Origin of the sequence: Phenylobacterium aquaticum (genome assembly GCF_947378715.1) — a bacterium.
In the GTDB taxonomy this organism is placed as follows: domain Bacteria; phylum Pseudomonadota; class Alphaproteobacteria; order Caulobacterales; family Caulobacteraceae; genus Phenylobacterium; species Phenylobacterium aquaticum_A.
In genome coordinates, this window is sequence record NZ_CANCLE010000012.1 from 1 (window position 1) to 41,397 (window position 41,397).

General features: G+C 68.9%; 42 protein-coding genes. 16 read left to right on the plus strand and 26 right to left on the minus strand.

Translation table 11 applies throughout. The annotated features are described in order from the left end of the window. The 7 genes from Q7P21_RS03155 to Q7P21_RS03185 form a co-directional block, all read right to left on the minus strand. Positions 1-878 (minus strand): thiolase domain-containing protein (locus tag Q7P21_RS03155; RefSeq protein ID WP_304175693.1); only part of this gene is annotated, 878 nt, incomplete at its 3' end. 92 nt (positions 879-970) lie between these two features. Beyond that, positions 971-1,993 (minus strand): glycerophosphodiester phosphodiesterase, encoded by a 1,023-nt coding sequence (locus tag Q7P21_RS03160; RefSeq protein ID WP_304170810.1) that lies wholly within the window; start codon positions 1,991-1,993, stop codon positions 971-973. A 98-nt stretch (positions 1,994-2,091) separates the two neighbouring features. Next, complete coding sequence (locus Q7P21_RS03165; RefSeq protein ID WP_304170807.1) at positions 2,092-2,886, minus strand: inositol monophosphatase family protein; 795 nt, start codon at positions 2,884-2,886, stop codon at positions 2,092-2,094. Between the two features lie 126 nt (positions 2,887-3,012). Further along, positions 3,013-3,663, minus strand: coding sequence for a thiamine phosphate synthase (gene thiE, locus Q7P21_RS03170; RefSeq protein WP_304175695.1), 651 nt, complete (start codon positions 3,661-3,663; stop codon positions 3,013-3,015). A 22-nt stretch (positions 3,664-3,685) separates the two neighbouring features. Further along, positions 3,686-3,838 carry a hypothetical protein gene (locus Q7P21_RS03175; protein ID WP_304175697.1) on the minus strand — a complete coding sequence of 51 codons (153 nt, stop codon included), beginning with the start codon at positions 3,836-3,838 and terminating at the stop codon, positions 3,686-3,688. Then, entirely contained in the window at positions 3,822-4,847 is a 1,026-nt protein-coding gene (gene cydB / locus Q7P21_RS03180) for a cytochrome d ubiquinol oxidase subunit II (RefSeq protein WP_304175699.1), read from the minus strand. Before cydB ends, Q7P21_RS03175 begins: the two co-directional genes overlap by 17 nt. Further along, positions 4,844-6,199 (minus strand): cytochrome ubiquinol oxidase subunit I, encoded by a 1,356-nt coding sequence (locus Q7P21_RS03185; RefSeq protein ID WP_304175701.1) that lies wholly within the window; start codon positions 6,197-6,199, stop codon positions 4,844-4,846. The genes cydB and Q7P21_RS03185 overlap by 4 nt, the downstream gene beginning before the upstream one ends. Before the next feature lie 196 nt (positions 6,200-6,395). Here Q7P21_RS03185 and Q7P21_RS03190 point away from each other — a divergent pair, with 196 nt between their 5' ends. Beyond that, a complete protein-coding gene (locus Q7P21_RS03190; RefSeq protein WP_304169208.1) occupies positions 6,396-6,581 on the plus strand; it encodes a bacterioferritin-associated ferredoxin in 186 nt (61 codons plus the stop codon). A 79-nt stretch (positions 6,582-6,660) separates the two neighbouring features. Beyond that, complete coding sequence (gene bfr / locus Q7P21_RS03195; RefSeq protein ID WP_304169211.1) at positions 6,661-7,146, plus strand: bacterioferritin; 486 nt, start codon at positions 6,661-6,663, stop codon at positions 7,144-7,146. Positions 7,147-7,150: 4 nt separating this feature from the next. Here the strand turns inward: bfr and Q7P21_RS03200 are convergent, their stop codons facing one another. Next, positions 7,151-7,954, minus strand: coding sequence for a GDSL-type esterase/lipase family protein (locus Q7P21_RS03200; protein WP_304175703.1), 804 nt, complete (start codon positions 7,952-7,954; stop codon positions 7,151-7,153). Positions 7,955-8,121: 167 nt separating this feature from the next. Between Q7P21_RS03200 and Q7P21_RS03205 the strand changes: the two genes are divergently transcribed. Further along, positions 8,122-8,769 (plus strand): TMEM175 family protein, encoded by a 648-nt coding sequence (locus Q7P21_RS03205; RefSeq protein ID WP_304169217.1) that lies wholly within the window; start codon positions 8,122-8,124, stop codon positions 8,767-8,769. On the opposite strand, the gene ybaK is transcribed toward Q7P21_RS03205, so the two are convergent. Next, positions 8,766-9,236, minus strand: coding sequence for a Cys-tRNA(Pro) deacylase (gene ybaK, locus Q7P21_RS03210; RefSeq protein WP_304175705.1), 471 nt, complete (start codon positions 9,234-9,236; stop codon positions 8,766-8,768). The two genes, Q7P21_RS03205 and ybaK, sit on opposite strands and share 4 nt — an antisense overlap. A gap of 29 nt (positions 9,237-9,265) precedes the next feature. Here ybaK and Q7P21_RS03215 point away from each other — a divergent pair, with 29 nt between their 5' ends. The 10 genes from Q7P21_RS03215 to hemN all read left to right on the plus strand — a co-directional run bounded on the left by Q7P21_RS03215 (position 9,266) and on the right by hemN (position 19,263). Beyond that, entirely contained in the window at positions 9,266-9,952 is a 687-nt protein-coding gene (locus tag Q7P21_RS03215) for a hypothetical protein (RefSeq protein ID WP_304169223.1), read from the plus strand. Between the two features lie 279 nt (positions 9,953-10,231). Further along, positions 10,232-11,710: a cytochrome-c oxidase, cbb3-type subunit I gene (gene ccoN / locus Q7P21_RS03220; protein ID WP_304169243.1), complete on the plus strand. Its 1,479-nt coding sequence runs from the start codon at positions 10,232-10,234 to the stop codon at positions 11,708-11,710. Positions 11,711-11,722: 12 nt separating this feature from the next. Continuing rightward, positions 11,723-12,460 (plus strand): cytochrome-c oxidase, cbb3-type subunit II, encoded by a 738-nt coding sequence (gene ccoO / locus Q7P21_RS03225; protein WP_304169225.1) that lies wholly within the window; start codon positions 11,723-11,725, stop codon positions 12,458-12,460. Continuing rightward, entirely contained in the window at positions 12,457-12,633 is a 177-nt protein-coding gene (locus tag Q7P21_RS03230; RefSeq protein ID WP_304169228.1) for a cbb3-type cytochrome c oxidase subunit 3, read from the plus strand. The genes ccoO and Q7P21_RS03230 overlap by 4 nt, the downstream gene beginning before the upstream one ends. After that, positions 12,620-13,486, plus strand: coding sequence for a cytochrome-c oxidase, cbb3-type subunit III (gene ccoP / locus Q7P21_RS03235; RefSeq protein ID WP_304175707.1), 867 nt, complete (start codon positions 12,620-12,622; stop codon positions 13,484-13,486). Before Q7P21_RS03230 ends, ccoP begins: the two co-directional genes overlap by 14 nt. Positions 13,487-13,492: 6 nt before the next feature. Further along, positions 13,493-15,004, plus strand: coding sequence for a cytochrome c oxidase accessory protein CcoG (ccoG, locus tag Q7P21_RS03240; RefSeq protein ID WP_304175711.1), 1,512 nt, complete (start codon positions 13,493-13,495; stop codon positions 15,002-15,004). After that, positions 14,988-15,479 (plus strand): FixH family protein, encoded by a 492-nt coding sequence (locus Q7P21_RS03245; RefSeq protein WP_304169237.1) that lies wholly within the window; start codon positions 14,988-14,990, stop codon positions 15,477-15,479. The genes ccoG and Q7P21_RS03245 overlap by 17 nt, the downstream gene beginning before the upstream one ends. Continuing rightward, positions 15,470-17,656: a heavy metal translocating P-type ATPase gene (locus Q7P21_RS03250; RefSeq protein WP_304175712.1), complete on the plus strand. Its 2,187-nt coding sequence runs from the start codon at positions 15,470-15,472 to the stop codon at positions 17,654-17,656. Before Q7P21_RS03245 ends, Q7P21_RS03250 begins: the two co-directional genes overlap by 10 nt. Continuing rightward, positions 17,653-17,808 (plus strand): cbb3-type cytochrome oxidase assembly protein CcoS, encoded by a 156-nt coding sequence (ccoS, locus tag Q7P21_RS03255; RefSeq protein WP_304169241.1) that lies wholly within the window; start codon positions 17,653-17,655, stop codon positions 17,806-17,808. The genes Q7P21_RS03250 and ccoS overlap by 4 nt, the downstream gene beginning before the upstream one ends. Positions 17,809-17,877: 69 nt before the next feature. Then, positions 17,878-19,263, plus strand: a complete 1,386-nt coding sequence (hemN, locus tag Q7P21_RS03260) for an oxygen-independent coproporphyrinogen III oxidase (protein ID WP_304175714.1) — start codon at positions 17,878-17,880, stop codon at positions 19,261-19,263. Between the two features lie 22 nt (positions 19,264-19,285). Here hemN and Q7P21_RS03265 read toward each other — a convergent pair whose 3' ends face one another. The 14 genes from Q7P21_RS03265 to Q7P21_RS03330 form a co-directional block, all read right to left on the minus strand. Next, complete coding sequence (locus Q7P21_RS03265; RefSeq protein WP_304166699.1) at positions 19,286-19,690, minus strand: response regulator; 405 nt, start codon at positions 19,688-19,690, stop codon at positions 19,286-19,288. Between the two features lie 72 nt (positions 19,691-19,762). Further along, positions 19,763-20,365, minus strand: a complete 603-nt coding sequence (gene fixJ, locus Q7P21_RS03270) for a response regulator FixJ (protein ID WP_304166702.1) — start codon at positions 20,363-20,365, stop codon at positions 19,763-19,765. Continuing rightward, positions 20,358-21,866, minus strand: a complete 1,509-nt coding sequence (locus tag Q7P21_RS03275; RefSeq protein WP_304175716.1) for a PAS domain S-box protein — start codon at positions 21,864-21,866, stop codon at positions 20,358-20,360. Before Q7P21_RS03275 ends, fixJ begins: the two co-directional genes overlap by 8 nt. A 54-nt stretch (positions 21,867-21,920) precedes the next feature. Continuing rightward, on the minus strand, positions 21,921-22,745 hold the full coding sequence (locus Q7P21_RS03280) for a universal stress protein (protein WP_304166704.1): 825 nt from the start codon (positions 22,743-22,745) through the stop codon (positions 21,921-21,923). Positions 22,746-22,772: 27 nt separating this feature from the next. Then, positions 22,773-23,453 (minus strand): helix-turn-helix domain-containing protein, encoded by a 681-nt coding sequence (locus Q7P21_RS03285; protein ID WP_304166706.1) that lies wholly within the window; start codon positions 23,451-23,453, stop codon positions 22,773-22,775. Between the two features lie 169 nt (positions 23,454-23,622). Further along, positions 23,623-25,665 carry a glucans biosynthesis glucosyltransferase MdoH gene (mdoH, locus tag Q7P21_RS03290; RefSeq protein WP_304166708.1) on the minus strand — a complete coding sequence of 681 codons (2,043 nt, stop codon included), beginning with the start codon at positions 25,663-25,665 and terminating at the stop codon, positions 23,623-23,625. Next, positions 25,662-27,080, minus strand: a complete 1,419-nt coding sequence (locus Q7P21_RS03295; protein ID WP_304175718.1) for a glucan biosynthesis protein — start codon at positions 27,078-27,080, stop codon at positions 25,662-25,664. The genes mdoH and Q7P21_RS03295 overlap by 4 nt, the downstream gene beginning before the upstream one ends. A gap of 376 nt (positions 27,081-27,456) precedes the next feature. Next, on the minus strand, positions 27,457-28,140 hold the full coding sequence (locus Q7P21_RS03300; protein WP_304175721.1) for a DUF998 domain-containing protein: 684 nt from the start codon (positions 28,138-28,140) through the stop codon (positions 27,457-27,459). Then, entirely contained in the window at positions 28,137-29,330 is a 1,194-nt protein-coding gene (locus Q7P21_RS03305) for an acyltransferase (RefSeq protein ID WP_304175724.1), read from the minus strand. Before Q7P21_RS03305 ends, Q7P21_RS03300 begins: the two co-directional genes overlap by 4 nt. Before the next feature lie 315 nt (positions 29,331-29,645). Then, positions 29,646-30,953, minus strand: coding sequence for a DUF2272 domain-containing protein (locus Q7P21_RS03310; RefSeq protein ID WP_304175727.1), 1,308 nt, complete (start codon positions 30,951-30,953; stop codon positions 29,646-29,648). Beyond that, positions 30,950-32,200: a hypothetical protein gene (locus Q7P21_RS03315; protein WP_304166721.1), complete on the minus strand. Its 1,251-nt coding sequence runs from the start codon at positions 32,198-32,200 to the stop codon at positions 30,950-30,952. The genes Q7P21_RS03310 and Q7P21_RS03315 overlap by 4 nt, the downstream gene beginning before the upstream one ends. Before the next feature lie 71 nt (positions 32,201-32,271). Further along, positions 32,272-32,865, minus strand: a complete 594-nt coding sequence (locus Q7P21_RS03320) for a DUF3501 family protein (RefSeq protein WP_304166725.1) — start codon at positions 32,863-32,865, stop codon at positions 32,272-32,274. Positions 32,866-32,880: 15 nt separating this feature from the next. After that, positions 32,881-34,242 (minus strand): heterodisulfide reductase-related iron-sulfur binding cluster, encoded by a 1,362-nt coding sequence (locus Q7P21_RS03325; protein ID WP_304175729.1) that lies wholly within the window; start codon positions 34,240-34,242, stop codon positions 32,881-32,883. A 78-nt stretch (positions 34,243-34,320) separates the two neighbouring features. Beyond that, positions 34,321-34,737, minus strand: a complete 417-nt coding sequence (locus Q7P21_RS03330) for a rubrerythrin family protein (protein ID WP_304166730.1) — start codon at positions 34,735-34,737, stop codon at positions 34,321-34,323. Between the two features lie 140 nt (positions 34,738-34,877). Between Q7P21_RS03330 and Q7P21_RS03335 the strand changes: the two genes are divergently transcribed. Next, positions 34,878-35,924, plus strand: a complete 1,047-nt coding sequence (locus Q7P21_RS03335) for an aromatic ring-hydroxylating dioxygenase subunit alpha (protein WP_304175731.1) — start codon at positions 34,878-34,880, stop codon at positions 35,922-35,924. 3 nt (positions 35,925-35,927) lie between these two features. Next, positions 35,928-37,232: an amino acid permease gene (locus tag Q7P21_RS03340; protein ID WP_304166735.1), complete on the plus strand. Its 1,305-nt coding sequence runs from the start codon at positions 35,928-35,930 to the stop codon at positions 37,230-37,232. Here Q7P21_RS03340 and Q7P21_RS03345 read toward each other — a convergent pair. From Q7P21_RS03345 to epmA, 3 genes are all read right to left on the minus strand, one after another. Then, a complete protein-coding gene (locus Q7P21_RS03345; protein ID WP_304175733.1) occupies positions 37,220-38,260 on the minus strand; it encodes a lysine-2,3-aminomutase-like protein in 1,041 nt (346 codons plus the stop codon). The genes Q7P21_RS03340 and Q7P21_RS03345 overlap by 13 nt on opposite strands. Beyond that, positions 38,257-39,444, minus strand: a complete 1,188-nt coding sequence (locus Q7P21_RS03350) for a hypothetical protein (protein ID WP_304175735.1) — start codon at positions 39,442-39,444, stop codon at positions 38,257-38,259. Before Q7P21_RS03350 ends, Q7P21_RS03345 begins: the two co-directional genes overlap by 4 nt. A 126-nt stretch (positions 39,445-39,570) precedes the next feature. After that, positions 39,571-40,632, minus strand: a complete 1,062-nt coding sequence (epmA, locus tag Q7P21_RS03355; protein ID WP_304175740.1) for an EF-P lysine aminoacylase EpmA — start codon at positions 40,630-40,632, stop codon at positions 39,571-39,573. Between the two features lie 143 nt (positions 40,633-40,775). Here epmA and efp point away from each other — a divergent pair, with 143 nt between their 5' ends. Beyond that, positions 40,776-41,342 (plus strand): elongation factor P, encoded by a 567-nt coding sequence (gene efp, locus Q7P21_RS03360; protein WP_304175737.1) that lies wholly within the window; start codon positions 40,776-40,778, stop codon positions 41,340-41,342. Positions 41,343-41,397: the final 55 nt, after the last annotated feature.

Here is a 41,397-nt window from a genome sequence, read left to right on the forward strand (position 1 = left end):
ACGGTGATGGTGAAGCTGTCATAGATCGAGGCGTACTTGATGTCGGCCGGGGTGACGCCGGCTTCCGCGAAGGCCGGCGGACCGGACCAGACGGCGGCGGAATGGGTCAGGTCGAGCTGGCGGCCGCCCATCGGGCCCTTGGGGCTTTCGCCGGCGCCGATCACCTTGACCTTCGGCCGGTTCAGGCTCTTGGCGATCTCGGGGCTGGTGACGATCAGGGCGCCGCCGCCATCGGTGACCACGCAACAGTCCAAGAGGTGCAACGGGTCGGCGATCAGCCGTGAATTGACCACCTGCTCGACGGTGACCACGTCCTTCAGGAAGGCGTGTTCGTTCCACTGGGCGTGATGGCTGGCCGCGACCTTGATCCAGGCCAGCTGCTCCGAGGTGGTGCCATATTCGTACATGTGGCGCATGGCGCACATGCCGTAGGTGTTGTGGGTCGAGCCGCCATAGATGTTCTCGAAGCCGGCCTCGGGTGGGCCGTCCGAAAGCTGGCCGGGCTTGGCGCCGCCGCCGAAGCCGAACTTGTTCTGGCGGGGACGGCCGGCCAGGGTGATCAGGGCCACCTTGCACTTGCCCGCCGCGATCGCCTGGGCCGCGTGGCCGACATGGACGATGTAGGACGAGCCGCCGGTCTCGGTGGAGTCGGTGTGGCGCACGTTCCGCAGGCCCATATAGTCGACCATGGACAGGGCGCCGAAGCCCGGTGCGTCGCCGGCGCAGAAATAGCCGTCGATGTCGTCCTTGGTCAGGCCGGCGTCCGCGAGCGCGCCCTTGGCGCATTCGGCGTGCAGCTGCGGCGTGGACGTGTCGGGCGCGTCGCGGAGCGGATGCTCGTAGGCGCCCATGATATAGGCCTTGCCCTTGATGCTCATGAATCCCCTTCCCAGAATGATCGTCTAAAGAATGGGTGAGGGCTTATCGCAGCGCAGCAGGAAGCGGAAGCGATGACGCAGCGGCGGCGGCGCTAGGTCCCTGCCATGAACCGCGCCCGCGCCTCGAACTCCAGGCCCGGGAAGTCACTGAACAGGCCGTCAACGCCAGCCGCGAACAGGGCGGCGTAGAGGGCGGCCACGTCGCCATGGGCGGCGGGATCGTCGCCGCGCCTGAGCGCGGTCGGCAGGAACTGGTTCTCGGCCCGCACCGTCCAGGGGTGCACCGCCACCCCGGCCGCATGGGCGTCGGCGACGAAGGATGAGGCCGGCGCGAGCGCCCCGTCGACCACGGGAACCACCATCTTCCAATCCGGCCCGACGCCGTCGGCATAGGTCGCCAGGGTCTTCATGCCCGTGGCGCTGGTCATGTCGCGATAGGTGGCCTTGGGGTCGTCGGCGGGACCACCCTCGGCCGACACCAGCTGGATGCGCGGCGCCTTGGAGAGGGTCGCGAAGGTCTTCAGCGGCCCGACTTCGAAACACTGGACGAAGACCGGGGCGTTGCGGGAATCGAGTCCCTTGGCCTTCAGCGAGGCGGCCAGGCGGGCCTCGAACGGCATGCCGATACCGGCGAAATAGCTCGGATGCTTCATCTCCGGATAGACGCCGATGGTGCGGCCCAGGCGCTGGCTCTCGGATTTGGCGATCGCCCAGACCTCGTCGAAGGTCGGGATCGGGTCGGTCCCGTCAAAGGCCGCGCTCACCGGCCGCAGCCTGCCCAGCCGCTCGCGGGCGCGAAGGGTCTTCAGTTCGGCCAGGGTGAAGTCCTCGGTGAACCAGCCCTCGATGGCCTCGCCGTCGACCATCTTGCGGGTCTTGCGGGCGGCGAACTCGGGATGGCTGGCCACATCGGTGGTGCCGCCGATCTCGTTCTCATGACGGACCACCATGTGGCCGTCCTTGGTCAGCACCAGGTCGGGCTCGATGAAGTCGGCGCCCTGGGCGATCGCCAGCAGATAGCCGGTGCGGGTGTGCTCGGGGCGCAGGCCGCTCGCGCCCCGGTGGGCGATGACGAGGGGGCGCTTGGGCGGGGTGGCCGCGGCATGGGTGGGCATGGCGAGGCTCGCGACAGAGGCGGCGGCGAAGGCGCGACGGGTCAGGTTCATGACCCCGATCTAGCCGCCGCGTGTGACGGTCTCGTCAAGCCCGCCGATCAGTTGGCGAGCTTCAGCTTCTCGAGGATCAGCGGGTGCAGTTCGAGATTCGAGGCCAGGACCGAGCCCGAGCCCAGCACGTCGTCCTCGCCGTCGGCATTGGTGACCTTGCCGCCGGCTTCGGCGATCAGCAGCAGGCCGGCCGCCATGTCCCAGGGCTTCAGGTCGCGTTCCCAGAAGCCATCGAAGCGCCCGGCGGCCACGAAGGCCATGTCCAGGGCCGCGGCGCCGAAGCGGCGAACGCCGGCGACCCGCTGGCTGATCTGGTGCAGCTCCTTCAGGAACTTGGCGTGCTGGCCGTGGCCCAGGAACGGGATGCCGGTGGCCAGCACCGATTCGTCCAGATGGCGACGGGCGGCGACGCGCAGGCGCTTGTCATTGACGAAGGCGCCCTTGCCCTTTTCGGCCCAGTACAGCTCGTTGGTGATCGGGTTGTAGGTCACCGCGGCGACCACGACGCCCTCGCGCTGCAGGGCGATATTGATCGCGAAGTGCGGAATGGCGTGCAGGAAATTGGTGGTGCCGTCGAGCGGGTCGACGATCCAGGTGTGGGTCTTGTCGGTGCCCTCGATCAGGCCCCGTTCCTCGCCCAGGAAGCTGTAGCCGGGCCGCGCCTTGGCCAGGGCCTCGAACAGGGTCTGCTCGGCCTTGAGGTCGGCGGCCGAGACATAGTCGGCCGCCCCCTTCTTGGAGACCTGCAGTTCGGCCAGTTCGCCGAAGTCGCGATTGAGGCCCCGGGCCGCCTTGCGGGCGGCGTCGGACATGACTTTGAGGAGGGCTGATTGGGTCGACATGAGGGCGCGGAACCTAGTGGCGCCAAGGCCTTAAGGCAAGGCGAGGCTTTGGGGAGAGGTCCTACAACCAAAGTGTTGTCATCCCGGAAAGGCGCGCGGGCGCTTTCCGGGATGCGGCGACGCGTCCTAGCCCCGGATTTCCAGCCCCTCGGCGATGGCGGCGTTGAGGGCTTTCACGCCGGCGGCGGGGCCGTCCGGATGGTTCCAGACCCCGGCCGAGACGGCGATGAAGTCGGCCCCCGCGGCGGCCAGGCCGGCGGCGTTCTGCGCCGTGATCCCGCCGATGGCCACGCAGGGGGTCTCCATGGTCTCTTGCCAGATGGTCAGGATCTCGGGCTCGGCCTGGGTCGAGGCGTCCTTGGTGGTGGTCGGGAAGAAGGCGCCGAAGGCCACATAGTCGGCCCCGCCCTCGCTGGCCTCCATGGCGAGATGGCGGCTGTCATGGCAGGTGACCCCGACCATCCGCTCGGGCCCGACCAGCTTGCGGGCCTGGGCGAGCGTGCCGTCGCTCTGGCCGATATGGACGCCGTCGCAGTCGAAGCGGGCGGCGAGATCGGGCCGGTCATTGAGGATCACCGCCACGCCGCGGGCCCGGGCGATCGGCGAGATCACGTCGATGGCGGCGGCGAGAACGTCGTCGGGCGCGTCCTTCAGCCGGATCTGCAGGGCGGCCACGTCGCCGGCGTCGAGCGCCTGGGCGAGCAGGTGGCCGAAGCCCGCCAGATCGTCGATCCGGGGCGGGGTGATGAGATAGAGGCGGCAGGGCGGTTCCGACATGGCCGCTTCCATAACCTGATGGTCAGGTCGCCGGAAGCAGGGCCTTCATCACCCAGGCCAGGGTCGCGGCGGTCGCGGTCCCGGCGATGGCCAGGGCGGCGAACCAGGCCAGTCGCCTCCACAGGGGGCCGGGCTGCGTCCCCGGCTCCGGCGGCGGCTCAATGATAGCCCGCATCGGCGGTCACCTTGCCCCGGAACAGCCAGTAGACGAACACCGTGTAGCCCAGGATCACCGGCAGCAGGATCGCCACCCCGCCCAGCATCAGGGCCAGCGCATTGTCCTCGTTGGCCGCCTCGCGGAAGGTCATGGCGTAGGGGGCGATATAGGGGAAGAAGCCCGCCGCCAGCCCCAGATAGCCGGACAGGAACACGATCAGTCCGCCGGCGAAGGGCGCCACATGGCTGCGCCGTCCCAGGCCCAGTCCGACGGTGGCGAGCCCCGCCAGGCCGAGCAGGGGGATGGGCGCGAGCCGGGCCAGGGCGGATTCGGAAAAGCCATGGCCGTCGAAGCCCCAGCGGGCGGCGACCTGGGGGTGCAGGAACAGGGTGGCGACGCTGACCCCGGCCAGCAGCATGGCTGCGGCGCCGGCGGCGGTTCCCGCCCAGCGGCGGGCCAGATCGTGCAGTTCGCCCTCGGTCCGCCAGATCAGCCAGCCCGCGCCGAGCAGGGCGTAGCCGGCGGCCAGGCCCACGGCCACCATCACCGAATAGGGGGTCAGCCAGTCAAAGGCGCCGCCGGCGAAGGCGCCGTCCTTCAGGGTCAGGCCCTGGATGAAGCCGCCCAGCACCAGCCCCTGGGCCAGGGTGGCGGTGAGCGAGCCGCCGGCGAAGGCGGCGGTCCAGAAGGCTTTGCCCCGCGCCCGGCCCCGGGCCCGGAACTCGAAGGCCACCCCGCGCAGCACCAGGGCCAGCAGCATGATCATGATCGGCAGATACAGGGCCGGCAGGATGGCGGCATAGGCCCTGGGGAAGGCCGCGAACAGCCCGCCGCCACCCAGCACCAGCCAGGTCTCGTTGCCGTCCCAGACCGGGGCGATGGACTCGACCATCACATCACGATCCCGGGGCGTGGGCGCAAAAGGGAACAGGATGCCGACGCCGAGGTCGAAGCCGTCCAGCACGACGTAGAACAGGACGGCGAGGGCGATGATCCCGGCCCAGACCAGCGGCAGGTCCAGGCTCATGGCCGCGCTCCGGGGGCCAGGGGCGGCGGCTCTTCATGCGCCTCTGTCGGGCCCTCGGCGATGAGCCGCAGGATGTAGAGCACGCCGACGTTGAAGATGGTCGCATAGACCGCCAGGAAGCCGATCAGCGAGGCCGAGACCTGGCCGGCGCCGACCGGCGAGACGGCGTCGGCGGTGCGCAGGACGCCATAGATCACATAGGGCTGGCGGCCGACCTCGGCCACGATCCAGCCGGCGATCACCGAGACGAAGCCGGTGGGGCCCATGGCCACCGTGGCCCAGAGGAAGGCGCGGGAGCGCTCCGGCCCGCCGCGCAGGGCCAGCCACGCCCCCCAGCCGCCCAGACCGATCATGGCCAGGCCCAGCCCGACCATCACCCGGAAGGCGTAGAAGACGATGGCGATGGGGGGGCGGTCCTCAGGCGCGAAGGCCTTCAGACCGGTGACCTCGGCGCCCGCGTCGCCGGCGGTGATCCAGCTGCCCAGCCCCGGGATCGACAGCTCCCAGCGATTGGTCTCGGCCTTGGGGTCGGGCCAGGCGAGGATGTGGAAAGGCTGGTGGGCCCGGGTCTCCCAGAAGGCCTCGATGGCGGCGAGCTTGGCCGGCTGCAGGTGGCGGACCGCCTTGCCGGAGACGTCTCCCGCGATCAGTTGCAGCGGCGCGACAATGGCCAGCATGCCGATGGCCATGCGCAGGGCCGTGGCCGAGGCGGCCTCATCGGGGTCATGCAACAGCCGCCAGGCCGAGGCCGCCCCGACCACCAGGGCGGTGGTCAGATAGGCCGCCAAGGTCATGTGGCCCAGGCGGGCCGGGAAGCTCGGCGAGAAGATCACCGCCATCCAGTCGGTGGCGATCAGTCCCCCGGCCGGCGTGTGCGCGAAGCCGGCCGGCGACTGCATCCAGCTGTTGGCCGAGATGATCCAGAAGGCCGAGATCAGCGTGCCGATCGCCACCAGCAGGGTGGCGGCGAAGTGCAGGCCGCGGCCCACCTTGCGCCAGCCGAACAGCATGATCCCCAGGAAGCTGGCCTCCAGGAAGAAGGCCGTCAGCACCTCGAAGGCCAGCAGGGGGCCAATCACAGGTGAGACTTGCACCGAAAACACGCTCCAGTTGCTTCCCAGCTCGTAGCTCATCACCACGCCGGTGACGACGCCCATGCCGAAGGAGAGGGCGAACACCTTGAGCCAGAACAGATAGAGCGTCTTGAAGACCGGGTTGCCGCTGGCCAGCCACAGCCCTTCCAGCACCGCCAGGTAACTGGCCAAGCCGATGGTGAAACTCGGGAAAATGATGTGGAAAGCGATGGTGAAGGCGAACTGAAGCCGCGACAGGAGCAGGGCGTAGACGTCCATGTCAGGCACGGCTCCCAGCGCCTCCAGCCTGGGGCTGGACGCTTAGCGCGGCGGGCACTGTCCACCCGCAGAACGTGTTCGGCCAAGGCCGCATGTCGCGACAAACCGTCGCGCCCGATCGCCGTCTCAGTTGCAAATGAGTTGCAACGTCGTTCGCATCTGCTAGAGAGGACAGGTTCCAGAAACCCGGTCGTCCATGTTCATTTGTAACTGCAATGGCATCCGCGAGCGCGAGGTCCGCGCCGCGATCGAAGGCGGCGCCGAGCGGCCGGCCGAGATCTTCCGCGCCTGCGGGGCCCGGCCGCAATGCGCCAGGTGCGTCTGCGAGATGAAGCAGATGATCGACGACCAGGCCCAGGCCCTGCGCTACGCGGCCGAATAGGTCCGGATCACCCCCAAGATTGCTTTGACAGGCGCGGCCCCCGACCGGAGGCTGGGCGACACCATTTCAGGAGGCCTCGATGCAAGGCGACAAGGCGATCATCCGGCTGCTCAACGCCATCCTGACCAATGAGCTGACGGCCGTGAACCAGTACTTCCTGCACGCGCGGATGTACCAGAACTGGGGCTTCAACAGGCTTGGCGCGATCACCTACGACGAATCGATCGGCGAGATGAAGCACGCTGACAAGCTGATCAAGCGCATCCTGTTCCTTGACGGCCTGCCCAACCTCCAGGACCTTCACAAGCTGAAGATCGGCGAGACCGTCGCCGAATGCCTGGCCGCCGACCTGGCGGTCGAGGTGGCCGGCCGCGCCGACCAGATCGAGGCGATCCGACTCTCGGAGGCCTCGGCCGACTATGTCTCGCGCCAGATCGTCCGCGAGATCCTGACGGACACCGAGGAGCACATCGACTTCCTCGAGACCCAGATCTCGCTGATGGGCTCGCTGGGCGAGGCCAACTACCTGCAGAGCGCCATGGGCGAGCTTCCAGCCGGCGGCTGAGGCCTCAGCGCGTCGCCACCGTGGGCTCGCCGCAGGCGCGGCCGTCCTGGGCCTCATGCTCCAGCACTGGGCGGACCACGCCGGTCCACAAGGCGTAGCCGTCGGGGTTCATGTGCAGGCCGTCGGCGACATAGATGTCCTTCGGCGCGCCCTGATCGAGCATGGCTGGCGTGACGTCGACATAGCGCAGGTCGGCGCGGGTGTCGGCGAGCGCCCGGATGCGGGCGTTGACCTCGCTCTGCAGGGGCATTTGGGCCAGGCGCAGCTTCGAGGGCTTCAGCGAGATGAAATAGACCGGCGCCTCGCCGAGCTGGGCGGTCTTCAGCGCCATGAAACGCTCGAAATTTGCGACGACGGCTTCCACCGTCTCTCCAGACCACAGGTCGTTCTCACCGGCGTAGAAGAAGATCGCCCGGGGTTTGTAGGGGGTGACCACCTTGTCGAAATAGAGGTCGACGTCCTCGATCTTCGAGCCGCCGAAGCCCCGGTTGATCACCGGATAGGGCGACATGTCCTGGTCCAGGCTGCGCCAGAAGCGGATGGTCGAGGAGCCGACAAACAGGAAGGCGCAGGCCTGGGGCGGGGCCGTGGCGTCCAATTCGGCGAAGTGGGCGATCTCGGCGGCGAAGGGCTGGGCGGGGGCGGGGGCCTCGATCGGCGGCTCGACGGCGGGGGCGACCCCGCTCGGCGCGGCGGGCGTGGCCATGGGGGGTGGGGCCGCGCTGGCCTGGGGGACCTGGCCGAGGGCGGCGGTGGATACGAACAGCGCGAGGGTCGACAGGGCCCCGGCGAGGGGAAGTCTCAGCATCAAGTCTGGTCCGAACAGGCGATCGGCCCAGACTACCCGTCCGTACCAGGAAGGCGAGGGCTCTGGCGATCACATCGCCGCCAGCCGGTGGCCAAAGCAAGGCGCGCCGGTCGACAGGGTCCCGGATCGCGGGCTACCAAGTATGGGGTGAGATCAGGGGAGCGCTGATGGACGCGTCAGGTTCGGGCGAGGACGACCGGCTGCTGCACAGGCTGCTGTTCTTCTCTGATGCGGTGTTCGCCATCGTGCTGACCCTGCTGGTGCTGGAACTGCGGCCGCCGGTGACCCACGACGGCGCGTCGGTTTCCGCCGTCCTGGCCGGCATGGTTCCCCATTTCGTCGCCTTCGGCCTGAGTTTCGCTGTGGTGGCGGTCTATTGGGCCGCCCATATGAGCACCCTGCGGCGTCTGGCTCATTTCGACTGGCCCACAGCCTGGGCCAATGTCGCCTTCCTGGCGCCGGTCTGCCTGACGCCGTTCGCCTCCAGCCTGTTGGGCGAGGGCCGGTTCGGCGCCGGGGCCTGGATGTTCTACGCCTATGTGCTGATCGCCACCTCGATGGCCAATCTGCTCCTGTGGCTGACGGCGTCGCGGGGCGCGGGGCGGCTGATGGGCGGATTGAGCGGGCGGGAGCAGGCCTATCGCGGCCTGCGCGCCGCCACGCCGGGCCTGACCTTCGCCGGCAGCCTGCTGGCCCTGCATTTCAATCAGCTTCAGCTCGCCCAGTTTTGCTGGATACTGATCCCGCTGATCCTGATCTTCCTGGAGCGGGCGGTGAAGCCGCGCGCCGCCAGGCCGGCGCCCACCCCGCCCTAGGTGATCGCCGCGACCTTGGCGCCCAGGGCGGCGACCAGGTCGGCAGGGGACAGTTCCGCCTGCAGGCCGCGCTGGCCGGCATTGACGAACACCTTGGCGTGGGCGAGGGCGGCGGCGTCGACCACGGTGGGGGCGCGGCGTTTCTGGCCGAAGGGGCTGACCCCGCCGACCTTGAAGCCGGTGATCCGCTCGGCGTCGGCGGGACGCATCATCTGGGCGCTCTTGCCGCCGAACACCGCCGCCAGCCGCTTCATCGCCACCTCCCGGTCAGAGGCCAGCACCGCGCAGACCGGCTGGCCGTCGACCTCGGCCATCAGGGTCTTCAACACCCGCTCCGGCGGAACGCCCAGGCTCTCGGCGGCCTGCAGTCCGACCCGAGCCGCATCGGGATCATAGTCATAGGTGTGGAGGGTGAAGGCGACGCCGGCCTTGCCGAGCGCCAGGGTCGCGGGAGTGGTCTTGGCCATGGCCTCGTCGTAGCAAAAAAGCCGCCGGCATGCTCGACGACCGCGCGCCGGAATGCGAGATCAGGGCCATGAGCTTTTCCCCCGCCCTGGCGGCCGTGGCCGCATTGCTGGCGCCCCTGGCGGGCGCGTCCTGGCCTGACAGCTTTCCCGCCCGGCTGGAGGCCCTGGCCCAGATCCAGGGCTTCAACGCCGAACTGCTGAGCCATGACAGCGCCACCCAGACCCTGCAGCACTGGTGCGAGGCGCACGGGACCTCCCCCGGCCTGAAGATCGTCGCCCGCCGGGTCGATCTGGACAAGCCGGCGGGGCCGGCTGAGCGCGCCGATCTGGGCGTCGGGCCGGATGAGCCGCTGCGCTATCGCCGGGTGGAGCTGGCCTGCGGCGAGCGGGTGCTGTCGCGGGCCGACAACTGGTACCGACCGGGCCGGCTGACGCCGGACATGAACCAGGCGCTGGAGACCAGCCAGACCCCGTTCGGCGTGGTGGTGAAGCCGCTCGGCTATCGCAGGCGCACCCTGTCGTCCGAACTGCTGTTCCGGCCCCTGCCCGCCGATTGGGAGACCTTGCCCCGACCGCCGGCGGCGCTGGGCGAGACCTTCGTGATCCCGCCGGAAATCCTGCGCCATCGGGCCGTGCTGTCGACGCCGGACGGCGTCGCCTTCAGCCTGGTGCAGGAGACCTATACCGACCAGGTGCTGTTCAAGCCCGCCTTCTGAAGGGGCCAGGGTCGGCCCACGGCGCCGCGCCTTGACCTGAATCAAGGCCTGCGATCCGGCGCGGGGGCATGAGCCGAACGTCTGTAGAAAAAGACGTTGGGGCCCATGCAACAATCCTTGGTCAAGGAAGACGGAGCACCGCTCGACGCGGTCATTCTGCTCGTCTTCAGCTGTTTGGGGGCGTTCGGCGCCCTCCTCGCCACGGCCTATTCGGCCGACCCCCTGTTCAGGTTCCACGGCTATGTGTTCCTGTTCGCCTTCACCCTGGCCGCCGGGGTGATGACCGTGGGCATGAGCTCGGGCAAGTTTCGCGGCGATCCGAAGTCCTATCAGGACAGCGTGATCCGGGCCGGCGTCATCGCCACCATGTTCTGGGGGGTGGTTGGCATGCTGGTCGGGGTGGTCATCGCCTGCCAGCTGTCCTGGCCGAGGATCTTCTATTTTCCGGACTACGGCTTCCTGAACTTCGGACGCCTGCGGCCGCTACATACGTCGGGCGTGATCTTCGCCTTTGGCGGCAACGCCCTGATCGCCACCTCGTTCTACGTGGTCCAGCGCACCTGCCGGGCCCGGCTGGCCGGGGGGCTGGCCAGCTGGTTCGTGTTCTGGGGCTACAACCTGTTCATCGTCCTGGCCGCCACCGGCTATCTGCTGGGCGTCACCCAGGGCCAGGAATACGCCGAGCCGGAGTGGGTCACCGACCTGTGGCTGACCATCGTCTGGGTCGTCTATCTGCTGGTCTTCCTGGGCACGCTGTGGCGGCGCAAGGAGCCCCACATCTATGTGGCCAACTGGTTCTACCTGGCCTTCATCGTCACCATCGCCCTGCTGCACATCGTCAACAACCTGGCCATGCCGGTCGGTTGGCTGAACCATCGCAGCTACTCCGCCTTTGGCGGGGTGCAGAACGCCCTGACCCAGTGGTGGTACGGGCACAACGCCGTGGGCTTCTTCCTGACCGCCGGCTTCCTGGCGATCATGTACTATTTCGTGCCCAAGCGGGCTGAGCGGCCGATCTATTCGTACCGCCTGTCCATCGTCCACTTCTGGGCCCTGATCTTCATCTACATCTGGGCTGGCCCCCACCACCTGCACTACACGGCCCTGCCGATGTGGACCCAGACGCTGGGGGCCACCTTCTCGATCATGCTGTGGATGCCCAGCTGGGGCGGGATGATCAACGGCCTGATGACGCTGTCGGGCGCCTGGGACAAGCTCAGGACCGACCCGGTCATGCGGATGCTGGTGGTCTCGATCGCCTTCTACGGCATGTCGACCTTCGAGGGTCCGATGATGTCGATCCGCGAGGTCAACGCGCTCAGCCACTATACCGACTGGACCATCGGCCATGTGCACTCCGGTGCGCTGGGCTGGGTCGGCTTCATCACCTTCGGCGCGGTCTACTGCATGGTTCCGTGGCTGTGGAAGAAGGACCGGCTCTGGTCCGATCGCCTGGTCGAGTGGCACTTCTGGATCGCGACCACGGGCATCCTGCTCTACATCACCGCCATGTGGGTCTCCGGCATCATGGAGGGCCTGATGTGGCGCGAGTACACGCCGCAGGGCTTCCTGGCCAACAGCTTCGTCGAGACCGTCTCGGCCAAGCACGTGGAGAACATTGTCCGCGCCATCGGCGGGCTGATGTACCTCTCCGGCGCCCTGATCATGTCCTACAACCTGTGGCGCACGATCCGCATGCCGAGCTCCTCGACCCAGGACTCCGCCGCGGCCCTCCCCGCCCTGGCCGTCGCGAGCTGAGGGAAATCCATCATGTGGAAGCATCACGCCAAGTTCGAGCGGCATTCCCTGCTGCTGGTCATCGGCATCCTGGTCGTGGTCGCCATCGGCGGCCTGGTCGAGATCACCCCGCTCTTCTACCTGGAGAGCACCATCGAGAAGGTCGACGGCATGCGGCCCTATACGCCGCTGGAGCTGGCCGGCCGGGACATCTACATCCGCGAGGGCTGCTACCTCTGCCACTCGCAGATGATCCGTCCCCTGCGCGACGAGGTGGAGCGCTATGGTCACTACAGCCTGGCCGCCGAGAGCATGTACGACCACCCCTTCCAGTGGGGGTCGAAGCGCACAGGGCCGGATCTCGCCCGGGTCGGGGGCAAGTATTCCGACGGCTGGCATAGGGACCACCTGATCGATCCGCGCTCGGTGGTGCCGGAATCGGTGATGCCGCCCTATGCCTTCCTGGCCAAGAAGGACCTCGATTACAGCGACATCCAGGCCAAGGTCGCCGCCATGACCAAGGTGGGCGTGCCCTATACCCAGGCCGAGATCGATCACGCCAAGGTCGATCTGGAGGCCCAGGCCGATCCCTTCGACGCCGGCGGCACGGCTCTGAAGAAGCGCTACGGGGACAAGGTCGCCCAGCGCGACTTCGACGGAAACCCGGACAAGATCAGCGAGATGGACGCCCTGATCGCCTATCTCCAGATGCTCGGGACCCTGGTCGACTTCAAGACCTACAAGGCCGACGCGCCGGAGAACCTGAGATGAGCGCGCTCACCTACGAGACCGTGGCGCGCGCCGCCCAGCAGGGGGGCAGCGTCTACTTCGCCGTCCTGTTCCTGGGCTGCCTCGTCTACGCCCTTTGGCCCCGCAATCGCGAGGCGTTCAATCGCCTCGCCCGAGTTCCGCTCGAACAGGAGGACGATGATGTCCCCGCGTGAAACCGACGACGTCTCGGGCGTCGAAACCACCGGCCACGAGTGGGATGGCATCCGCGAACTCGACAACCCCCTGCCGCGCTGGTGGCTGTGGACCTGGTATCTCTGCATCGCGGTGGCCATCGTCTACTGGGTGCTGATGCCGGCCTGGCCGGGGCTGCACGGCTACACCCACGGCCTGTTGCACATGTCCGACCGGGCCCAGGTCGTCCGCGACCTCGACGCGCTGAAGACCCAACGCAGCGCCGAGGGCGCCCGGTTGAAGAACCTGAGCCTCGAACAGATCGAGGCCGATCCCAAGCTGCAGGCCTATGCGCTCGCCGTCGGCCAGTCGATCTTCGGCGACAACTGCGCCACCTGCCATGGCGCGGGCGGGACCGGCGGCAAGGGCTATCCCAACCTGCGCGACGACGTCTGGCTGTGGGGCGGCACGCCGGAGGACATCCAGCACACCATTCAGGTGGGGATTCGCTCCGACAATCCGCAGGCGCGGGCCTCGCAGATGCCGGCCTTTGGTCGCGACCAGCTGCTGCCCGCGGAGCAGATCAACGACCTGACGGAATATGTGGTGGCCCTGTCGCATCGCCCGGCCAACGCCGGCGCCGTGGGCCGCGCCGCCCCGGTCTTCCAGGCCAATTGCGCCATCTGTCACGGGCCGGAGGGCAAGGGCGACCAGACCAAGGGCGCCCCCAACCTGACCGACGCCGACTGGCTCTATGGCTCGGCCCGCGCCGACATCCATGGTCAGATCTGGAACGGTCGCGGCGGGGTGATGCCGACCTGGGAAAAGCGCTTCGATCCTGAAACCATCAAGGCGCTGGCGGTCTATATCCACGCCAATGCGGCGGGTCAGTAGTGCGCCATGACGACCGTCATCGACCGGACAAGGACGCCTGAACCGGAAGGTTCAGGTCCGGTTTCAGCCGCCGCCCGGGCCCGCAAGAAGGCCACTCCGGGCGGAGGTCTCTATCAACCCCGCGCGCCGATCTATCCGAAGCTGGTGCGCGGGACCTGGCGCAACATCAAGTGGGCCCTGCTGATCCTGACGCTGGGGATCTACTACGTGACCCCCTGGATCCGCTGGGACCGGCCGGGCGGCCTGCCCGACCAGGCGGTGCTGGTCGATTTCACCGGCCGGCGGTTCTATTTCTTCTTCATCCAGCTTTGGCCGCAGGAGGTCTATTTCCTCACCGGTCTCCTGGTCATGGCGGCGCTCGCCCTGTTCCTGGTCACCGCCCTGTTCGGTCGGCTGTGGTGCGGCTACACCTGCCCCCAGACGGTCTGGACCGACCTCTATATCTATGTCGAGCGGGCCTTCGAAGGCGACCGCAACGCGCGGATGAAGCTCGACGCCCAACCCTGGTCCTTCAACAAGGCCTGGCGGAAGATCGGCAAGCATGCGGTCTGGCTGGGCATAGCCTTCGGCACCGGCGGCGCCTGGATCTTCTATTTCCACGACGCTCCGACCCTGATCCGCACCTTCTGGGTCGGGAAGGCGGAGATGACGGCCTACGTCTCCTGCGCGGTGCTGACCGGCACGACCTATGTCTTCGCCGGCTGGATGCGTGAACAGGTCTGCACCTATATGTGCCCCTGGCCCCGGATCCAGGGCGCCATGCTCGACTTCAATTCCCTGCAGGTCACCTATCGCAAGGACCGGGGTGAGCCGCGCGGCCCGCACAAGAAGGGCCAGGACTGGACCGGCCGTGGCGACTGCATCGACTGCAACGCCTGCGTGGTCGCCTGTCCCATGGGCATCGACATCCGCGATGGATCGCAGCTGGAATGCATCAATTGCGGTCTGTGCATCGACGCCTGCGACGAGATCATGATCCGGATCGACCGCCCCAAGGGTCTGATCGCCTATGACACAGACTACGCCGTCGCCGCCCGCATGCAGGGCGAGAAGGCGGTCTACAAACCGGTGCGCAGCCGCACGATCTATTACGGTGTGGCCCTGGCCATCGTCAGCGGCGTGATGATCTGGGGCTTCGCCCAGCGCAAGGTCATCGACCTGCATGTGCTGCGCGACCGCAACCCGACCTTCGTGCGCCTGCACGATGGCGCGATCCGCGACGGCTACACCCTGAAGATCTCCAACCGCGGGTTCGAGACCCGGACCTTCGATGTGCATGTCTCCGGCGTGCCCCACGCCCAGCTCAAGACCCCAGGCGAGGCCGCGACCCAGGGCGACCTCTTCGTCACGGTCGAGCCCAATGAGACCCGCGCCGTGCGGGTCTTCGTCACCGGCCGGGCCGACGACGAAAATGAAGACAATCTGCCGGCGATCTTCACCCTGACCTCGGGCGACCTGACGGTGCAGGCCAAGTCCACCTTCCTCTCTGGAGCCGCGAACCATGACCCACGTGATTGATCCCCGCCCCGGCTTCCGCCTGACCGGCTGGCATGTGCTGGCCATCGTGGTGGCCTTCTTCAGCGTGGTCATCGCCGTCGATGTCGGCATGGCGGTCTATGCCTATAAGACCTTCCCGGGAGAGGTCTCGGTGACCCCCTATGAGGATGGCGTCGCCTATAACAAGACCCTGGCCCAGCTGGCGGCCCAGGAGAAGCTGGGCTGGAAGGTCGGGATCGCGCCGGAACAGAGCCGGGCCCTGGAGGTCGAATTCCGGGATCGTGACGGCAAGCCGCTGAACGGCCTGACCCTCACCGGCAAGCTGGAGCGTCCGGCCACCGAGACCGGCCGGCTGACCCCGAAGTTCAAGGCCATCGGGCCCGGCTACTACCAGGCCGACATGCGGCCGGTGTCCGGCGCGTGGGATGTCACCGTCTACGCCCATGACGGCGCGGGCCATCTGTTCGTGGCCGAGCGGCGGGTCACATGGCCCTGACCTATGATCCCGTGGCCGGCCCGGACCTCAGCGCCTATCTGAAGCCCCGGGCCGGCGGGGCGCAGGACTTCGACCTGCTGGTGGCCGGCGCCCATTGCGCGGCCTGCATGGCCAAGATCGAGACCGGCGTCGCGGCCCTGGCCGGGGTCGAGGCCGCCCGGCTGAACCTGACCACCGGCAAGCTGGCGGTCCGCTTCCGGCCCGGCGTGGCCGCCGACGCCGGCGCCGTGCTTCGGGCTGTCGAGGGGCTGGGCTACAAGGCCGCGCCCTTCGATCCGACCGAGGCCGCAGAGGCCCATGACCGCGAGGGTCGCCGCCTGGCCCTGTCGCTCGGCGTCGCCGCCTTCGGGGCCGGCAACGCCATGATGTTCTCGGTGCCGCTGTGGGCCGGGCTGTTCGGCCAGGAGCTCGGGCCGGCCACACGGGTGATGATGCAGTGGTGGAGCGGTCTGATCGCCACCCCCTGCGTGCTCTATGCCGGCATGCCGTTCTTCCAGTCGGCCTGGCGCTCCCTCCGCGTGGGCCGGGCCAATATGGACGTGCCGATCTCGATCGGCGTGTTGCTGACCCTGTTCATCAGCTTCGTCGAAACGATCCTCCACGGTCGCGACGCCTATTTCGACGCCGCCGTGTCGCTGATCTTCCTGCTGCTGATCGGCCGCTGGCTGGATCACCAGCTGCGGGCCAGGGCGCGGAGCGCCGCCGCCGACCTGCTGGCGCTCCAGGCGCCCTACGCCATCACCCTCGACGATCTGGGGCGCGAACACCGCAAGCCGTTGTCGGAGATCGCGATCGGCGACCTGCTGGTCGTGCGCCCGGGCGAACGCATTCCGGTCGACGCCGTGGTCGAGGGCGGGGCGGGCGAACTGGACAACGCCATGCTGACCGGCGAGACCCGGCCTGTGCCGGTCGCCGCCGGCAGCGCGGTCCAGGCCGGGGCCCTGAACCTCTCCGGGGCTCTGACCCTGCGGGCCGCCGTGCGCCCGGAAGACTCCGCCGTGGCCGCCATCGCCCGGCTGGTGGAGGCCGGCGCCCAGTCGCGCTCGCTCTATGTGCGGCTCGCCGACAAGGCCGCCGCCGTATATGTGCCGGTGGTCCATACCGCTGCGGCGTTGACCTTTGTCGCAGGCTGGACCCTGGGGCTGGGCCCGCGCGAGGCCCTGTTGCGGGCCGTCGCCGTGCTGATCATCACCTGCCCCTGCGCCCTGGGCCTGGCCGTGCCGGCCGTGCAGATCAATGCCTCGGGCGGCCTGTTCCGGCGGGGCGTGCTGGTGAAGTCCGGCGCGGCCCTGGAGCGCCTGGCCGAGGTCGACCATGTGGTGTTCGACAAGACCGGGGTCCTGACCGAGGGCCGTCCCCGGCTGATCGGCGCCACGCCGGCCCTGCTGGCCCAGGCCGCGCCCCTGGCGCGCGCCTCCGCCCATCCCCTGGCCCGGGCCCTGGCCGCCGAGGCCGGTCCCGGCCCGATGGCCGAGGATGTCTCCGAGACCGCCGGCCAGGGCGTCGAGGGCTGGATCGGCGGTCGTCGCGCCCGCCTGGGTCGCGCCAGCTTCGTCGGGGTGGCCGGCGAGGACGCCGGTGAGACCGAGCTGTGGTTCGGCGTCGTGGGTGAGACCAAGGTCCGCTTCAGGTTCTCCGACAATCTGCGCGTCGATGCCGCCCGGACGGTGGCCGAGCTCACGCGCCGGGGCCTGACGGTCGAGATCCTGTCCGGCGATCTTTCCGGTCCCGTGGCGCGCGCCGCCGAGGCTGTGGGGATCAGCCAGTGGCGGGCCGGGTTGTCGCCCACCGACAAGGCCGAGGCGATCGCCCGCCTGACCGCCCAGGGCCGCAAGGTGCTGATGGTCGGGGATGGGCTGAACGACGCCGCCGCCCTGGCCAAGGCCCACGCCGCCATGGCCCCGGGTTCGGCGCTCAGCGCCACCCAGAACGCCGCCGACCTGGTGTTCTCGGGCGAGGGGCTGGGATCGGTGGTCGCAGCCTTCGACACCGCCCGCCAGGCGCGGGCCCGCGCCCTGGAGAATTTCGCCTTCGCCGCCCTCTACAATCTGATCGCCGCCCCGGCCGCCATGCTGGGCCTGATCAATCCCTTCGTGGCCGCGCTCGCCATGTCGGGCTCATCCCTCGTGGTGACCCTCAACGCCCTGCGCATGCGGGTGGGAGCAGGCAAGACATGACCATCTTCCTGATGCTGGCGCCGATCTCGATCTTCATCGCCCTGCTCGGCCTGGGCGCCTTCTGGTGGACCCTGCGCAGCGGCCAGTACGAGGACCCCACCGGCGACGCCAACCGGATCCTCAATGTCGGCCCGGACGACGGCCCGCTGTAGTTTGATCTGAATCACCGCGCCGTTCCGGCCTTGGCGACATGGTCCCGTCAGCATTGATGGAGGACACCCGTGTACGCCGCGCATCCGCTCGAGGTCAGCCGCCCTGACCTGATGGCCCTGGTCGACAAGTATGACGGCCGCGCGCCGCGCTATACGAGCTATCCCACCGCCGTGCAGTTCAAGCCTGAGGTCGACGCGGGCGCCTATCGCCGGTGGCTCGCGGCCCTGGATCCGGCCGAGGCGGTCTCGCTCTACGCCCACATCCCCTTCTGTTCGCGGCTGTGCTGGTTCTGCGGCTGCAGCACCCGGGCGGTGAACCGCCACGAGCCGGTGAGCGAATATGTCGCCCTGCTGGCCCGGGAGATCGGGCTGGTGACGCCGTCCCTGCCGGGACGGCTGCGCGCCAAGGCCCTGCACCTGGGCGGCGGCACGCCCAACATGATGTCGCCGGCCGACATGGACCTGCTGTTCGCCGCCCTGCGCGAGGCCTTCGATTTCGATCCGGGCGCCGAGATCGCCGCCGAGTTGGACCCCGCCTCCCTGACGCAGGCCTGGGTGAAGGCCGCCGCCGGCCATGGCCTGAACCGCGCCAGCCTGGGGGTGCAGAGCCTGTCGCCCAAGGTGCAGGCGGCGGTGAACCGGCGCGAGAGCTTCGAGGAAGTGGCCCAGTGTGTCGGCTGGCTGCGCGACGCGGGCGTGGGCTCGGTCAATATCGACCTGATGTACGGCCTGCCGCACCAGACCACGACCAACATGCTGGAGACCGTGGAGCGGGTGGCCGGCCTGCGCCCCGAGCGCCTGGCTCTGTTCGGCTACGCCCATGTGCCGTGGATGAAGGCCCACCAGCAGCTGATCGACGAAGCCGCCCTGCCGGGCCCCGTCGATCGTCTGGACCAGAGCGAGGCCGCCGCTGACCATCTGATCGCCCAGGGCTATGTCCGCATCGGCCTGGACCATTTCGCCCTGCCGGATGACGAGCTGGCCGTGGCCCTGAAGGCGGGCCGGCTGAACCGCAATTTCCAGGGCTACACCACCGACGACGCCGGCGCCCTGCTGGGCTTCGGGGCCTCGGCCATTGGCGTCCTGCCCCAGGGCTATGTGCAGAACACCGCCCAGGAGCTCGGCTGGCGCGCCGCGGTGGCCAAGGGCGAGCTTCCCACCGTCCGGGGCGTGGCGGTGACCCCTGACGACCGGTTCCGGGGCGAGATCATCGCGCGACTGATGTGCGATCTGCGGGTCGACCTCGCTGCGGTCTGCGCCCGCCAGGGCCGGTCACTGGATGACTTGGCCGGCGAACGGGCCCGACTGAAGGACTTCGCGGCCGACGACCTGGTCCGGCTGGAGGGGGCGGTGGTGCAGGTGACGGACCTGGGCCGGCTGCTGGTCCGCTCGGTCTGCGCGGTGTTCGACGCCTATTTCGCGCCGGAGGCCGGGCGGCATTCCAAGGCCATCTGATCGCCCCGGGATTTCCGCCTGGTCAGCCGCCGATCGCCTGGACGATGTGGGCCGTGAGGGCGTCGCCCAGCAGGGGCTTTTCCACGATCCTCGCGCCGCTGGCCTGGGCGGCCTCGCGCACGCCGGCCGGAGGATGGCTGGTGATCAGCAGGGCGGGCAGGGTCACGCCCCGGGCGCGCAGCTGGCGCAGGGTCTCCACCCCGGTCATCCCGGGCAGGTTCTGGTCCAGGACCAGGCAGGCCCCGGTGAGGGGCAGGCTGGCGATCCGCAGCAGGGCCTCGCCGCTGTCCAGCGCCGTCACGTCGAATCCCTCCAGGTCCAGGGAGAACTCCAGCGCCATGCGCAGGGCCACGTCGTCGTCAACCAGCACCACCTGCGGACGCTGAGGCGCGGCGGACAGCGAAGGGGAAGCGAGGCGTGCGGACATTCGCCGTCACCCTGGGGGTCCGGGTGTGGGGCGGCCTTGATTCAGCGCAATTCGCCGAACGACGGTGTGAGATCAGAGCCCGGCGACCATGGCCATGCGGACCAGGTCGGAGACGGCGTTGGCCCGGGTCTTGGTCATGACATTGGCCCGATAGACCTCGACGGTGCGGGGGCTGATTCCCAGGTCGAAGGCGATCACCTTGTTGGGCTTGCCGGCCACCACGCCGCGCAGGACGTCCTTCTCGCGCGGTGACAGCTGGTCGAGGATCTCGCCGATCCGGCGTGCCTCTGAATCCTGCCTCTGGCTGGCGACCATGCCGTCCAGGGCGCGGCGCAGGGTGGCCAGCAGAGTGTCGTCGCTGAACGGCTTTTCCAGGAAATCGCAGACCCCGGCCTTCATGGCCTCGACGGCCAGGGGCACGTCGCCATGGCCGGTGATGACGATGATCGGCAAGGTCACGCCCCGGGCCTTGAGCTCGGCGACCAGTTCCAGGCCGTTCATCTCGGGCATGCGGATGTCGGTCACCACGCAACCGGGCTCCGCCTCGGCGGCGATGGCCAGGAATTCCGCCGCCGATGCATAGGTGCGGACCGCGAGGCCCGACGCCTCGAGCAGGAAGCTCAGCGAATCGCGCATCGCCTCATCGTCATCAATGACATGCACCACGTCATTCATCGCCGGCCGGTTCCTCCTTGGGCACGGCGCGCAGGGTAAAACGGAACAGGGCGCCGCCGCCAGGGTTGGGTTCGACCCAGATCCGGCCGCCATGGGCCTCGACGATGGTCCGGCAGATCGACAGCCCGACCCCCATGCCCGTGCTCTTGGTGGTAATGAAGGGTTGGAACAGCTTGTCGGCCACCTCGGGGCTGATGCCCGGGCCGCTGTCGGCCACCGACACCTCGGCCATGTCGTCGGGCAGGGCGCGGGTGGCGATCACCAGGGTGCGCGTCGGGCTGTCCAGCATGGCGTCGATCGAATTGCGCATCAGGTTCAGCACCACCTGCTGAATCTGCACCTTGTCGGCCAGGACATCGCCGAGCTCGGGGTCGAGCTGGAAAGTCAGGCGGACGCCGAACTCCTTGGCCCCGACCATGGCCAGGGCTCCGGCCTCCTCGATCAGCTTTTGCAGGTTCTCGATCCGACGCTCGGCCTCGCCCTTGGAGACGAAGTCGCGCAGGCGGCGGATGATCTCTCCGGCCCGCAGGGCCTGGTCGCTGGCGCTGATCAGGGCGCCCCTGATCTTGGCCCTGTCCGGCTCGGGCGCCTCCAGTAGCCGCACCGAGCCCTTCATATAGTTGGCGATAGCCGAGAGCGGCTGGTTCAGCTCATGGGCCAGGGCCGAGGCCATCTCGCCCATGGAGGTCAGGCGCGAGACGTGGACCAGCTCGGACTGCATGTCCTGCAGCCGGCGCTCGGTGGCCTGGCGCTCGGAGAGGTCGCGGACGAAGCCGGTGAAATAGCGGTGCGCACCGGAGCGCATCTCGCCCACCGCCAGCTCCATGGGGAAGGTCGAGCCATCCTTGCGCTCGCCCACCACCACCCGGCCGATGCCGATGATCCGCCGCTCGCCGGTGGCCAGATAGCGGCCGAGGAAGCCGTCATGGGCGTTGCGATAGGGGTTGGGCATCAGCATCGAGACGTTGCGGCCGACCACCTCCTCGGCCTGCCAGCCGAACAGGCGCTCGGCGGCGGCGCTGAAGGAGAACATCCGCCCATGCTCGTCGATGACGATCATGCCGTCGGGCACGGTGTCGAGGATGGACTGGAGGTGGGCCTCGCGCTCCTCCAGATTCCGCAGGCCCTCGGCCCGGGCCCGGGCGGCGGCCTGGGTGCGCCAGCCGCCATAGGCGATGGCCGGGCCCAGGACCAGGAAGAAGCCGGCGTCGATCATGTTGACGGGGTCGCGCACCAGGTCCGCGCCGCTGAACGCCAGGGCGCCCAGCAGGCTGAGCAGGGTGGCCAGCAGGGCCGGGCCCGCGCCGCCCACCAGGGCCGAGGCCAGGACGGCCGGAACGAACAGCAGGAAGGCCGGCCGGTCATGGAAGACCGGCTCCAGGATCAGTCTCAGGCCGAGGAACAGGACCGTGGCCGCTGTCGCCAGCACATAGGGCGGCAGGCGGCGCAGGGTGCGGGCCAGGCCGGCGTCGGTTGACTTGCTGCGCGTGCCCTCGAACATGGAACCATCCGGTAGGCGGGCGGCGGCGCCGTGGCAAGCGGCGCCCGCCAGGGCCTAGTGGCTCAGCAGGACGAAACGCTCGGGACGGCGCAACAGGGCGCGGGTCACCCCGCCCATCGCCCATTCGTTGAAGCGGTTGTGGCCATAGGCCCCGGCGACGATCAGGTCGGCGTCGATCGCCTGGGCTTCGATATTGAGCTCGTCGCAGACCCGATCGTCGTCATTGGCCCGGACCTTGGCGCGGGCGGTGACCCCGTGGCGACCCAGCTGGGCGACCACCTCCTCGGTGCGGAAGGCCGCGCCCTCGGCGGCGTCGGCGCCGCAGATCTCATAGACCACCACCTCCTCGGCCCGCTTCAGCAGGGGCAGGGAATCGGTGAGCGCGCGGCGGGCCTCGCGGGTGTCCTTCCAGGCCAGCACGATCCGGCGGCCGGACAGGCGTCCGCCAGATGGCGGGGCGACCAGCACCGGCCGACCGGCGCGGATCACCAGCTCGCCGTTGTCGACGGCGGAATAGAGGTCGACATTGTCCAGCGGCGCGCCGCCGGTGACGATCAGGTCGCAGCCCCGGGCGGCGCCGGCCATGGCCCGGGTGGGCAGGTCGAGGACGCCCCGCCAGGCGCCGGGCAGGTCCTCTGCGGCCTTGGCGAACAGGGCCTGGGCGGCGGTGAGCCGGCGGTCGAGCTCCTGCTGCATCACCCCCATCCACTCGGCCTGGAGCATGCCCGTGGGGTCGCTGACCCCCAGGGCGGGCGGCGCCTCGGCGGACAGACCGAACAGCTGGGCGCCCAGGTCGCGGGCCAGGGCGGCGGCGGTCTCGAGGCGGGGGGCCTCATCGACCCCGGGCTGAACGTGGACCAGAAGCGAAGCATAGGTCATGACCGGGCCTCCTGAGCGAAACAGAAATCAGTCGGCCAGGCGGGCCAGGGCGTCGTGATTGCGAATGCGGAACTGGCGGCAGCCGGAGAATTCGACGATCGAGGAGCCCTGCAGCTGGGAGAGCATGCGCGACACCGTCTCGATGGTCAGGCCCAGATAGTCGGCCATGTCCTGGCGGCACATGGGCATGTCGACCATGTCGCTGCCACGGCGCTCGGCGAGCTCGGCCAGGAAGCTGGCGACCTTCTCGCAGGCGGTCTTGCGGCCCAGCAGCAGCAGGTGTTCCTGGGTGCGCTGCAGCTCGCGCAGGGTGGCGGTGAAGATCAGGCGATCGAGTTCCGGAGCCGCGCCGGCCGCCTTCAGGGCGGAGCGCTTGAGAACCAGGATCACGCCGTCGCAGAGCGCCTCGGCGGAGAAGCGATGCTCCGGGCCGGCCTCCAGGCCGAACAGGTCGCCGGGATAGTAGAAGTCGCCGATCTGGCGGCGGCCGTCGCTCATCACCCGCGAGGTGCGGATGGCGCCGGAGACCACGCGATAGATCAGGTCGGCGTCCTCGTCCTGGCCATAGACTTCCTCGTCCTTGGCGAAGGCCATGCGCACGCCCATCCGGTCGAGCAGATCGACGGCGTCGGAACCGGTGACGCTGGCGGTCGGGCGGCCGGGAGCATTGTAACGGGAGCGGGCTTCGATCGCGTAGGACAGGGACATGGCCGGGACCTCCTTGGCTATGGAGGTATGGCTAAGGCGCAGGGCGCCCAGGCGGTATCCGGGTTGTTCCCCTACGTGTTTGTACCTAGGCGGCTTTCGAGGGCCAAAGCATTGATCTTGAGCAAGTCGGGCGCGCCCTGGAGTGGTGTTTCACGCCCCAGGATCGGCATCAGGCCCCCGCGTGGGCGCTCGCTGCGGCGCGGACGCCGGTCTCCGCCAGGTCCCGCGAGGCGATGACCGCCAGTTCCGGCGCGTGGGCCGGGGCCGGCAGGCTGATCAGGTCGTCGTCGTGAGGGCCTGAGAAGCTCACCGTGATCGGGATGAAGCGCTGGCGCAGGGGGCGATGGCGGCGAACGGTCACCGGCGGCGCGCCGAGCTCTTCAGGGGTCAGCAGGAAGCCAGCCTGGCGCACGGCCTGGCCGGCGTCGCGGCGCGAGGTGAGCATGGCCAGGGCCGGCGCCAGCAGCAGCGGCGCGACGATCGGGGTGAAGAACAGGGCCAGGTCCGGTCGCGCCAGCAGGGCGGCGGCGAACACGGTCCCGGCGCGCAGCTCCCAGCGGTGGTCGCGGCAGGCCTCGGCCCAGGTCAGGCGGCTGGCGCAGCGCTGCTGGGTGGTCCAGCCGGCATCCTTGCCGCAGAGGATTTCCAGCACCATGCGGGTGTGGCTGACCATCATGATCGGCGCGTGGATGGTCGACATGGCGGTTTCCAGCGCCGCGCCCTTGACGATGCTGGCGCCGCCGCCAAAGGCCCGGCGCTCGTCGGGACGCAGCATGACCAGCAAGGCGCCAAGCAGCTTGGGACCGAACAGCAGTGTGGTGGTCAGGGCCATCATCCAGATCAGCGCCAGGTCGTCATGGCGCGGGATGGTGATGGTCCGCCAGCCGTGCAGGGTCGAGATTTCCTCGAGCTTGGGCTGGGTCTGGAACTGGATGATCAGGCCGGTCAGCAGGGACAGGAACCAGAGGGGCGAGGCGAGATAGGCCATGCAGCCCATGACCATCTGCACCCGGCTGACCCAGTGCAGGCCCGGCGAGAAGATCAGCTGCAGGTGCTGCAGATTGCCCTGGGCCCAGCGGCGATCACGGCTCATGAAATTCTGCAGGGAGGGCGGGGTCTCCTCGAAGCTGCCGCCCAGGGCGGCGGTCACATGGACGCCCCAGCCGGCGCGCCGCAGCAGCGAGGCCTCGACCACGTCATGGCTGAGGATGTGGCCGCCGAAGGGCTTCACCCCCGGCAGGATCGGCAGGCCGCAGGATTCGGCGAAGGCGCGGACGCGGATGATCGCGTTGTGGCCCCAGTAGCTGGACTCGGCCCCCGTCCACCAGGACAGGCCGGCCGCAGCGACTCGGCCGTACATGCGCACGCCATACTGCTGGACGCGGGCATAGAGGGTCTCGCCGTGGATGATGGCCGGGGTGGTCTGGATCAGGCCGATGCCGGGCTTGCGCTCCATGGCGTCGACTAGGTGCAGGATGGTCTCGCCCGACATCATGGAGTCGGCGTCCAGGATCAGCATGTGGGCATAGGCGCCGCCATGGTTCTGGACCCAGTCGGCGATGTTGCCGGCCTTGCGCTCGGTGTTCTTGTCGCGCCGGCGGTAATAGGCGCGGCTGCGCGCGGTCAGGCGGAAGGACTGGAACGCCTGCCACTCGTCCTCGGCGATCGGGGCCTTGGTCGTGTCTGACAACAGGAAGATGTCGAAGGCGCCCGAGGCGTCGAGCTCGGCCAGGGAATGGTCGATCCGCGCCAGGCGCGCGAAGGAGGCTTCGGCGTCCTCGTTGTAGAGCGGCATCAGGAGCGCAGTGCGCACCTTGGGCCGGCGCGCCACCGGGCGGAATTCCATCTCGTCGGCGCCGCCCTTGGTGAGCAGCAGTATGATCCCGGCCATGGCGCTGACGAACCAGCAGGAGATCGGGAAGATCAGGGCGGCGAACAGGCTGAGCGCCAGCACTTCAAGCCCCGTGAAGCCGTCTTCCGAATAGAGCCGGGCGGGCGTCATGAAGGCCAGGCCCGACAGCATCAGGGCGGCGGTGAAGAAGATGGTCCGGCGCAGGACGATATTGTCCGGCGAGGTCGAAGGCGTGGTCTCGGCGCCGGGGTCGGCGAAGGACTGGCGCGGCATGTCGAGGCCGGCCTGGGCGGGCATCCAGCGACGCGCCTCGTCCCGAGGGACGGAATAGGCGTCGGCCTTCGCCGCGAGGTTGCTCATGCCGTCCATCGAAACCGCCATGTTTCTGAAAGATCGCCAACGTCGCCGGTGAGACGCAGTTGAAGCTCCGCCGGACCCGAGGGCGGCGGGGTGAATTGGAAGCTCGCCCGAACGGCGCCGGCCTTGGGCAGGGCGTCCAGGGTCACGGGAGACAACTGGCCCGCCGAGGTCTGGGCCGCAGCGGCCAGGCCGCCGGCCTGGGTGGGCAGGTCGGTGAAGTCGATGGTGAACAGCCGTCCGCCGGAGCCGGTGGCGGTGCGGCCTGCGCGCGCCAGGCCCGTCTCGACCGGCGGCGACCATCCCCAGTGCAGACGATAGCGCACCTGGACCGGACGCCCCGCGCTCCAGGCCTCTGCCGGACGCCAGAAGGCGGCGATATTGTCGGTGGTGTCGAGGGCGGTGGGGATTTCCACCAGGTGCACGGCGCCGCGACCCCAGTCGCCGAGCGGCTCGACCCACAGGCTGGGGCGGCGCTCATAATGGTCGCGGTTGTCGGAATAGTCGCCGAAGTCGCGGGCCCGCTGGACCAGGCCGAAGCCCCGGGGCGCCACATCCTCGAAGGTCGAGATCTGCAATTGGCGCGGATTGGTCAGGGGCCGCCAGATGCGCCGGCCTTCGCCGGTGAGAATCTCCAGCCCGTCGGAATCGTGCACCGCCTCGCGCGGGTCATCGACCCCGGCGCGGTCGGCGGCGCCGAACAGGAACATGCTCGACTGGGCGCCCAGGCCGCCCTCGGTGATGGTCCGGCGCGGATAGAGGGTCGCCTCGACATCGAAGACGGTGGCGTCGCCCGGCGTGATCACGAACCGGTAGGCGCCCGTCAGGCTGGGGCCGTCCAGCAGGGCGTGGACCACGGCGAAGCCGGAATGGGCGGCCGGCCGCTCGATCCAGAAGGCGCGGAACCCGGGGAATTCCTCGTCGCGGTTCCCGCAGCCGACGGCCACGCCGCGCGCCGACAGACCATAGCCCTGGTCGCGGCCCAGGCTGCGGAAATAGCTGGCGCCCTGGAACACCGCGATCTCGTCGAACTTGTGCGGATCATTGATCGGATTCTGCAGGCGGAAGCCCGAATAGCCGGCCACGGCGGCCAGGGCCGGGGCGAGGTCAGACGGGGCGTCGAACGCCTGGACGTCGAAGGCGATCGGGGTCGCCTGACCGTCCGCGACCTCATAGAGGCTGACCGGCGCGGGATAGATGTAGGCGCAGGGGAAGTATTCGCCGCGGAAGGCCAGGCCGGCGTCGGCCCATAACGCGCGCTCGCGGCGGAAGGCGATCCGGCGATAGGCGTCATAGTCGAGATTGCCCGAGGAGGCCGGCGTCGCAGCGGCATAGGGCGCACGCGACAGGGACTCGGCGAGGGTCTGAATCTGATCCGGATGGAAGGCCAGGCTGGCTGACGTGGCGGCGCGCGCCATCCCGGGCGCAACCATGCCCACCGCCAAACCCGTCAGTGCGTCACGCCGCGAAATGGCCAAGGTTTTCGAACGCCGGTTGTCTAGAAGGCGCCCGCCACGGGGTCCTGAGGTCGCTCACTTGCGCCCCCCAGCACACCGTCCACGCCCTGATCACGGATATGTTATGCTGCAATGCACCGGTCACAAGCAAGCCCCTTGATTATTCGCTTGTGAGCATACGTTTTTCGCCTGGGCGCCGATTTTTCAGCCGCCCGAACTTGCCGACGCTCGCCGTTTGGCTTTGGCTTTGATTGTCATCACGAAATTGAGAGGTCGGCCTCGACGGCGCGTCAGAACGGCGCCAGGGTGCGCGCCGCTCGACCCCAGAAAAAATCTGTCAAGTCACGGCCGCGACATCCGCCGCCTGGGCCAGGCTCATGAGGCGGCGTTCCAGCACATAGGCTGCGATCCCGGTCCAGCCGACCAGGACCAGGGCGAAAGCCCGCTCCCACCAGCCGACATTGCTCATATTCACCAGGTCCGGCAGGACGATGTGCTTGGTCAGGACGGTGAGCACCGCCATCACCCCGAAGACGATCGCCAGGAAGCGGCGCAGCCGGGCCATGTCCGGCAGCCGCGCCAGCCCCCAGATCAGCAGCAGGGGCGCGAGTTGGATGCCCAGGCCCAGATTGATCGCCAGGTGGCGGGGGTCCGGATAGTGGTAGTAGCTGGAGATGATCATGCCGGCCCCGGCCAGGCCGAAGCTGGCGGTGGTCAGGCCGGATGCGATCCGCGATCCGCCGAGCGCCGCCATGGCCAGGCCAAAGCCGATCCCCGCCGCCATGGCCCCGGCGCCGGACACCGCCACGCCGAGATTGAAGATCCAGGGATGTGGCGCGGTCTGGTTGCCCAGATCGCTGAGATACTGGTGGGTGTTGTCGAAGCCCGGATAGGCGAGGATGGCGACCAGCACTGCGGCGAAGGCCAGTATGGGGGCGGCCATGCCGACCCGCAGCAGGATGCGGCGGCGGCGATAGAGCCGGGCCGTCGCCGTCTGGGCGGGGGTGGGCGGCGCGCTCACGCGGCCTTGGCGGGCCGGGCCGCGGCGGCGGCCTCGACCGTCTGCGCCGCCTTGGCGGGCGCGCGGGGCAGGCGCTTCAGACCCCAGAGGGGCCGGATCGGGCCGATACGGCGGACCAGTTCATAGACCAGCAGGCTGCCGCCCAGGGTGGTGGTGGCCAGTAGAGGGGCTTCGACGTTCACGGGCAGGGCCAGGGGCGCCGCCAGATGGGCGGCGACCACCAATATGGTCTGGTGGGCGAGGTAGCAGGGGAAGACCGCGTCGGTCAGATAGCGCAGCAGCGGGCCGTCGGCGTTGCGGATATGGCGGCTGGCGAAGCCCAGCACCGCGCAGATTGTCGCCCATTGATCGAGGGCGAACATGCTGTTCTGCACCAGGCCGTCGAAGGCCATGCCGCCGGGATTGGCCTCCAGCGCGATCAACAGGGGCAGGGCCAGGGCGGCGGTGATCAAGGCCGGCCAGCGCAGGCGCTCGAAATCAGCCCAGGTCCGATCGCTGAGCGCCAGGGTGAAGCCCAGCAGGAACACCCCGAACGAGATGGCGTGATTGTACCAGTCGGTGGTCAGGTGATTGGACAGGCCATAGGTGGCGAACAGCGACTGGCGCGAGAAGGCCAGATAGGCGACCGGCAGGATCAGCAGGCGCGGGCCGCCCAGCACTACCTCGAAGACCTTCTGGGCGAAGCGCAGTACGGCCGGGTGGACCAGCAGCAGGGCCGCCGCCAGGCTATAGACGCCGATATAGAGCACGAACCACAGATGGTTCAGGGGAATGCCGTCGGCGAAGCCCTGGGGGCTGAACTCGGCCAGCCACCAGGCGAAGAAGTCCTGCCGCCAGCCGAACTTGTCCATGGCCTCGATCCAGGACTGCGGCGGCACCAGCACCAGCACCCCGAACAGGAAGGGCGGGATCAGCCGGGCGGCGCGGGCGCGGATCACCTGCAGCGGGCTCAGGCGGCGGCTCATGAACCGCAGCGCCACGCCGGAAACCAGGAACAGCAGGGTCAGCCGCCAGGGATTGGTGATCAGGGCGCCGTAGCGCAGCCACTCAAAGCTGCGGGCGCTGTGCACGTGCCAGTCCCACGGCGCGTAGTACAGACCCACATGATAGAGGATGAGCAGGCCGAAGGCCGCGACACGGATCCAGTCGATGTCGGCGCGGCGGGTCATGTTCGGGACAGACTTGGACACGGTTTTTCCTATGCGTCGGAAAGCCGTCTGCTGTCCATGTTCGATGCGTTGCAGACTTGAAGCGTTTCGGTCGAGGTCGGCGCCGGAAAAGACGGCGCCCAGGCGCGGGCGCGTGCAAATCCCGGGCGCTCAAGCCGGGGCGGCCGCCCAGAGCGGCGCCCAAGCCCCCCATCAGGTGACGCCAGAGCGGTCTGGGGGTTTTCTGTCCGCAGATGGGGTCCTGTCGGAGGTGACCTTGTCTCCCGCGACGGTCCTCCCTGGTCCCAGCGGCTTCGGCCCCGGCTCGAACAAATCGAGCCGGGGCCGATCGCGTTTTCAGACCCCCTGGGGCGTTGGACTGGGCGGTGTCGGACTGGCAGGCGCCGGGGGCGGCGCGTTCGGGTCCGGGCTGGCCGGATCGCCGTCGTCGACGGGCGGCGCCGCGGCCGGCGCCGGAGCGGCGGCGGGTTCAGAGGCTGGCGGCTCGGGCGGGACGGGCGGCGGCGGCGTTAGCGTCGGTTCAGCAGGCGGCAGTGGCGCGGGCGGTGGGGGTTCGGGCGCCGGTGCGGGCGGCGTCGGGGCAGGTTCCGGGGACGCTGGAACGGGTGTCGGCGTCGGCGCGGGCGGGGCTGGAGCGGCGGGAACCGGGCCAGGCGCGGCGGGCGGGGCCGGGATGGGCGCCGGTTCCGGCGGCGGGGCGACCGGATCGGGGTCCGGCTTCAGGGCCAGGACGGCGATCCAGGCGATGGGCTTGCCGGTGGTGATCGGGCCCCCCGCCAGGGTGCGCTCAGTCTTGGTGACCGTGTCGCCGACATTGCCGCCGATCGAATGCACCACATGCTTGGGCGAACGGGCCACCTGGCTGACGATGTCGCAGTGGGATTCGTAGCCGAAGGCGCCCTTGGCCGCCTCGACCCCGGCCAGCACCTGGCCAAAGTTGCGGATCGGGCTGGAGTTGCGCGAATAGCAGATCACGTCCCCGACCCGGGGTTCGACCCAGCCGGGATCGCAGGGCAGATAGGCATAGGCCTTGCGGCCCAGGCCATAGGCGTCGATCGCCGCCTGGATATAGCCGGCGTGGGCGGGCGCCGGGCGGAACTGCTCGTTGGTCAGCCCCGCCTGTTTCATCACCGAGGAGACGAACACCGCCGACCAGGGCAAGGTCGAGGCGCTGGAGCGCTTGATCGCCCCGGCTATGGCCTTGGCGGTCGGGGCGCCGGCCCCGAACTTGGCGTTGGCCGCCTCAATGTTCTGGCGGGTGTTGGCCTGCAGGACCTCGGGGCCGGAGGGGCCCATCACCACGTCATAGGGGAAGGTCAGCACCCCATCGAAGCCGGTATAGGCCCAGAACTGATAGACCGCGTCCCAGGACAGCGAGCCCGACAGGCCGCCGTCTCCAGTCTTGTCGATCACCGTGTCGACCGCCGTCTCCTTGACCCGCCCATAGCCGAACTTGCCCCATTGGTCGGAGGCCACGCGGGCGATCTCCGCCGACACGGCGGCCGGGGGGCGGGCGCTGGCCGCCATGCAGGCGTCCTTCAGGGCGGCGCGGTCGATGTGATAGCTCGCCGCCTGGGCTTGGGCGGGGGGCAGCTGGGCGGCCGTGGCCAGGGCGGCGGCCAGCATGATGGCGGCGCGGGTCATGGCCTTGCCCCCGCCATGGCGGCGCAGGCCGGCAGGAACACCACCGTGCAGGGCGGGGCATAGGGCTTTTCGGTCAGGCCGACATCCGAGGCCTTGAGCCGGCTGTTGCGGACCCAGGAGCTCGCCTCGACGGGATCGAGCCCCGCCTGACCGACGGCGTCGACCCAATAGACGGCGTCGCGGCCGATCTGAAAGCTGCGGGCGCCGGGCGAGCTGAACGGGGTCTGGTTGGCGATGATCCGCCGCGCCTGCCAGGTCTGCGGGCCCGCCGCCTTCACGAGCGGCAGGAGCTGGGCGGCCAGGGCGTCGCTGAGCGGCGGATAGTCCAGGGAGCGGTCGAGGAAGAAGGCGAAATCCGCTTCGGTCGGGACCAGGCCCGCCTGGGCATAGAGGGCGTAGTAGCGGCCCATGCGCCCGGCCAGATAGCCAGTCGGTCCCAGGAAATAGGCGTCGTAGCCGGCGCGGATCTCGGGATGGGCGGCCAGGCGGGCGAAGATCACCCGGAACTCCTCGCGGCGTTCAGGATCGTCGAACACTGGCTTGAGGATCTTGGCCTGATGGGCGCACCAGTCGGGATCGGTCCGGTCCAGCAGTTGGTCGAGCACGGCGGCTTCGCCCTCGAAGTGCTCGCGCAGGATGGCGGCGGTGGCGGGCTGGGCGGCCAGGGCGGCCAGGGCCTTCTGCAGGGTGCAGCCATGGCCGGCCGTGGCCTTGAACGGCCCCCAGCTCAGAATCGAGTCCGGGTCGGCGCTGGTCCAGCCGGCGCCCCTGTCCCAGTCCCAGATCGTGCGGTCATAGTCCGGCGTCAGGGCGGCGGCGCCGAAGGCCAGCACCTTGGCGCGTTCCAGCGGACTCGGCGACGGCAGGTCCTTGACCAGCCTGCCCCAGAGCTTCTCCGGCAGGGCGTCCGGCGGGACCTTGCGGAACCACCACTTGTGGCAGTCGCGAAGGGCGGCGATCGCGGCGGCGCCGCTGCGGTCCAGGCGATTGGGTGACATGCGCAGGCCTGCGGCGGCGGCCGGATCGGCGTGTTTGCAATGGTCGAGTTCGTCGGCCAGCCCCAGGAACAGCGGCGCGAAGAACCCCCACTTGGAATCCGTCAGCCGCCAGGGATGGGACAGTCCCGCGCTGTCCGCATAGCCAGGCTGCCTGACGAGGATGGGTGGTGCGGCCGCCAGGGCCTCGCCGGCCGCAAACAGGGCCAAGGCCCAGACGAGGATCGCGGCGGCGGCGCTCTTCGCGCGCATATCGGCCTCCCCAAGCTTGGCGAACCGTCGCAGCCGCGTCGGCGCGCGTCAACCTTGGGGTGCGAGGCCCCTCAGCCGAAGTCGCGGGCCAGCTCCGCCCGGGTCGAGGGCGAGAGCACGGCCATGTGGGCATAGGCCTCGTGGTCGCAGCCGACGATCACCGTGGTGGCGGGATCGCGGAACACCGCGACGTTTTCGGGCCTGAGGCCGAAGTGCAGGAAGTGGACAGAGGAGGTCTTGCCGTCCTCGCGGGTGCGCTCGACGTCGTCTTCCGAGACCCCGAAAATCTTGTCGTCGCCGACCTTGAGGTACATCAGGTCCTCGACCCCGCCCAGCCGGGCCAGGGTCTGGGCGCGGCGGATCGGATCCTCGATCTCGAACATCACCGTGGCCACCAGTTCGGTCCCCTGGGGGATCAGCGGGTTGTAGGCGGCCAACTCGTCGGGAACCTGGGCCGCGCCGCCCTTCTCGATCAGCAGCATCTCCTGCACCTGGAACAGCATGGTGTCGTAGCATTCGAAGAAGAAGGTGCAGTGCGGCCCCAGATGGATGCGGCGCAGGCGCTTGATCGGCATCAGGGCGGTGCGGCGCTCCTTGCGGACCTGGGCGAACTCGGCGTCCGGCATCAGGTCGTCCGGGGTGATCTGGCGGAGGGCTGCGGGCATGGCGGACATCTTTTCCTAGAGCGCCCCATAGGCGCGGGCGAAGATCTCGATGGGGTGGGACTGGCGCGGCGAGGTCACGGGGCCGGTCTCGACGGTGAGCATCTGGCCCAGGTGCTTGCAGGCGAGCGGGCAGTCGGAACAGAGCTCGGCCGAGCCCTTCTGCGCCACTTGCTTCGCGGCCGGCTTGCCGACCTTCAGGGCCAATGGACGGGTCTCCTTCATCACCCCGAAGGTGCCGCCGTGACCCGAGCAGCGCTCGACGATCTCGACCTTGGTGTCGGGGATCAGCTTGAGCATCTCGGCGGATTTCGCGCCCATGTTCTGGGCCCGGGCGTGACAGGCGTGGTGCACCGTGACCCCGCCCTCGACCGGCGACAGACCTGGGGCCAGGCCAAAGGTCTTGGAAAGCTCGACCACATATTCGCTGATGTCGCGGGTGGCGGCGGCCAGCCGCAGGACGGCGTGGTTCTGGGGCTCCAGCAGCGGCCATTCGAACTTCATCATCAGGCCACAGCTGGCGGTGAGAGCGACGACCTCATAGCCCTCGTCGATCAGCGGGGCGAAGACCTGTGCGATCCGCTCGGCGCGGCCGGCCACGTCGGCCAGATCGCCCGACTCCAGCTGGGGCATGCCGCAGCATTCCGGATAGACCAGCCTGGCCTCGACCCCCTGCTTCGCCAGCACCTTGGCGGCGGCGAGCGCGGTGTCGGGCTGATTGTAGTCGACGAAGCAGGTCGCATAGAGCGCCACCTTGCGCTGGCCGAAGGCTGGGCCGGCCGGGTCCGGGGCGAAGGGGGTCTTGAGCAGGTCGGTGGCGGTCTTGGAATGGTACTGGGGCAGCTCGGCCTCGGCGTCGATCTCGGCGATGGCCTCGAGCAGCTTGCGCAAGGGGGTGTTCTTGCGGGCGGTGGCCCAGTTGGCGAGGCCGGCGACCGGCTTGGCCAGCTTGCCGTTGCGGTCCGTCAGACCCAGCTGTTCGCGCACGAAGTCCCGTTCCCCGGCCCGGCGCTTGGCGGCGCGGTAGCGCAGGATCAAGTGCGGAATGTCGATGTCGAATTCGTGCGGCGGCACATAGGGGCACTTGGTCAGGAAGCACATGTCGCAGAGGGTGCAGGCCTCATCGACCTTGGCGTAGTCGGCCTTGGCCACGCTATCGAGCTCGCCGGTCTTGCTCTCGTCGATCAGGTCGAAGAGGCGCGGGAAGCTGTCGCACAGATTGAAGCAGCGCCGGCAGGTGTGACAGACGTCGAACTGCCGCTCCATCTCCTGCTCGACGGCGGCGAGGTCGTAATAGGCCTCGTCGCGCCAGGCGATCGGATGGCGGAACGGCGCGTCGAGGCTGCCCTCGCGCGCCGGAGCCTTGGGGCTGTCGGCCACGGTCGTTCTCCGGGATCGTTGCTTCAGAAAACGTCGGCGGCGGGCCCCGCAAAAGTGACGCCCGCCGCCGCCGGAAGGTCAGCCCAGGGTGTCGAGGGCGCGCTGGAAGCGGCCGGCGTGGGACTTCTCGGCCTTGGCCAGGGTCTCGAACCAGTCGGCGATCTCGTCGAAGCCCTCGTCGCGGGCGGTCTTGGCCATGCCGGGATACATGTCGGTGTATTCGTGGGTTTCGCCGGCGATCGAGGCCTTGAGATTGTTCTCGGTGCCGCCGATCGGCAGGCCGGTGGCCGGGTCGCCGACCTCTTCCATGAATTCCAGGTGGCCGTGGGCGTGGCCGGTCTCGCCCTCGGCGGTGGAGCGGAACACGGCGGCGACGTCGTTATAGCCTTCGATGTCGGCCTTCTGGGCGAAATAGAGGTAGCGGCGGTTCGCCTGGCTTTCGCCGGCGAAGGCGTCCTTCAGGTTCTGCAGGGTTTTGCTGGCGGCGAGGCCCATCGTCTTCTCCCATGTTCAGGCCGGGTGGAGTCCTGGCCAATCTAGTGTCGGCGCGCACTATGGCCTCTTCAAAAAATAGACCAAATCGATTTAATTTATGGATTGCATAGACTTGATCTATATCAAGTCGCGCGACCCGGTTGACGGCGGCCACCGCTTCGGCCGAACTGCCGACCATGCAGCTCACCCTCTCCTCACGGCTCTACCGCGACCCCCAGGCCTATGAGCGGGAACGCACCACGGTCTTCGCGGCCGGCTGGCAGTTCCTCGGCCATGACAGCGAGGTCCCGAACCCGGGTGACTATCTGGCCGGCGAGGTCGCGGGCTGGCCGGTGCTGGCGGTGCGCGGGGCGGACGCGACCCTGCGCGGCTTCCACAATGTCTGCCGCCACCGCGCCGGACCCCTGGTCGCCGATGGCCGGGGCAGCTGCGGGACGGAGCTGACCTGCCGCTATCATGGCTGGCGCTATGCCCTGGACGGGCGGCTGCGTTCGGCCGTGGATTTCGGGGCGGCCGAGGGCTTCGACCCGCGCGAATTCGGCCTGCACCCGGTGCGGATCGAGACCTGGCGCGGCTTCGTCTTCGTGAATCTCGACCAAAAGGCCGGGCCGCTCAGCGCGCTGGTCGCGCCGCTGGAGCGGATGTTCGCCGAACGTGGCCTGACGCTCGCCCCGGCCACCCTGCGCCGCAGCCACGACATCGCCTGCAACTGGAAGACCTATGTCGAGAACTACCTCGAGGGCTACCACATCCCGGTGGTCCATCCGGCCCTGGCCGAGGAAGTCGAGACCGACGGCTATCGGGTGCGGATGGACGGCGCGGTGGCGGTCCACGAGGTCCCGACCAAGAGCGGGGTCAATGACGGGCTGTGGGCGTGGCTGTGGCCGAACCTGGCCTTCAACGTCTATCGCTACGGCCTGATGGTCGAGCACATGCGCCCGATCGGCCACGCCAAGACCCGGCTCGACTATCTCTATTTCTACGACCCGGCGATCGCCGACATGGACGCCGTTCTGGCCGCCTCCAACCAGCTGACCGCCGAGGACGTGGAGATCTGCGAGGCCGTGCAGCGCAATCTCGACGCCGGGATCTATGAGACCGGCGTGCTGTCGCCCCGCCATGAGGACGGGGTCGCCTGGTTCCAGACCCAGGTCGCTGAGGCGCTCGCCCCTTCGGCCTCGGCCTAGCCGGTGGCGCAGGAGGGCCGCAAGCTCGGGCTTTGGGCCGCCCTGGTGCTGGTGGCGGGCAATATGATCGGCTCCGGCCTCTATCTGCTGCCCGCGACGCTCGGGGCGGTCGGCTCGATCACGGTCCTCTCTTGGCTCATCGCGGGCGGCGGGGCGCTCGTGCTCGCCCTGGTCTTCGCCTATCTCGGCCTCCTGCGGCCCAAGGCGGACGGGGCCGTGGCCTATGCGAGCGAGGGGCTTGGGCCGGCGCTCGGACACTTCGGCTGGTTCACCTACTGGATCACCTGCTGCTTCGGGACGTCCGGGGTGGCGGTGGCTGCAACAGGTTATCTGAGCTTCTTCTTTCCGGCCCTCAAGGCGACCGGCCCCGGCGTGGCCTCGAGCATCGCGATCATCTGGCTGATGGTGGGCGCCAACTTCATCGGGCCGAAGCTGGTGGCGCGGATCGGGGCGGCGACTTTGCTCGTGGGCCTGATCCCCATCGCCCTGGCCATCGGGGTGGGCTTCGCCAGCTTTCGGCCGGAGATATTCGCCGCGTCCTGGAATGTCAGCGGCCGCTCGGACCTGGACGCGACCCTCACCTCCGTGACCCCGATCTTCTGGGCGTTCCTGGGACTGGAATGCGCGAACATCGTCGCGGCGATCATCGACAATCCCCGCCGCAACCTGCCGCTCGCCGCCGTGGGCGGGGTGGCCCTGGCGCTTGGGGTGTACCTCCTGGCCTCCGTGGCCATCCTGGGCCTCCTGCCCGCCCACACCCTGGCCGCCTCCACCGCCCCCTTTGCGGAGGCCATTCGCGGGGTGGCCGGGGGCCTCACAGCGGCCTTGGTCGCCGCCTGCGCCCTGGCCAAGACCTTCGGCGCCTTAGGGGGCTGGATCCTGGTGGGGGCGGAATCCAACCGCTCCGGCGCGGCCGTGGGCTTCCTGCCGCGATGGACCTCCGACGTGGCGCCGGACAGCCGCATGGCGCGCGACCTGATCCTGGTGGGCCTGATCATGTCGGTGAGCATCTATGCCAGCGCATCGCCGACCCTGGGCAAGCAGTTCGGGGTGCTGATCAATGTCACCGTGGTCATCTCCATGGTGCTCTACCTGCTCTGCTCGCTGGCCCTGGTGAAGATGGCGGCGGAGCTGGAGACGGCGCGCAGTCGGTGGGTCGCCCGGACCGCAGGCGTGCTGGGCGCGCTGTTTTCCGCAGGCGTGATCGCCGTCGCCGATCCGACATTGCGTCTGCCCACCCTGGGGGTGGCGGTGATCAGCTTCGCCTTCTACGGCGTGTCGCGCTGGCGCCGGCTTCAGCCGGCGTAGGGCCGCACGACGCCGTTTGGGTCCTCGACCGCCGTTCCGCCGTCCGCTGCATCCGACAGATAGTCCGGGCCGACCGGCACCTTGCCGTGACCGTCGGGGATATCCAGCACATAGGTCGGCTGGCAGAGGCCGGAATAGCGGCCGCGCAAGGCCCGCATCACCGCCTGGCCCTCGGCGAGCGTCGTGCGCAGGTGGCTGGTGCCGGGCGCCAGGTCGCCCTGGTGCAGGTAGTAGGGCTTGATCCGGGTCTCGACCATGGCCCGCATCAGGGCCCCCAGGGTCTCCGGATCGTCATTGATCCCCTTGAGCAGCACGGTCTGGCCGATCATCGGCACGCCGGCCTCGACGAGCTTCGCACAGGCGGCGCGCGCGGCGGGCGTCAGCTCGCGGGCGTGGTTGGCGTGCAGGGCGACATAGACCGCCTTGCCGGGACAGCGGAGCGCCGCGACCAGCTCGTCGGTCACCGCCTCGGGGTCGACGGCGGGAACCCGGGTGTGGAAGCGCACGACCTTCACATGGTCGATCTGCGCCAGCCGGGCCATCAGCTCGGCGATGCGGCGGGGCGAGAGCACGAAGGGGTCGCCGCCGGTGACGATCAGCTCCCAGATGGCCGGGGTCTGGGCGACATAGGCCAGGGCCGCGTCCAGGGCGGCGGGCGACAGCGGCTTGACCCCGTCCGGCCCGACCATCTCGCGGCGGAAGCAGAACCGGCAATAGACCGCGCAGGTATGGGTGATTTTCAGCAGAGCGCGGTCGGGATAGCGGTGGACGATCCCTTCGACCGGGCTGTGGCTGTCGTCGCCGACCGGATCGGCGGACTCCTCGGGGCGCAGGACCAGCTCCGCTTCATGGGGCAGGAACTGGCGGGCGATGGGGTCGTCAAGGTCCTCGATGAGCTCGGCCATGGAGGGCGTGATGGCCACCGCATACTGCGCCGCCACCCGCTCCAGCGCCGACAGGCGCTCAGGCGCGATCAGGCCGGCGTCGGCCAGGGCCCGGGGGCTGCGAAGGGTCTTGAGCGTGGTCATGGGTTTAAGAACAGCCGAACCGTGTCCGGGTCTGCGTCGTACCGGCACTCGTCAGCCATCCATACGGGCACAGCACGTCGACCGACCAAGGTCGTGACCGCGCTGTTCCGGCAGAGGCTACAGGGCGTGTGTTCATATACGTTCAGGAGTGTGGTCCTGCATTCGTCGGTGGGAACGTCGTTCTTATCGAGCAGGGCAAGAACGGCGAGGCCGAGATCGTGAGCGCGCTCTTCGGACGGCGGCTTATGGAGCAAGGGTTCGATTTTTGCAAAGTCGCCGGGTCGGTAGTTCGCGAGGAGCAAGCGCACGCCCTGGTCGCCCACCTCGAGCCGTTGAAGCGCCTCTTGGCGGACCCGAGGATGCGGAACGCGCCCGAGAATCCCTGCCGTAACCCCAGATGCTCGGGGGACGGGACTGTCGAGCCACTTGAACAGGCGCGTTGGGTCGTCGGGGAAGGGCCGCCCTCTGAAATGCAGAAGGAATTGGACGGCGTTATTCTCGTCGATGCGCTCCAACATTTCTGCGGTAAGCGAGCTCCAATCAGCCTGCGATAGCTTTCGTCTCCAAGCACCCGGTGGGCGTCGTCCGCCGAATATGTCCGATCTTATTGCCGCCAAATCGTAGGCTTCGTCATCCGCCGAAGGTTCGGGTTGTCCTACATCCTCGATAGACGCCATGAGCTCGTCGAGCTGCTGATGATTGGCTCGCAATCCCCTGAGGGTCTGTTCTGAATTCGCCCCGTCCCGCTCGACAAGGGCGTCCAGCATTCCCTGGCCACGCCAGCCTTCAGACTTGAGTCGAGATGCCAATAGCTCAGCGCAATCCAGCAACGCAGCTGCGCCTTCGAGGAGGATCAGGCCCTCCATGCAATCCAGCCGGTCCTCGTCAGATAGGCCCGCGAAAGCCTCACGGAGGGCGCCCCCTTCAAGCTGGGGCAAAGTCCTGACCAGCCGGACCAGCACTGTGAAGATCTGTGGAACGTCTGTGGCCTCATCGGCCGAGGTCAGCGCAGCTTCCAACGCCGCAAAGATAGTTGCCGGGCTGTCGGTGGCTGCGACGAGGCGGGCCAAATAGGCGCTACGCTCGCTCTCGCATTGTCGGTCGAAGGCGAGATTGCTCCGACAAGCGCCAATGAGGTGGTTGCGAAGGTCGTGGCGCCCTGGCGCCTGCAAGAGGAGTTTCATGGCGCGGCCAGACCCCTTCGCTAGAGCTGCCGCGAAGTCCTCGTCCAATGTTGTCATATCGCCTTCAACCACTGCGAGTTGTGTGACGCTAGTGGTGGCTATTCTTCCGCAAAGGTTCGGCCGCGCTTATGGCGTCTCAGCCACAGGAACCCACAGCACCTGATCGATGCGGCTGGCGCCCGTCGCCAGCATCACCAGCCGGTCGAAGCCCAGCGCCGAGCCGCTGGCCGGGGGCATGTGGGCCAGGGCCGCGAGGAAGGCCTCGTCGATCGGATAGGTCTCGCCATAGACCCGCAGCTTCTCGGTCATCTCGGCCTCGAAGCGGCGGCGCTGTTCGGCGGCGTCGGTCAGCTCTCCGAAGGCGTTGGCGAGCTCGACGCCGCAGCCATAGAGCTCGAAGCGCTCGGCCACCCGGGGGTCCGACGGCTTGGGGCGGGCGAGCGCGGCTTCCGCCACCGGATATTCGCACAGGATGGTGGCGCGGCCCTGGCCCAGGAACGGCTCGATCTTCTCGACCAGAACGCGGGAGAAGACGTCGGCCCAGGTGTCGTCCTGCGCCACCCGGATCCCGGCTGCGCGCGCGGCGGCGGCCAGGGCGTCGCGGTCGGTCGAGCCATCGGCGGCGACGGTGGCCAGGAGGTCGATCCCCGCCATGCGGTCGAAGGCTTCGGCCTGCGTCAGGCGCTCGGGCTCGGCGAAGGGGTCCATGGTCAGGTCGCGGAACCGGAAGGTCCTGGTCCCCGCCGTGTCGGCGGCCAGGGCCAGCAGGCCCGCGCAGTCGGCCATCAGGGCCTCGTAGGGTTCGCGGACCCGGTACCATTCCAGCATGGTGAACTCGGGATGGTGCAGGGGGCCGCGCTCGCGATTGCGCCAGACCTTGCCCAGGCTGAAGATCCGCTGCTCGCCGGCCGCCAGCAGGGTCTTGCAGGCGAACTCCGGCGAGGTGTGCAGATAGAGCGGCGAGCGCACGCCATCATGGCCGATCGCCTCGGTGGCGAAGGCGTGCAGATGGGCCTCGTTGCCCGGCGAGACCTGCAGGGCGGCGGTCTCCACCTCCTCGAAATCCCGCGCCGCGAACCAGGTCCGCACGGCGCGGGTGATGCGGTTGCGTGTGGTGAGAAACCCCCGGCGATCGGCGTGGCGCTCGAGGCTCCACCAGGGCGAGGGGGGCGGGGTGTGCAAGGGCAAGGGTTCCGGGGCGGCGGCGGCCTGGGGCCGCAAGGGACGAAGACGACTGGCGATCTCGGCGCGGATCGCTATAGGTGCGCTCAAGATTTACAAGATCGCGCGCTCCTGGAGGGGCGCGCCAAGCTTCGAGGAAGAGAACCTAAGTGAAGGTCGCTGCAAGCTCGCTCCGCAAGGGCGCCGTCGTCGATATGGAAGGCCGGCTCTATGTCGTGCTGACCGCCGAGAACATCCACCCCGGCAAGGGCACCCCGGTGACCCAGCTGAACATGCGCCGCATCTCCGATGGGGTGAAGGTGTCGGAACGCTACCGCACCACCGAGGTGGTCGAGCGCGCCACGGTGGACCAGCGCGAGTACACCTTCCTGTACAAGGACGGGGAAGAGTACCACTTCATGAACCCCGCCAACTTCGACCAGGTGGTGGCGCGCGACGACATCATCGGCGAGCTGGGCGTCTACCTGGCCGACGGCATGACGGTGACCCTGTCGACCTTCGAGGAAAACCCGATCTCGCTGGAACTGCCGGCGCGCGTGACGCTGGAAGTCGTGGAGACCGAGCCGGTGGTCAAGGGGCAGACGGCGTCCGGCTCCTACAAACCCGCCATCCTCAACAACGGCGTGCGCACCATGGTGCCGACCTACATCACCGTGGGCACCCGCATCGTGGTGACGACCGAAGACGGCGCCTTCTACGAGCGCGCCAAGGACTGATCCGCCGACCGAGGTGGAATGAATGAGCGCCGGCGCCGCGAGGCCCGGCGCTTTT

What these genes read in the sequence shown, in the direction of transcription:
- Q7P21_RS03160 (WP_304170810.1), bottom strand. Translation starts at nt 1,993, where the DNA reads ATGCCCACCCATGCCGCGGCCACCCCGCCCAAGCGCCCCCTCGTCATC.
- Q7P21_RS03165 (WP_304170807.1), bottom strand. Translation starts at nt 2,886, where the DNA reads ATGTCGACCCAATCAGCCCTCCTCAAAGTCATGTCCGACGCCGCCCGC.
- thiE (WP_304175695.1), bottom strand. Translation starts at nt 3,663, where the DNA reads ATGTCGGAACCGCCCTGCCGCCTCTATCTCATCACCCCGCCCCGGATC.
- Q7P21_RS03175 (WP_304175697.1), bottom strand. Translation starts at nt 3,838, where the DNA reads ATGCGGGCTATCATTGAGCCGCCGCCGGAGCCGGGGACGCAGCCCGGC.
- cydB (WP_304175699.1), bottom strand. Translation starts at nt 4,847, where the DNA reads ATGAGCCTGGACCTGCCGCTGGTCTGGGCCGGGATCATCGCCCTCGCC.
- Q7P21_RS03185 (WP_304175701.1), bottom strand. Translation starts at nt 6,199, where the DNA reads ATGGACGTCTACGCCCTGCTCCTGTCGCGGCTTCAGTTCGCCTTCACC.
- Q7P21_RS03190 (WP_304169208.1), top strand. Translation starts at nt 6,396, where the DNA reads ATGTTCATTTGTAACTGCAATGGCATCCGCGAGCGCGAGGTCCGCGCC.
- bfr (WP_304169211.1), top strand. Translation starts at nt 6,661, where the DNA reads ATGCAAGGCGACAAGGCGATCATCCGGCTGCTCAACGCCATCCTGACC.
- Q7P21_RS03200 (WP_304175703.1), bottom strand. Translation starts at nt 7,954, where the DNA reads ATGCTGAGACTTCCCCTCGCCGGGGCCCTGTCGACCCTCGCGCTGTTC.
- Q7P21_RS03205 (WP_304169217.1), top strand. Translation starts at nt 8,122, where the DNA reads ATGGACGCGTCAGGTTCGGGCGAGGACGACCGGCTGCTGCACAGGCTG.
- ybaK (WP_304175705.1), bottom strand. Translation starts at nt 9,236, where the DNA reads ATGGCCAAGACCACTCCCGCGACCCTGGCGCTCGGCAAGGCCGGCGTC.
- Q7P21_RS03215 (WP_304169223.1), top strand. Translation starts at nt 9,266, where the DNA reads ATGCTCGACGACCGCGCGCCGGAATGCGAGATCAGGGCCATGAGCTTT.
- ccoN (WP_304169243.1), top strand. Translation starts at nt 10,232, where the DNA reads ATGACCGTGGGCATGAGCTCGGGCAAGTTTCGCGGCGATCCGAAGTCC.
- ccoO (WP_304169225.1), top strand. Translation starts at nt 11,723, where the DNA reads ATGTGGAAGCATCACGCCAAGTTCGAGCGGCATTCCCTGCTGCTGGTC.
- Q7P21_RS03230 (WP_304169228.1), top strand. Translation starts at nt 12,457, where the DNA reads ATGAGCGCGCTCACCTACGAGACCGTGGCGCGCGCCGCCCAGCAGGGG.
- ccoP (WP_304175707.1), top strand. Translation starts at nt 12,620, where the DNA reads ATGTCCCCGCGTGAAACCGACGACGTCTCGGGCGTCGAAACCACCGGC.
- ccoG (WP_304175711.1), top strand. Translation starts at nt 13,493, where the DNA reads ATGACGACCGTCATCGACCGGACAAGGACGCCTGAACCGGAAGGTTCA.
- Q7P21_RS03245 (WP_304169237.1), top strand. Translation starts at nt 14,988, where the DNA reads ATGACCCACGTGATTGATCCCCGCCCCGGCTTCCGCCTGACCGGCTGG.
- Q7P21_RS03250 (WP_304175712.1), top strand. Translation starts at nt 15,470, where the DNA reads ATGGCCCTGACCTATGATCCCGTGGCCGGCCCGGACCTCAGCGCCTAT.
- ccoS (WP_304169241.1), top strand. Translation starts at nt 17,653, where the DNA reads ATGACCATCTTCCTGATGCTGGCGCCGATCTCGATCTTCATCGCCCTG.
- Q7P21_RS03265 (WP_304166699.1), bottom strand. Translation starts at nt 19,690, where the DNA reads ATGTCCGCACGCCTCGCTTCCCCTTCGCTGTCCGCCGCGCCTCAGCGT.
- fixJ (WP_304166702.1), bottom strand. Translation starts at nt 20,365, where the DNA reads ATGAATGACGTGGTGCATGTCATTGATGACGATGAGGCGATGCGCGAT.
- Q7P21_RS03275 (WP_304175716.1), bottom strand. Translation starts at nt 21,866, where the DNA reads ATGTTCGAGGGCACGCGCAGCAAGTCAACCGACGCCGGCCTGGCCCGC.
- Q7P21_RS03280 (WP_304166704.1), bottom strand. Translation starts at nt 22,745, where the DNA reads ATGACCTATGCTTCGCTTCTGGTCCACGTTCAGCCCGGGGTCGATGAG.
- Q7P21_RS03285 (WP_304166706.1), bottom strand. Translation starts at nt 23,453, where the DNA reads ATGTCCCTGTCCTACGCGATCGAAGCCCGCTCCCGTTACAATGCTCCC.
- mdoH (WP_304166708.1), bottom strand. Translation starts at nt 25,665, where the DNA reads ATGAGCAACCTCGCGGCGAAGGCCGACGCCTATTCCGTCCCTCGGGAC.
- Q7P21_RS03295 (WP_304175718.1), bottom strand. Translation starts at nt 27,080, where the DNA reads ATGGCGCGCGCCGCCACGTCAGCCAGCCTGGCCTTCCATCCGGATCAG.
- Q7P21_RS03310 (WP_304175727.1), bottom strand. Translation starts at nt 30,953, where the DNA reads ATGACCCGCGCCGCCATCATGCTGGCCGCCGCCCTGGCCACGGCCGCC.
- Q7P21_RS03315 (WP_304166721.1), bottom strand. Translation starts at nt 32,200, where the DNA reads ATGCGCGCGAAGAGCGCCGCCGCCGCGATCCTCGTCTGGGCCTTGGCC.
- Q7P21_RS03320 (WP_304166725.1), bottom strand. Translation starts at nt 32,865, where the DNA reads ATGCCCGCAGCCCTCCGCCAGATCACCCCGGACGACCTGATGCCGGAC.
- Q7P21_RS03330 (WP_304166730.1), bottom strand. Translation starts at nt 34,737, where the DNA reads ATGGGCCTCGCCGCCAGCAAAACCCTGCAGAACCTGAAGGACGCCTTC.
- Q7P21_RS03345 (WP_304175733.1), bottom strand. Translation starts at nt 38,260, where the DNA reads ATGACCACGCTCAAGACCCTTCGCAGCCCCCGGGCCCTGGCCGACGCC.
- Q7P21_RS03350 (WP_304175735.1), bottom strand. Translation starts at nt 39,444, where the DNA reads ATGAAACTCCTCTTGCAGGCGCCAGGGCGCCACGACCTTCGCAACCAC.